This is a genomic window from Stenotrophomonas sp. IS26 (genome assembly GCF_054188265.1).
Window position 1 is genome coordinate 56566 of the sequence record NZ_JBSZJV010000013.1, and the last position, 57671, is coordinate 114236.

The following is a 57671-nucleotide window of genomic DNA, read 5'->3' on the forward strand; positions in this document are numbered from 1 at the left end:
GCGATCGCGTTGTCATCGTGCGGGGCCAGCTGGAAGTTCGGCTGGAAGCGCGCGTCGATGCCCAGCTGCAACGAGGCACCCGGGGAATCGGCCAGCGCGCCACGCAGCATTTCCACGGCGGCCGGGGTCACGGTGATGCGCGGCGGGGTGCGGTCCGGTGCGGCCAGGCCCAGCACGCTGCTCAGCTCACCGTTGCCGGCCATCTGCAGGATGATGTCGCTGCCACCGATCAGCTCGCCATCGATGTACAGCTGCGGAATGGTCGGCCACTCGCCATAGGCTTTGATGCCTTCGCGGATGTCGGCGTCGGCGAGCACGTTGACGTGGTCGAACTCCACCCCGAGGTCCTGCAGGGCGCCGACGGCTTTTGCCGAGAAACCGCACTGCGGCATGCTCGGCTGACCCTTCATGAACAGCACGACGCGGTTGGCGTTGAGAATGGATTCGATGCGCGAGCGCAGGGCGGGATCAAGGGACATGACGGTCAGGGTCCGGATATGCGAACCGCCTATTCTACGCGGCATGGCATCATGGGGCATGACCGTACCGGAAACGTTGTATCGCATTCCCCGTCGCCCCTGGCGCTGGCTGCCGTGGCTGGTGCTGTCGCAGCTGCTGGTGGTGCTGGTCTGGGCCGCCTGGGGCTGGCGCTACGGCCTGCCGCTGATGGTGGCGACCCATGCCCTGTTCATGGTGCCGGTGTTCCTCCCCAACAGCCGCTTCTACGCCCCCGTGCTCAGCCGCCTGCCCGGCGATGCCCGCAAGGTCTGGCTGACCATCGATGATGGCCCGTCGGCGGACACCCCGGCGGTGCTCGATCTGCTGGACCGCTACGAGGCCAGGGCGACCTTTTTCCTGGTCGGTGAACGCGCGCAGGCGCAGCCGGACCTGGTCCGCGCGATGCTGGCCCGCGGGCACAGCCTGGGCAACCACAGCCACCGCCACCCGCAAGCGCGTTTCTGGCGGCTGGGGCGACAGGCCATGGCCGCGGAGATCGCGCAATGCCAGCAGGCCCTCACCGCAATCGCCGGCACGCCACCGCGCTGGTACCGCTCGGTGGTCGGGATGACCAATCCATTCGTGGCCCCTGCGTTGAAACAGTGGCAGCTGACCCGGGTCGGCTGGAGCGCGCGCGGTTTCGACGGGGTGGAGTGCAGGCCCGATCAGGTGGTCGAACGGATCACCCGTGATCTGGCGCCGGGCAGTATCGTGCTGCTGCACGAGGGCGCCGCTCATGGCCACAACCTGGCCATCATCGAGGCGGTGCTGCAGGCGGTGCAGGCACGTGGCCTGCACGCGGGTCTGCCGGACTGACGCCAGCTCGGTACCCGGCGCAGGCCGGGATCAGCTCAGCGAGCCGATGATCATCAGCAGCACCACACCGAGGATGCTGCCGATCGAGATCACCAGGCCGAGGATCGCAAACACACGGCGGCGGTCTGCCTGCAATGCACCGGCCACGCCCAGGCCGAAGGCCACCAGCTGCATCAGCGCGGTGCACATCAGGCTGAGGCCGACCAGGATCGCCGACATCGAGGTCTCCTCCATGCCGCCGGGGGTCGTGGTTTCGATAACGCCGGCCACGACGATCAGGCCCAGCATCAACACGGCACCGCACAGGGCGGTAATGAACGCGGCAATACCCATGCCGGAATGAGGGGGGTGCATCAGGGCTCCTTGTCGATGCGATGAAACGGGGAATCAGGGGGCGAGGGGCTGCGCGGCCGCGGCGTCTGTTGGCGGATGCGAGGCATGCCACTGGTCGCGGATCCAACCGCCCAGCGACAGCTGTGCGATCAGTAGACCCAGCGTCACCAGCAGCGCGATGATGCCGAACAGGCGGCGCCGGCGCGGCTGCAGCACGCTGCCCAGGCCGAGCAGCAGGGCCAGGATGGCCAGGCCGACACTGCTGCCGAGCAGCGCCGCCAGCGACCACGGCAGCTCGCGCATGGCCGCGTGTTCGGGCGCATGCGCGTAATGCATGCTCAGCAGCAGCATCACCAGGCCACAGGCGCTGACGATCAGCGCGGCGATGCCCAGCGCGGAATGTCGAGTCTGTCTTTGCATGGGCGGCTCCGTGCCGGAAAGGGGGGCGAGTATGCGCGCGTGCGGTCGGCGGCGCGAGCCACGGCGACTACGCAGCGAGCGGACGATCGCCGACGATCAGCCAGTTGTTGAACGGGGTATTGCCGTACAGCGGTGTCATCCGCAGGTGCAGCCCGGCGGTTTCCAGCGGGGTGTGCAGGCTCTCGGCGTCGAGGTAGTGGCGTGGGCGCGTGCCCATCCAGCCCACCAGATGCGCGAGCATGTCGGTGATCCGCGTGGCGTGGTCGCGGCCACTGTGGTCAGCCAACGTGGTGCGGATCACCAGCCGCGCCCCGGGGGCCACGCGCGCGGCGGCATCGTGCAGCAGTTGCGCCTGCGCGGGCGCGGGCAGGTACTGCAGCACGTCCAGCAACGCGACGTTGCCGAGGTGGGCGGGCAGGGCGGCACTGGCATCCATGCAGGTGAACCGTGCCTGTGGCAGCGCGGCGCGGGCGCTGGCCTGTTCGGCGCGGGCGACCTTGCCGGCGTCGATGTCCAGGCCGTGATACGGCAATACATTGCCATGCTCGCGCAGCACGTGGGCCAGCAGCCCGAGGCCGCAGCCGATATCCAGCAAGGGCACGGCAGGGGCATCGTTCAATGCGCCGAGCACGCCGGGATACAGTGGATCGCTGCCGAGTTTGCCGCGGCTGTAGTAATAATCGCGACGGTTGCCGAACCACTGTGCCGGCAGGAACGCCGTGGCGATCCGGCGGGCCTGCTCCCTGCCCAGCGGCAGCGCGGCCTCGCTCAGCGGGTCGGCTCCGCCCACAGCACGCGCGTCACTTCGAACGCGCGCTGGTGCCACAGCGTGTACATCGCGGCGGACGGATGCAGACCATCTTCGGCCAGCATGACGCTCTCGCCGCCCAGCTGGCGGCTCAGGTCCGTGATGTCGACAAAGGCCACGTCATGCTCGGCGCAGATCGCTGCAGCGGCAGCGTTGTAGGCATCCAGTTCCTGCCCGATCTGCACGCGGTCGCGGCCGGACGCCATGGCATAGGGGGTCACGCCCCAGTCCGGTATCGACAGGACCAGCACGCGCGGTGCACGGTCGCCGGCGAAGGCGAGCGCGCGCTGCAGCAGGGCGGTGAAACGCGGGCGGTACTCGTCCACGCTGCGCCCGCGATACTGATCGTTGACCCCGATCAGCAGACTCACCAGCTCGAAGGGACCCTGCGGTGCGTCGGCGTCGATGCCGGCCTCAAGCTCATCGGTGGTCCAGCCGGTGGTGGCGATGATGCTCGGGTCATCCACAGCCACGCCGATATCGCGCAGGGCCGCGGCCAACTGCATCGGCCAGCGCCCGGCCGGCTCGACACCTTCGCCGATCGTGTAGGAATCGCCCAGCGCCAGGTACGGCAGGCCCATCAGGCCACCGCGCTGCGCGGCTTGAGCGGCACCACCTTGGTGTTGGCCTCGGCACGGCGTGCCAGGGCTCGGTCGATGCGGGCGAACACATCGCGCATCACCTCCGGCTCGGGCAGCAGCGTCACGCGGAAGTGGTGGCGGTAAGGCACGTTGAAGCTCGAGCCCGGGACCACCAGTACGCCTTCTTCGTTCATCAGTTCCAGCGCGAAATCATGGTCATCGAAGCTGCGTGCCGCCGCACCGACCACCGCCGGGAATGCGTACAGCGCGCCGGCCGGAGCCACCAGCGACAGATGCTCGCTGGCGTTGCAGGCCTCGATCACCGCGCGGCGGGTTTCATACAGACGGCCACCGGGTGCGCACAGCGGCGAGATGGTGTCCGGCCCGTTGACCGCCACATCGATGGCGTACTGGCCCGGCACGTTGGCGCACAGGCGCAGCGCGCTGAGCAGGTCCATCGCCGCACGGAACTCGCCCAGCCGTTCGGCCGCGCCGGACAGCATCGCCCAGCCCACGCGCCAGCCACAGGCGCGATGCACCTTGCTCAGGCCGCTGAAGGTGATGCACGGGTGGTCGCCGGCCAGTGGCGCGACCGCATGGAACTGCGCATCGTCGTAGAGGATCTGGTCGTAGATCTCATCGACCATCAGCAGCAGGTTGTGCTTGGCGGCGATGGCGACGATGCGCTCCAGCAGCTCGCGCGAGTAGCTGGCGCCGCTGGGGTTGTTCGGGTTGATCAGCACGATCGCGCGGGTGCGCGAGGACACCAGCGCCTCGATCTCGACCGGGTCGGGCTGGAAGCCGTTCTCCGGTGCGCAGCGGTAATACACCGGGCGGCCATCGTTGAGGATCGTCGCGGCCGACCACAGCGGGTAATCCGGCGAGGGCACCAGCACTTCGTCGCCCGGGTTGAGCAGAGCGCGCAGCGACAGGTCGATCAGCTCGCTGACGCCATTGCCGATGAATACGCGGTCCGGGTGCGCATCGGGTGCACCGCGCCGGGCGTAGGCGGCGGCGATGGCTTCGCGCGCCTCCGGCAGGCCCTGCTGGTGGGTGTACGGATCGGTGCGGCCCATGTCATCGGCGATCGCACGCTGCAGGTGCTCCGGCGCCCGGAACCCGAAGTTGCCCGGGTTGCCGATGTTGAGCTTGATCAGCTTGCGGCCCTGGGCCTCCAGCTCCCGCGCTCGTCGCGCCAGTTCGCCCCGGATCTCGTAGCGGACTTCGGACAGGCGCTCGCGGGTGGCGAGCGGCTTCAGCGGGGGCGTGGACATGAACGGGCCGTCATTCAGGCATGGAAACCGCATGGTAGCGGAATTGTTGCGTTGCAGGGCAAGCGTTTCCGGCCCAACGCCCGGCCCTGCAAGGCAGTTGCAGATGAAAGGATTTCCGTCCGTCCACGCCTGCGCCGGTCCCCTGCGGCGACGCCTGGTGGCCACACCCTTTAGAATGGGCACGATGAGCGAACCCACTGATTACCTTGCCCTGCAGACCATTGGCTGGCCTTGGCCGGGCGGCCCCGAACTGCCGGCTTGGCAGGCCCTGTTCGAGCAGTTCCCGCAGGCACGCCCGGGCCGAGTGATCGAGCAGCATCGCACCGGGTACATCGTCTCCGATGCGCCGGAAGCGGCGATCAAGACCGAGTCCCCGCCGGAATGGCAGCGCCCACGCTTCCCCAGCCACGAGCGCGCGGCGGTCGGCGACTGGGTGCTGCTGGAGGGCATCAAGATCGTTGCCCTGCTGCCGCGGCGCACCGCGATCAAGCGCGGCGCGGCCGGCGAGCATTACCACCAGCAGGTGATCGCGGCCAACATCGATACGGTGTTCATCGTCTGCGGGCTGGATGCGGACTTCAATCCGCGCCGGATCGAGCGCTACCTGCTGCTGGTCGGCGGGGGCGGTGCACAGCCGGTGGTGGTGCTGACCAAGGCCGACCAGACCGAGTACAGCCAGGATGCTCTGGACGTGCTGGAAGAACTGGCGGCGCAGAACATTCCGCTGCTGGCGATCAACGGCAAGGACCCGGCCAGCGCCTCGGCCCTGTTGCCGTGGCTCGCCGCTGGCCAGACCGTGGTACTGGTCGGCTCCTCCGGTGCGGGCAAGTCGACCCTCACCAATACGCTGCTTGGGCATGAGCGCATGAAGACGGCCGATGTGCGCGTCAACGACTCGCGCGGCCGCCACACCACCACCCACCGTGCACTGATTCCGTTGCCGGCCGGGGCCTGCCTGATCGATACACCCGGTATGCGCGAGCTCAAGCCGACCGGCGAGGAGGCCCTGAGCGAAGGCGGCTTCTCCGACGTGGAAGCCCTGTCGGCGCAGTGCCGCTTCCGCGACTGCGCCCACCAGCGTGAGCCGGGCTGTGCGATCCGTGCGGCCATCGATGACGGCACGCTGGATGAAGAGCGCCTGCTCAACTACTTCAAGCTGAAGGAAGAAGTCGCCGCCGCCGCCGCCAAACTGGCCGTGCGCCAGGCGCAGCAGGCCATCGAGCGCAAGCACGTCGGCAAGGGTGCGCAGTGGCGCCCGGGCGGAAAGGGCGGCCGGCGATAGCTTTTGCTACTGTCCGTCCATGGACACGCCAATGACCGTGGATCGTGACGTTGCCCACCACACCGCGCTCGACGCACAACTGGTCGAGGCGGTAGGCGGGATCAAACTGCTGGGACTGACCAGCTGGCCGGCCGCGCTGCAGGCGCCGTTCCTGGCCAGCGTCGCCCGCGGTCAGCCGGTGCTGCCGCAGGTCGACTACCCCAAGCTCGATTTCACCGATACCCGCCATCGGCTGGCCGCGATCAGCGCGCAATGCGATCCCGACCATCCCATCGGCCTGTACGTGCAGCGCTCGGCGCACAGCTGGGACCAGGCCGCCGGCCTGCTGGAATCGTTGGGCACCGCCGAGGTGGATCGTTACTCGGTGGAGCTGTTCGGCGCGCCCGAGCAGCCGCTGCCGGGCAACGGCCCCAGCACCCGCGATGCCGCCCGCCACTTCATCCAGATCGCGCAGGAACTGGACCACGAGTTGCTCGCGCCGGAAGAACAGGTGCCGGTCTCGGCCACCGCGCTGCAACTGCAGCTGCAGAGTGATCTGGATGCGTTCTTTGAGTCACGCATCATCAGCGTCCAGCTGGATCCCGACCTGATCTCCAAGGCGGCGGCCGGCCCGAACCGGATCCGCCTGCGCACCAGTGCACGCTTCAGTGCCTACGACCGTGCGCAGCTGTTCCACCACGAGGCGCTGGTGCATTCGCTGACTGCACTCAACGGCCGCGAGCAGCCGCACCTGCCCAGCCTGGCGCTGTCCTCGCCGCGGGTCACCGCCACCCAGGAAGGGCTGGCGACCTTTGCCGAGCAGATCACCGGCAGCATCGACATCGAGCGCCTCAAGCGCATCAGCCTGCGCACCGAAGCCATCGCCATGGCGCGCGAAGGGGCCGATTTCATCGAGGTGTTCCGCTACTTCTGCGAGGCCGGCCAGAACAACGAAGAGAGCTTCGCCTCCGCCCAGCGCGTGTTCCGCGGGGTACCCCCGGGCGGCGGCGCGGCCTTCACCAAGGACACGGTGTATCTGCGCGGGCTGGTCTCCGTGCATACCTTCTTCCGCCACATGCTCGCCGAAGACCGCCTGCAGGTCTGCCGCTGGCTGTTCGCCGGCAAGATGTCGCTGACCGACGCGATCGCCTTCGCCCCCTTGTTTGAAGAAGGCATCCTGCGCCCGCCGCGCTGGCTGCCGCATTGGGTCAGCCGCGCGAACGGATTGGCCGGCATGCTCGCATTCTCACTGTTCGCCAACCGCATCCGCATGGATCAGCTCGCCCCAGAGTAGTGCCGGCCGCTGGCCGGCTGCCTCGCGCTCCCTCCGCGCGCTCCCATGCGTTAGTGAGCACTGCATCGCAATTCATCTGCGATGACCCGCATCGTAAAGATCCTTTCATCTTCCGCTCGCATGCTGGTCATGCACCTGCGTTGCGCAGGTCATCTTCCCCCATGTAACGGACGACCATGCTTACCCGACCCCTGACGATCGCGGTGGCGCTCGCGCTGTGCGCTGCCAACGCCGACGCTGCCGATGTAGACGCCACCGCCGCTGCCAACGTCGCGCTCAGCGCGCAGACCCTGGATACCGTTTCAGTGATCGGCCAGGGCGAGACCCGCCAGGTGCAGCGCATCACGGCCGTGGACAAGGAAGTGCTGCCGCCGGGCACCAGCGGCCAGAAGATCCTCGATCGCCTGCCGGGTGTATCCGTGCAGTCCAACGATGCCTTCGGCGCCAACGAAGAATCGCAGACGATCAGCCTGCGCGGCTTCGACAAGAGCCGCCTGGGCTACACGCTGGACGGCATTCCGCTGGGCGACAACAGCTACGGCAACTACAACGGCCTGAGCATCGCCCGTGCGCTGATCGCCGAGAATCTCGCCGGCGCAGAATTGTCGCAGGGCATCGGCTCCCTGGGCGTCGCCTCGACCAGCAACCTCGGCGGCACCATCCAGTACTTCTCGCAGGACCCGTCCACCGAGTTCGGCGGCAAGGCCAGCGTCACCGTCGGCGATGACAACCAGCGCCGCGGCTACCTGCGCGTGGACACCGGCGACATCAACGGCTTCTCGGCCTATGTGTCCGGCGTGCATCAGGATTCGGACATGTGGGCCGAACCGAACCAGAACCAGACCACCCGCCAGTTCAACGCCAAGGCGATCTGGAACGTGGGTGACAACCGCTTCGGTGCCTTCGCTGCCACCTCGCGCGTGAGCCAGGCCAACTACGCCTACCTGTCCAAGAGCATGCTCGCGCGTGGCCTCGGCTGGGACTGGAACATCTATGCGCCGGACTGGGATCGCGCGGTCGCCGCCGCCTACTGCGCACCGGGCACCTACAACGCGCAGAAGTGCGCGTTCACCGGTGGCGTCAACAGCATCGACGACGCGTACTACCAGAGCCGCGCGCTGCGCGACGACAACCTGTACTCGCTGGATGCCGACCTCGCGCTGGGCGACAGCGCCCGCCTGAAGCTGCTTGGCTACCACCACGAGAACCGCGGCCAGGGCCACTGGTGGGCACCGGGCCAGCCCTCCAACCCGGGGACGCCGGAGATGCTCCCGATCTCCATCCGCAGCACCAACTACACCATCAACCGCCAGGGCATCACCGCCGCACTGAGCTGGCAATGGGGCATCCATTCGCTGGAAGCGGGGCTGTGGTACGAGCGCAACGACCACAACGTGGAGCGCAACTTCTACTACATCACCGGCCCGTTCCTGGATGACGGCTACCTCAACCATCCGGACCGCCGCCTGTTCGATCAGGACTTCGACATCCGCACGCGCCAGTTCTACGTGCAGGACCGCATGCGCTTCCTGGACGACCGCCTGACCGTGGATGTGGGCATCAAGAGCCCGAACACGCGCATGACCGCCAACGCCAAGCCGGGCACCGAAGCCAGCTACGCCTCCGGCACCCTGACCGCCAAGGAATCGGTACTGCCGCAGGCCGGCATCGGCTTCAAGCTGAGCCCGAACCAGGAAGTCTTCGCCTCCTACTCGGAGAACATCGCCGCCTTCGTCGGTGGTGGCAGCGGCGGCCCGCTGCAGGTCTCGCCGGAATCCTTCGCGGCCAGCGCCGGGCTGGAACCGGAGAAGTCCAAGACGCTGGAAGCCGGCTTCCGTACCTTCGGCGAAAAGTACCAGGCCTCGATCGCGGCCTATCACGTGACGTTCGACAACCGCCTGCTCTCGCTCAACCCCTGCACCAGCATCGAAGTGGGCACGCGCCCGGAGTGCATCACGCGCTTCATCAACGTGGGCTCGGTGAGAAGCCGCGGCGCGGAACTGACCTTCATCCTCAAGCCGATGGATGGCCTGCAGTGGTACAACGCGCTCTCGTGGAACAAGACCACCTACGAGGACGACTACACCTCGGGCGGTGCGATCGTGCCGGTGGCCGGCAAGATCACGGTGGACACCCCCGAGCGCATGGCCTCCAGTGAGATCAGCTGGAACCGGGATGGCTTCTTCGCGAGTCTGCGCGCGAAGTACACGGGCAAGCGTTATTACACCTACACCAACGACCAGTCGGTGCCGGGCGTGACGACGTTCGATGCGGGGATGGGGTATTCGTTCGGGCCGGGCATGGGGCTGCGCGATATCAAGGTGTCGCTCAATGCGACCAATCTGACGAACAAGCGGTATGCCGGCCAGCTCAGTTCGTTCGCGCCGACGGATCCGACCGGCACGCGCTATGCGATCCACGCGAGCGCGCCGCGTCAGGTGTTCATGACGGTGGCTGCGGAGTTCTGATCTCCGCTTGCTTGGGCAACGGTAGCCACCGACCGTTGGTCGGTGGCTTTGCCTCCCAGATGACTGGGCCAGGCGTGGGGTGTGCGGGTTCGCGGGACGCGCCGTAAACCCATCCATGGGGGCTCGTGAGCCGCATCCATGCGGCACAACGGTCCCGCCAACCCACACACCCCACGCCTCCGACAGTTGGCTGGTGGCCATGGCGAAGCAACGCAACGCCGCAGACGGACAAGACCGAGGCTACTCGAGCTGAGCCACCTCAGCTGGGAAAGCTACGCAGATCAATCGAGCCGAGCGAGCCAAGCGGACCAAGCAGGGCAAGCGGTCCAAGCAGGCCAAGCAAGTCAACGAAGCGAACGAATCCAAGCAAGCCAAGCCAATGCAACGGCGGCACCAAGCGCCGGCTTTTTCGTTGCGCACCAGCTCACTGTCAAAGGGTAGGCACGGGTGGGTTGGCGGGACCGTGTGTTGCCATGGATGGCAACACACGAGCTTACATGGACGTATTTGCAGCGGGTCCCGCCAACCCACCCGTGCCTGCCCAGCGCGACACGGGCCTGCAGTCCGGCTTTTGCCCCACCGTTGCAGTTGCAGTTGCAGTTGCAGTTGCAGTTGCTGTTTCTGTTGCCATTGCCATTGCCATTGCAAGTAGCCCAACGTTCCCGAAATCCCGGAAGAAAAAAAAGCCGCGATGCCAACCAGCATCGCGGCTCACCTCGTGGGGGAGGTCACGCATCACGTGGGATGCGCCAAACCATCAGAACATGTGCAGACCACCATTCACCGCATAATCCGCACCCGTCACATACGCCGCATCATCGGATGCCAACCACGCACACAGACTCGCCACCTCCTCCGGCTTGCCCAGCCGCCGGATCGGCACCGAACCTGCCAGACGATCCAACACATCCGGCGGAAAACTGCTGATCGACTGACTCGCGATATACCCCGGCGAAATCGTATTCACCGTCACACCCCGCGTCGCCACCTCATTGGCCAACGCCCGGCTGAAGCCATGCATCGCCGCCTTCGCCGTCGCGAAGTTCACCTGGCCGATCTGGCCCTTGTGCGCACTCACCGAGCCGATGTTCACGATCCGGCCCCAGCCGCGCGTGCTCATGCCATCGATCACCTGCTTGGTGATGTTGAACAGCGCATGCAGGTTCGAGCCCATCACCGCGTTCCAATCGTCCGGACTCATCTGCCGGAACAGCACATCGCGGCTGCCCCCGGCGTTGTTGACCAGCACATCGATCTCGCCGACCTCGGCCTTCACCTTCGCGAACGCCGCCACGGTCGACGACCAGTCCGCCGCGTTGCCTTCCGATGCGATGAAATCAAAGCCGAGTTCGCGCTGCTCGCGCAGCCAGGCGGCCTTGCGCGGGGAATTGGGTGCGCAGCCGGCCACCACGGTGTGGCCGTTGCGGGCCAGTTTCTGGCAGATGGCAGTGCCGACACTGCCCATGGCGCTGGTGACGTAAGCGATGCGAAGAGTCATGGCGGAACGCTCCTTGGTAGGCGGGTCAAGACGCAAGCGGATACAGGCCGAACAGCAGCCCACCGAACATCAGCAGCATCGAAATGGCGATCGCCCACTTCAGGGTGAACTTCTGGTGGTCGGCGAACTCCACCTTGGCCAGGCCGACCAGCAGGTAGGTCGAGGGCACCAGCGGGCTGAGCAGATGCACCGGCTGGCCGGCCAGCGAGGCGCGCGCCATCTCCACCGGGGTGATGCCGTAGTTGCCGGCCGCTTCGGACAGGATCGGCAGTACGCCGAAGTAGAAGGCGTCGTTGGACATGAAGAAGGTGAACGGCATCGAGGCCAGCGCGGTGATCACCGCCAGGTACGGCCCCCAGCTGTCGGGGATGATCGCCAGGAAGCTGTGCGACATCGCCTCGACCATGCCGGTGTTGTTGAGAATGCCGGTGAAGATGCCCGCCGCGAAGATCAGCGAGACCACCGACAGCACGTTGCCGGCATGGTTGACCACGCGGCGGCGCTGCTCGGCCAGGTTCGGGTAGTTGATCACCAGGGCGATCGCGAAGCCGACCATGAATAGTACCGGCATCGGCAGCACACCCAGGATCAGCGCGGTCATCAGCGCGATGGTCAGGCCCAGGTTGACCCACAGCAGCTTCGGGCGCTTGGTGTCTTCGGCGTCTTCCACCGTCGGCAGCGTGTTGCCATCATCGGAGACGCTGTTGTCCATCCAGCTGCCGCCCTGCGGCAGGGTCACCACGCCCAGGCGGCGGCGCTCCTTCATGCCCAGGTACCAGGCCAGCACCAGCACGCCGGCGCAGGCGATCACCATCGAGGGGATCAGCGGCACGAACACGTCGGCCGGGTCCACGTGCAGCGCGGTGGCGGCGCGGGCGGTCGGGCCGCCCCACGGGGTGAGGTTCATCACGCCGCCGGCGAGGATGGTCACGCAGGTCATGTTCAACGCGTTCATGCCCAGGCGCTGATACAACGGAAGCATCGCCGACACGGTGATCATGTACGTGGTCGAGCCATCGCCGTCGAGCGAGATCAGCATCGCCAGGATGGCGGTGCCGAGCACGATCTTCATCGGGTCGCCCTTGACGAAGCGCAGGATGATCCGCACCAGCGGATCGAACAGGCCCGCATCGATCATCACCCCGAAGTACAGGATGGCGAACATCAACATCACGCCGGTCGGCGCGATCTTCTTGATGCCTTCCAGCATCATGTCGTCGATGCCGGCCGCGAAGCCGCCGATCAGCGCGAACAGGATCGGAATGGTGATGAGGGCGACCAGCGGCGAGAGCCGCTTGCTCATGATCAAGTACATGAATGTAATGACCATGCCAAAGCCGAGGATGCTCAGCATCATCTGCATTCTCCAGAGGAAACGGTGCGGAAAGTGGGCATCAGAAGTCGTACTGCAGGCGGCCGGTCACCGCGCGGGTGCGATCCACGGTGGCGTCGGCCAGGCGGTCGCGGTTGCGGCTTTCGATCAGGTTGAGCATGAAGCGCAGGTTCGGGCGCATGTACCAGTTGCCACCCAGCGTCCACGCCTCGGTCTGGCCGTCGCGCAGGTCGGGCTGGCCGATCAGGTGCTGGTCGCCCCGCATCTGGTCATAACGCAGCGCCAGTTCGAACGCGCCGGCGGTGTGCTGGAAATCCTTGACCCGCCCGAAGCGCCCGGTCTTGCAGTCGTACACGCGCGATTCACCGGTGACGAACCAGCTGAGCATCCCGTAGCCGGCCAGGACCTTGCCGCGCTGGCTGCCGTCATCGAAGGTGGCGCCGCTGAACTCGCCCTGCCAGGACAGCGGGCCACGCACCTGCGCGTACTCCAGCGACCATTTGTTGACATCGGTGTCGCGGCCGGCCGAGAAATCGACCAGGGTCAGGCGGCTGTTGTCGGACAGATGACCAGCCGGGCGCGGGCGGATGCGCAAGGCAGGCACGCCGTCCGTGCCCGGGTTGTCGTAGCGCTCATGCGCCAGCGACAGGCCCAGGTGCAGGACATCACCGGCCGTGGCGCCAGGTGCCCAGGTCGCGCGGCCACCGGCGGCGCGGCCCTTGACCTGCCATGCGTCGATGCTTTCCAGGCTGTACGCGCTGGCAGCCCAGGTCATGTCGCCGCGCGCAGCCTGCCAGGACGCGCCCAGCCGATACAGCGGCGCCAGCGTGGTGCCGGCATTGCCGCGCTCCAAGAAGGAGCCGTAGTTGGAACTGGTGCGGTCATCCAGCGAGAAGAACTGCTTGAACTGGCCCACGGTGAGCTTGCCGGCATCGCCGAAGCTGCGGCTGACGAACACATCCTTGGCCTCGACCCGATCACCGGAGAAATCCGCTTCCAGCTTGTAGTCGACGGCGAAGAACCTGCCGGAGACATCCACCCACGCGCGGCGGATCTCGGTGTCGTCCTTGTTCGGGGTGCCGCGACGGTCGTTGTCGAAGTCGGCGAAATCCAGGTGCAGGCGGCCGCCCAGGGTCGCGGTGACCGGCCGGTCGTCATCGCCGTCGTCGGCGGCCCAGGCGGGCGCGGCCCACAACAGCGTGCAGGCGGCCGGCAGGCACCAGCGCAGTGCGTTCAGTTCCATGGACCCTCCCAGGTACCGGATGTTCGGTGATGACGCGATGGCGCAGCCTAGTGCCGGGATGCTGTCATCCACCTGTCAGCCAGTGCTGCACCGCAGCGAAGCGCACGGCGGGGCTCGCACGCGCTAGCATTCCCGCACCTTTTCCGATCCCGACCGATGCGCATCCTGCTGGTGGAAGACAACCCGGACCTGGCCGACGCGATCGTCCGCCGCATGCGCCGCAGTGGCCATGCCGTGGATTGGCAGAGCGATGGACTGGCCGCGGCGAGCGTGCTGCGTTACCAGACCTTCGATCTGGTCGTGCTCGATATCGGCCTGCCGAAACTGGATGGGCTGCGCGTGCTGGCCGGCATGCGCGAGCGCGGTGACAGCACGCCGGTATTGATGCTCACCGCACGTGATGGCATCGAGGACCGCGTGCAGGCATTGGACGTGGGCGCGGATGATTACCTCGGCAAGCCGTTCGATTTCCGCGAGTTCGAAGCGCGCTGCCGTGTGCTGTTGCGGCGTACCCGTGGGCAGGCCAGCGAGGTGGTGCAGATCGGTGGCTTCCAGTTCGACAACGCCGCGCACCGGGTCAGCCTGGACGGTCAGCCGATCGAGCTGCCGAACCGCGAATACCGGCTGCTGGAGATCCTGATGGGCCGGCTCGGGCAGGTGGTCGGCAAGGACGAGATCGGCAACGGGCTGTTCGGCTTCGATGACGAGGCCGGACCCAACGCCATCGAGCTGTATGTCGGGCGCCTGCGCCGAAAGCTGGCCCAGGCACCCCTGCGCATCGTGACCGTGCGCGGCAGTGGCTATCTGCTTGAGGCGCACGATGCGGCGGCCGAGGGCAGTCCCGATGGTGACTGAGGCCCGCGCGCCATCCTCGATCCGGCGCACGCTGTGGCTGTACCTGGGCGGGTTGATGGCGCTGTTCGCCGTCGCCTTGTTCTTTGGCGCGCGTGACTATGGCCAGCGTGCCGCCAACCGCTCCTACGATCACCTGCTGGTGTCCTCGGCGTTGTCGATCGTTGATTCGGTGGCGCTGGTGGACGCGCAGTGGCAGGTCGATCTGCCGTATGCCGCGCTCGATCTGCTGGCGATGGCACCGGAAGACCGCGTGTTCTACCGCGTCTTCGATGCGCGCAACCAGACCGTGACCGGCTACGACGACCTGCCCGCGCCGCCACGCACGCCGACCGATCGCCCGCAGTTGTTCGACGCCCCCTACAGCGGTGAAACGGTGCGCTTCGTGGTGGTCTCACGACGGGTCTCATCACCCTCCGCGCAGGCGGAGGTGCGTGTGCAGGTGGGGCAGACCCGGCGGGCGCGCGAGGCGCTGGCACAAGATATGGTGACCCGCGCGCTGGTGGCGATCGTGGTGTTGTCGCTGTTGTCGCTGGCCTTGGTCGCGCTGGGGGTGCACCGTGCGCTGCGCCCGCTGGTGAGGGTCGAACGCGAGTTGTCCAGACGCGAACCCTCCGACCTGCGCCCACTGGATGCGACCACACCGCAGGAGATGGACCAGATGGTCGGCGCGCTGAATCACTTCATGGGCCGGCTCTCGAACAGCAATGAAACCCTGCGCGCGTTCATGGCCGAGGCGGCCCATCAGATGCGCACCCCGCTGGCCGCGCTGCGTGCGCAGGCGCAGTTGGCGCTGGACGACGAAGACCCTGAGGACATGCGCCGCAGCCTGGAGGCCATCGAGCGCAATGCCACGCACATGAGCCGGTTGCTCAATCAGTTGCTCAGCGATGCCAGCGTGATCCATCGCGCCAACCTGCAGCGTTTCGCGCTGGTTGACCTGGCCGAGATCGCGCACCAGGCCCTGCACGAGGCGGTGCCACAGGCATTGCCGGCCCCCCGCGTGCAGCTGGCGGTGACCAGCGATCCGGCGTGGGTCAACGGCGATGCACTGCTGCTGCGCGAAGCGATCAAGAACCTGATCGACAATGCGCTCAAATACGGTGGTGACGGCGCGTTGCAGGTGGCCCTGACCACCGAGGAGCGCCACTGCGTGTTGACCATTGCCGACCATGGCCCCGGTATTGCACCCGCCGATGCCGAGCGCGTGTTCGAGCGCTTCGCGCGGGGCGAAGGCGCGGCGGCCGGAGGGGCGGGGCTGGGCTTGGCGATCGTCAAGCGGGTGGTGGACAGCCATGGCGGCTGCATCGATCTGTCCAACCGGGTGGGCGGCGGCCTGATCGCCACCATCCGGCTGCCGAGGAGGCACGCATGAACGTTCTGACCGGTCTGCTGCTGATGGTGGTCGCTGTCACTGCATCCGCCGATCCCGGCGACGTGCAGCGCTTTCCCGCTCAGGGCACGCCGACCGCGCAGCTGCGCATCCACGGTTCCACCGATATCGAGGTGTTTGCGACTGTCATTGCCGATTACCAGCGGCTGCACCCGGGCACCGAGATCATCTATGAGGACGTGATCGCGCAGGAGATGTACGCGCGCTACCTGCGTGACCGCAGCAGCCCGACCGCACCGGACATGCTGATCAGCAGCGGCATGGACCTGCAGACCAAGCTGGTCAACGACGGGCATGCGCTGTCGCATCGCTCGGCACAGACTGATGCGCTGCCCGCGTGGGCGCAGTGGCGGCACGAGGCGTTCGGGATCAGCTACGAGCCGGTCGCGATGGTCTACAACACGCGCATGCTGCCGGCGGCGCGCGTGCCACATACACGCCGCCAACTGCTGGAGCTGTTGCGTGCGCCGGATGCACCGCTGCTGGGCCGCGTGGGCACCTACGACGTGCAGCGCAGCAGCGTCGGGTATCTGCTCGCTACCCAGGATGGTCAGCGCGGCAGCATGGCCGGCGCGCTGCTGGGCGCACTCGGCGACAACCGGGTGCAGCTGGAGGAGCGCACCGGCGTGCTGCTGGACCGGGTCAGCAGCGGACAACTTTCGCTGGTCTACAACGTGCTGGGATCGTATGCGCAGGCCCGCATCGATGCCGGTGCACCGTTGGGCATCATCGAGCCGGAGGACTACACCCTGGTGATGCTGCGTACTGCGGTGATTCCGCGTGGCGGCCAGCACCCCGGGGAAGCCCGCCGGTTCCTGGACTACCTGCTGTCGCCCCGCGGGCAGCAGGTGCTCTCGCGCGAGGCGCGGCTGATGCCGATCCTGCCGGCGGCGGGCCAGCGCCGGGGGGCGTCGCCAGAGCGCAGCTACCGCCCGATCCAGCTCGGCCCGGGCTTGCTGGTGTACCTGGACGGGCTCAAGCGGCGCCAGTTCCTGGACGCGTGGCGCGGCAGCATGCAGCAGGGACGGTGAGGCCGACAACGGCCTCGCCGTCCCTGCTGCCCGCGCATTCCACCTCAACCCCGCGCCGTTGGCGCGCCCCCTTCAACACGAAGGGGGCTTTTCTCCAGACGCTCAACGTGTGTAGGCAGGGTTGGGTTGGCACCTCGGGGATGCTGGGGATGCCTCCGCTGGCCGTTTAACCTCATTACAATCGGCGCATGAGTGACATCACCGTTCTGGTCGCCGACGACCATCCCCTGCTGCGTGCCGCGGTCGTGCATTCGCTTCGCCAGGCGCTGCCACAGGTCACTGTGATCGAAGTGGCCAGCGCCGCCACGCTGGAGAGCGCGCTGGACCAGCATGCGGAGATCGAGCTGGTCCTGCTGGATCTGACCATGCCCGGTGCACGCGGGTTCTCCTCGCTGCTGCATGTACGCGGTGCGCATCCCGACGTGCCGGTGGTCATCGTGTCCTCCAACGATCACCCGCGGGTGATCCGGCGTGCGCAGCAGTTTGGTGCGGCCGGTTTCATTCCCAAGTCTGCCCCGGCCGAGACCCTGGGCCAGGCGGTGGCGGCGGTGCTCGATGGCGGGGTGTGGTTCCCGGCGATGGCGGCCGAACGGTCCGAATCCGATGCGCTGCTGGCCACCCGCCTGGCGCAGCTCACCCCGCAGCAGTTCCGCGTGCTGTTGTGCCTGGCCGATGGCCTGCTCAACAAGCAGATCGCCTACGAGCTGGGCCTGGCCGAGAACACGGTCAAGGTGCACGTCACCGCGATTCTGAAGAAGCTGGAATGCCACAGCCGCACACAGGCGGCGGTGCTGGTGAAGGCCCTGGAGCCGGAAGGGGATGCGGGCGCAGGGGTCTAGCGGCGCGTGCTCAGCTGCGATGCCGTAGCAGCAGCTGTGTCATCAGGGCCCGCAGAGCGGGCGGGCGCACCGGCTTGGACAGGAACCCCCAGCCGTTTTCCGCGGCCTGCGCGCGCAGCGCATCGTCGCGCTCTGCGGTGACCAGGATCACCGGCGGGCGCGCGTGCCACAGGCCGCACAGCTGTTCGTACAGGTCTGGTCCGTGCCACTGGCCCATGCGCACATCCAGCAGCAGCAGCTTGGGCACATTGAACGCCGAGGCGATCTCGAGCGCGGCCTGCGGCCCGTCGGCCAGTTCCACCTCACAGCCCCAGCGCTCCAACAGCGCGCGGGTGGCGGCGCAGACGCGCGGATCATCGTCGATGCTCCAGACCCGGCAGTGGCGCAACGGACTGTCATCGCCGCTATCGACCACCGGGGCGACCGCGGGCGCCGGTGCGGCCACCACGTCCGCTGCCGCCCCCAACGGCAGGCTTATCGAGAACACACTGCCGCGCCCCAGGGTGGAACGCAGCCGGATCGGATGGCCGAGCAGACGGCCGATCCGCTCCACGATCGCCAGACCCAGCCCGGCCCCGCGTTCCTGGTCTACACCGTCATCCAACCGGCGGAATTCTTCGAAGATCTCGCTCTGCAGGCTCTCCGGTATACCGGGTCCCTGGTCGTGCACTTCGATGCGCAGCTGATCGCCATCACGGCGGCAGCCGAGCAACACGCGGCCGCGCGGGGTGTAGCGCAGCGCGTTGGAGAGGAAGTTCTGCAGGATGCGGCGCAGCAGCGCTTCATCGCTCACCACCACGGCACGCGTATCCACCCAGTGCAGCTGCAGGCCGCGGCTGTCGGCGGCCAGCCCGAACTCGCGGGCCAGCGTTTCCAGCAGCGGTGACAGTGCGAAGGGGCGCACATGGGTCTGCAGCGCGCCCGATTCCAGCCGCGAGATGTCCAGCAGGCTGTTGAGGATGGCGTCCTGCGCGGCCAGTGCGGCATCCACGTGCTCGCTGAGCTCGCGGGCGTCACCCTGCAGCTTGCCGCGCAGCACTGAGACGAACATCCGCGCCGCGTTCAACGGTTGCAGCAGGTCGTGCACGGCCGAGGCCACGAAGCGCGATTTGTAGCGGTTGGCGCGCTCGGCTTCCCGGCGCGCTTCATCCAGATCGCGGGTGCGCTCGGCCACGCGATGCTCCAGCGCATCAGCCAGCGAGCGCAGCTCGCGTGCGGTGTTCTTGTAGGCAGTGATGTCGGCATAGCTGGTGACGAAGCCGCCATCGGGGAGCGGGTTGCCGCGGATCTCCAGCACCGTGCCGTCGTCCTTTTCGCTCTCGCGCATGTGCGGGCGGCCGCTGCGCAGATGGTTCAGGCGACGCTCGATGGCTTCATCGATCGGCCCCGGGCCGAGCAGGCCGCGGCGTGCGTTGTAGCGGAATATCTCCTCGATCGGCCGGCCGACCCGGATCAACCCGGTCGGGAAGCGGAACAGCTCCAGATACCGTGCATTCCAGGCGACCAGCTTCTGCTCGTTGTCGATCACCACCACGCCCTGCGGCAGGTGCGCCAGGCTGCGGCTGAGACCGCTGTCGGCCTGTTGCGCTGCCTGCAGCACGCCATCCTGGGCGGTGCGCAGTTCCTGCGCGTGCTGCTTGAGCACACTCTCCAGCTCGCGTCGGCTGCGCTGCCGGTGCGCGGCCAGGCGCCGGCGCTGCTGCACGAACAGGCCCAGGAAACACAGTGCCAGCCAGATGCCGCCGGCGGCCAGCGCAGCACTCCGGCCGACCGCGGCACTGGCGCTGGCGTCATGCAGCAGGTGCAGCTTCCACTGCGGCTCGTTCAGCGCCAGGGTCTGCCACAGCACCGGCCGTGGCAGCGCAGGCTGCTCCACGCGGACCATGCGCCCGCCATCGGCCAGTACTTCCACGGTGCGTGCCTGCAGGGGTTGCAGTGAGCGGTCCGCGTACTGGCGGGTGGCGAGCATCTCGTTGCGTTCCTGCGGGCCGAGCGGGCGCAGCAGCCGGTAGCGCCAGGCATCGCCGTTGGCCAGGAACACCACATCGTGGGCATCGGTGGCCAGCACGATGTCCGGGCTCTGCAGCCACTCCTGTTCGAGCGCGCGCAGTTCGATCTTGATCGCGACCACGCCGAGCACGCTGCCGCCGGCGTCGTAGATCGCCTGGGAGAGGAAGTAGCCCGGCACGGCCGTGGTCATGCCGATGCCGTAGAAGTGCCCGCTGCCGCGCGCCATCGCCTGCTGGTAGTAGGGGCGGTAGCTGTAGTCCTCGCCGACGTTGCTGGTCGGCTGGTCCCAGTTGCTGGCGGCCACGGCAATGCCGTGCCGGTCGATCAGGGTCAGGGTGGAGGCGCGGGTGACATTGTTGGCCTGGGCCAGCTTGAGATTGAGCCGCTGTCGTTCGGCGGCGCTCAAGGGGTGCGAGACCGCCTGGTGCAGGTCCGGGTCGAGCGCCAGCACCTGCGGCAAGGTGCCGAAACGATCAATGCGCTGCTGCAGGGTCTGGGCATACAGCCCGAGCTGGCGGCGGACCTGCAGGCTTTCATCGTCCAGTGCCCGCTGCTGGGCATAGCGCCCGGCCAGCAGCGCGCACAGCGCCGTGCCGCCGAGCATCAGGACGATGAGCAGCAGCCAGGGACGATAGCGGGAGACGCGGTACATGCCGTCAGTCTAGGCAGGGCAGGGCGGACGCGCATCAACGCGTCCGCCGGGCGGGCTCAGAAGTGCATCTGGGCACGCAGCTCGAAGATCTCCGGCTGGCTGCGCACGCCGCGACGGCTGGCGTCGACCTTGACGTAGTTCGCCTGGAACTTGAAGTGCGAGGTCAGGTACCAGTTGGCGCCGATGGTCCAATCGTGCTGGCGGCCGCCGAACACGTCGGCATCGTCCAGATCGATACGGCTGTAGCGCGTTACCAGCTCCACCGCGCCGTAGTCGTGGGCCGGCTTGACGTTGGCCACGGCACCGGCGTTGTACGGGCGCGATTCGCCGGTCAGGATCCAGCTGGCCATCGCGTACTGGCCGTTGCCGGTGTAATCCGGCTTGCCGTCACGGCTGACCGTGGTCTGCAGCGCTTCGCCCTGCAGCGAGAACGGGCCGCGGATCCAGATGCCTTCCAGGCCGGTACGCACGATCTTGTCGGCGGTGATCAGTGCGCCGGAGTCGACCAGACGGATATCGGTCAAGCCGGCTTCGGGGCGCGCGCGCAGGCGGGCACTGGCCGGGTGCGAGACATCGCGGCCATCGCGGTAACCGCGTGGGTTTTCCTGCGAATAAGCCAGGCCCAGGTGCACGACGTCGCCCGCGGCCTTGACCGGGGTCCACACCGCACGCACGGCCTGGGTAGTGCCGGGGTTGTCGCCCTGCAGGTCCTTGCCGCCATAGGCGCCGGCCTGCAGCAGGTACTGCGGGCGCTCCAGCACCCATTCGGCACCGGTGCGGCGGCCTTCGTAGAACGCCTGCACGGGCAGGGCGGTCTCCAGGAAGCTGCCGGCGCGCGAGGAGGTGCCGGCATCCAGGCCGACCGGGGTCTTCATGTAGCCGAAGCGGAAGCGGCCGATGTCGCTGCCGAAGAAGGCCTTGCTTTCCAAGCGCACGAACACGTCGAGCCAGGTGTCGGCCTGGAAGTCGTAATAGACCATGGCGTCGTACACGCCCTTCTTCTTCAGGGTCGCGCCGAATTCCTTGCGGCGCACGGCGTCGGCATCGTCGATGCCACTGCCGCCGGAGAAGTCGTTGAGGTCGTAGGCAATGTTGGCAGTGGCTGCCAGCTCGGTACCGTCACTGAAGGTGGTCTTGGTCGGCCAGTTGTCCCAATCGGCCGCGGTGGCGGCGAGCGGGGCGGTGGTCAGGGCCAGGGCGATGAACAGGGGCGTAGGGCGCATGGGCGGTAGCTGCTAGATAAGGGTGGGGCAGAACAACAACGGCCGCGGACGGCAAATCTGTGGGTCTCTCCCCCTGATCCGCTGCCGGGCCACCCGCCGCCGTGGGGGCGCGGTGCCTGGGCAGTGTAGGCAGTCCGGCCAGCTGAACCGGGGGGCTAGTACCAATAGGTTATCTGCGTTGGCGAGATGCGGGCGTAAAAAGGCCACGCCAGATGCCGCCCAGCGCGGCCGGCATCCTTCGTGACACTGCCGGAGCTTTCCATGCACGTTCCCACCACCGCCCCGCTGGCGGCCAAGCCGCTGCCGTTCTACCGCCAACTGTATTTCCAGGTGGTGGTGGCGATCGTTCTCGGTGCCATCCTCGGCCATTACGAGCCGGCCTTCGCCGAATCGCTCAAGCCGCTGGGCGACGCCTTCATCAAGCTGGTGAAGATGATCATCGCCCCGGTGATCTTCCTGACCATCGTCACCGGTATCGCCGGCATGACCCACCTGCGCACCGTGGGCCGGGTCTTCGCCAAATCGATGGCCTACTTCCTGTTCTTCTCCACGCTGGCCCTGATCGTGGGCATGGTGGTGGCGCACGTGGTGCAGCCGGGCGCGGGGATGAACATCAACCCGGCCGATCTGGACCAGACCGCGGTCAACGGCTATGTGCAGAAGTCGCATGAGCTGACCCTGGTCGGCTTCGCGCTGGACATCATCCCGGCCACCCTGGTCAGCGCCTTCGTCGAAGGCAACATCCTGCAGGTGCTGTTCGTGGCGGTGCTGTTCGGCATCGCGCTGGCCCTGACCGGCGCCAAGGGCCGCCCGGTGCTGACCTTCCTGGAGGCGCTGACCGCCCCGGTGTTCCGCCTGGTCCACATCCTGATGAAGGCCGCCCCGATCGGTGCGTTCGGCGCGATCGCCTTCACCATCGGCAAGTACGGGGTCGGCTCGCTGGTCAACCTGGCCTGGCTGGTCGGCTCGTTCTACCTGACCGCCTTCCTGTTCGTGGCGGTGATCCTGGGCGTGGTGTGCCGCCTGTGCGGATTCTCGGTGTTCAAGCTGGCCCGCTACCTCAAGGCCGAGCTGCTGCTGGTGCTGGGTACCTCCTCCTCGGAATCGGCGCTGCCCTCGCTGATGGAGAAGATGGAAAAGGCCGGCTGCAGCAAGTCCGTGGTGGGCCTGGTGGTCCCGACCGGGTACTCGTTCAACCTGGACGGCACCAACATCTACATGACCCTGGCGGCGCTGTTCATCGCCCAGGCGACCAACACCGAACTGACCCTGGGCCACCAGATCGCCCTGCTGCTGGTGGCGATGCTCAGCTCCAAGGGCGCCGCCGGCGTCACCGGTGCCGGCTTCATCACCTTGGCCGCCACCCTGGCGGTGGTGCCGGAAGTGCCGGTGGCCGGCATGGCGCTGATCCTGGGCGTGGACCGCTTCATGAGCGAATGCCGCTCGCTGACCAACTTCATCGGCAATGCGGTGGCCACCGTGGTGGTCTCGCGCTGGGAAAACGCGCTGGATCGCGACCGCCTGGCGATGGTGCTCGATGGCCGTGAGGCCGAGCTGCCGCCGCTGGTCGTGGCCGACCTGCCGGACACGCTGCCGGCCCCGGCGCATTGAGCCCGATGACCTGATTGTGTGGTGCATGGTCGTGCCGTTCCTGCCGGGGCGTCACGGCCATGTTTTATTTTGAAGGCCCGGTGCGCGGTGCTGGAATATGTGCGGTTGCAGCATGACCGCGACAGCGTAGCGACAGGTCCGTCCACGCCAACGGGGGTATGATCCCCTGTTCCTCTCGCCCATTCATCTGCAGAAAGCGATGTCCAACGAAGATTTCAAACAGGCAGCCCTCGACTATCACCGGCTCTCGCCGCCCGGCAAGATCAAGGTCACCGCGACCAAGCCGATGTTGACCCAGCGCGATCTGTCGTTGGCGTACTCCCCGGGCGTGGCGCACGCCTGCGAGGCGATCATGGCCGACCCGCAGCAGGCCAGTGAACTGACCGCCCGCGGCAATCTTGTCGCCGTCATTTCCAACGGTACCGCCGTGCTGGGCCTGGGCAACATCGGCCCGCTGGCCGGCAAGCCGGTGATGGAAGGCAAGGGCGTGCTGTTCCAGAAGTTCGCCGGCATCGATGTGTTCGACATCGAGATCGATGAAAACGACCCGGACAAGCTGGTCGACATCATCGCCTCGCTGGAACCGACCTTCGGCGGCATCAATCTGGAAGACATCAAGGCGCCGGAGTGCTTCATCGTGGAGCGCAAGCTGCGCGAGCGGATGAACATCCCGGTGTTCCATGACGACCAGCACGGCACCGCGATCATCGTCGGCGCGGCCGTGCTCAACGCCATGCTCGTCACCGGCAAGAAGATCGAAGACGTGAAGCTGGCCACCACCGGCATGGGCGCAGCGGGTATCTCCTGCGTCAACATGCTGGTCTCGCTGGGCCTGAAGAAAGAGAACATCCTGGCCTTCGACCGCGACGGCGTGATCCACACCGGCCGCACCGATCTGGACCCGGAGAAGGCGCGTTACGCGCGTGATACCGACAAGCGCACGCTGGCCGAGATCGTCGATGGCGCGGACATCTTCCTGGGCCTGTCGGCCCCGGGCATCCTGACCGCGGACATGGTCAAGACCATGGCCAAGGATCCGGTGATCTTCGCGCTGGCCAACCCGACCCCGGAAATCATGCCGGAAGTGGCCCGTTCGGTCCGCCCGGACGCGCTGATCGGTACCGGTCGTTCGGACTACCCGAACCAGATCAACAACGTGCTGTGCTTCCCGTACCTGTTCCGCGGTGCGCTGGATGTCGGCGCGACCGCGATCAACGAAGAAATGAAGATCGCCTGCGTGCACGCGATCGCCGCGATGGCACGCCGCGAGGCCAGCGACCTGGGCTCGGCCTATGGCGATGAGACCCCGAGCTTCGGCCGTGACTACCTGATTCCGCGTCCGTTCGACCGCCGCCTGCTGGTGGAGCTGTCGGCTGCCGTGGCGCAGGCCGCGATGGATTCCGGCGTAGCTACCCGTCCGGTCGCCGACATGGGCGCCTACCGCGAGAAGCTGGCCCAGTTCGTCTACCGCACCAGCCTGATGATGAAGCCGGTCTACGACCGCGCGCGTTCGGACAAGCAGCGCGTGGTGTACGCCGAAGGCGAGGAAGAAGTGGTGCTGCGCGCCGTGCAGAACGTGGTCGATGAAGGCCTGGCGCAGCCGATCCTGATCGGCCGCCCGGACGTGATCGAGGCCCGTGTCGAACGCCTGGGCCTGCGCATGAAGGCCGGTGTCGATTTCGACATCACCAACATCAACGACGATCCGCGTTTCAACGAGTACTGGCAGTACTACCACAACCTCACCGGCCGTCGTGGTGTGACTGTGGCTGCGGCCAAGAACCTGATGCGCTCGCGCCCGACCCTGATCGCCGCAGTGATGGTGGCGCGTGGCGAAGCCGACGCGATGCTGACCGGCGTGGTCGGCCGCTTCCACAAGAAGCTCGGCTACGTGCGCAGCGTGCTGCCGCTGGAAGCCAAGGTGACCTCGACCTCGGCGATGACCGGCGTGATCAACCAGCAGGGCGTGTTCTTCTTCGTGGATACCCACGTCCAGGAAGACCCGACCGCCGAGCAGATCACCGAAGCGACGCTGCAGGCGGCATACCGCATGAAGCTGTTCGGCATCGAACCGAAGGTGGCGCTGCTGTCGCACTCCAACTTCGGCAGCCACGACTCCAAGGACGCGCTGAAGATGCGGGCGGTCCGCGAGATGCTGCTCAAGCGCAACCCGCGCTTGAACGTGGATGGCGAAATGCAGGGGGATACCGCATGGGATGAAGCCCTGCGCCAGAAGCTGCTGCCCAACAGCACGCTGAAGGGCCGTGCCAACCTGTTCGTGCTGCCCAACCTGGAAGCGGCCAACATCGCCTACAACCTGGTGCGCGTGTTCACCGACGGCGTGGCGATCGGCCCGATCCTGATGGGCGTGGCCAAGCCGGTGCACATCCTGACCACCAGCGCGACCTCGCGCCGCGTGCTCAACATGACCGCCATCGCGGCCGTGGATGCGCAGATCCGCAAGCAGCTGGAGGCGGAGAAGAACGCGTAAGGCGTTCTTTCCTCCTCTGAGTTGCCAGAACGCGCCCTTCGGGGCGCGTTCTCGTTTCGGGCAGCGAAACCGGTAGCTGCCGACCGTTGGTCGGCAGGCCATGTTTGCCTTCGGCCTGCGGTCGTTGTGGTGCGTGCATCTGCCACACACGCGCCGCACGGCGGTCACCGTCCTGCAACGTCCCAAGCGCCCAATACCCCTACGCGGCCCGGCCGTGGCGGCGCTCCGGTGGGGGCGTCGCCACCCTGGGCCCGACCAGATCCTCCACGATCAGCCACGGGAACGGTGTCATGCGCCATCGACGCACGAAGCGGTATTTCCAGCAGCTATTCGCGCTCTACGCCGGGTTGGTCGGCGCGCGCTGAAGACGGCACCGTTGGGACCGGTAGTGCCGGCCGCTGGCCGGCTCCTGGCAGACGCCGACCGGCCACAGACAGTAATCAGCGTGTCTGCACGTACTGCGCCCACAAGGCCGGCAACGCCACGCCGCTGAGTGTTTCCCACAGCGCCGGCGTATAGCCGCCCTCACGCAGGGCACCATCCAGCGCCTTCACCAGCCCGGGATGCTGTGCCTCGCTCCAGGCCAGGAACGCACCGGTCACCCGGTAGCCCGTATCGAAGTTCTGCTCCGGTTTGACCTGCGTCGGCAATGCCCAGCCGGCTGCGGCGTTGTCCTTGCCGTAGCGGTCGCGGGCGTAATCGGCGATGCCTTCCACCAGCCAGCCCGGCACGCGCGCATTGGCGTACTCCGGGTAGCCCTGCACGATGTGCATCGCCTCGTGGGTGACCAGATCGATGTCGCCCGGGTGCGTGTGCAACCAGGCCGGGTTGATCGTGATCGTCGCCGCCTGCGCCTTCTCACCGACAAAGGCGATGCCGTCGTAAGCCGGGTCGATCACGATGCCGACCTGCGTCGGTGCGGCCGGATGGAAATCGGCGCGCTCGCGCAGATACGCGCCGAAGAAGGTCTCGATGATGCGCTCGCGCACCGGCGCGGCCAGCGCATCGCTGGCGTCGCGGTAGTGCAGGGTCACGTCCTCGCGGGTCTGCGTGGTCTCGAACGCGTGCGCATCGGCAAGCCCCGCGGTGACGAGCACGGCGGTCAGCAGGCAACGGGGGATCGGCAGGGCAGTCCTCATCGCGTCGCCGCCGGTGCGAGCAGTTCGACTTCCGCCAGTTGCAGGCGACCCGGTGCACCGATGCGCAGCCGGTACTCGGCGTAGCGGCCCGGCTGGGCGATGCGGAACGGTCGGGTCTGCATTGCCCAGGCGAAGGCTTCGCCACGTCGCTGGTCGACCTGCACCCAGCGGCCACCGGTGGTGCGTGCCTCCAACGTCCACTCGCCACCGCGGATCGGGCCGTTGCCACTGGTCAGTGTGTACATCGCGGGCGTACCCGCTGCGACATTGCTGAAGGTGATCGTGCTCGAGCCGCCCAACGGCAGTGCCGTGGCCGCATCGTCATCGATCAGCGCGGCGGCCGCGCGGCCATCGCCGAGCTGGGCGGTCGCGCCGCTGCCCAGAAGATCATGCAGCAGGGCCGGCTGCTGGCCGCGCGCGGTCAGCGAGCGCGGTGCGTCGTCCGGGCCGGTACCCCAGCGCGAGGGCTCCGGGCCCATGACGAAGTCCAACGTGGCGCCCTTGGCGAGCAGCTCGTGTGGCAGCCAGGTCTTGGTCCACGGCGTGCCGTTGACCTTCAGCGACTGCACGTAGATGTTGGTGGCCGAGTTCTCCGGCGCGTTGACGGTCAGCACCGCGCCGCCCTGCAGCGCCACGCGGGCATGGCGGAACAGCGGCGAGCCGATCACGTACTCCGGTGCGCCCATGCGCAGCGGGTAGATGCCCAGCGAGGCGAACAGGTACCACGCCGAGGTCTCGCCGTTGTCCTCATCGCCCGGGTAGCCCTGGCCGATCTCGCTGCCCAGGTACAGGCGCGAGAGGATCTCGCGCACATGCTGCTGGGTCTTCCACGGCTGCCCGGCATACAGGTACATCCATGGGATGTGGTGGGCCGGCTGGTTGCTGTGCGCGTACATGCCCATGCGCACATCGCGCGCTTCGGTCATCTCGTGGATGGTGCCGCCGTAGGAGCCTGCAAACGCCGCATCGGCGGTTTCCGGCGTGGCGAAGAAGGTATCCAGCTTGGCCGCCAACTGCGCGCGGCCGCCGTACAGGGCCGCCAGGCCTTCACCGTCGTGCGCGGCGGTGAAGGCGAAGGTCCAGCCGTTGGATTCGGTGTAGTCATGGCCCCACACGCGCGGGTCGTAGTCCTTGGCGTCCAGACGCCAGCTGCCATCCGGTTTGCGACCCTGGAAGAAGCCTGCGGCGGGATCGAACAACGTGGCGTAGGTGCCGGCGCGGTGACGGAAGTAGTCGGCCTCGGTCGCATAGCGTTCGCGCGCAGCCGGCGTATCGGCCTGCTTGGCCAGGACCTCGGCCATGTTGGCCACGCCGAAATCGTTGAGTGCGCCTTCCATCGTCCACGACATGCCCTCATGCACGTCGGCAGTGGCATAGCCACGGAACGTGGAACGGTCCATGCCCTTGCGCCCGACATGGCGGTCCGGCGGCACCACGGTCGCGTTCTTCAGTGCGGCAGCGTAGGCCTCCTGCGGGTCGAAGCCACCGATGCCCTTCAGCCACGCATCGGCGAACGCCACGTCCGAACTGGTGCCCACCATCAGGTCGGCATAGCCGGGCGAGGACCAGCGCGCGACCCAGCCACCGGCGCGGTACTGCTCGATGAAACCCTGCACCAGCGCGCCGGCGTCGTCCTTGGTGAACAGCGCATAGGCCGGCCAGGTGGTGCGGAAGGTATCCCAGAAGCCGTTGTTGACGTACACCTTGCCGTCGCGCACCGGCGCGAAGCTGCGCGTGGCGCTGCCGTCGGTGTTCTCATCCGAGGCGCTGGCCTGGCTGGCGTAGCGCCAGTCCGGTGCCGCTGCGGTGCCGGCGTTCTCATGGCCGGAATTGGGATAGAGGTAGAGGCGGTACAGGTTGGAGTACAGCGTCGTCTTCTGGTCATCGCTGGCATCGCCCACATCGAAGCGGGCCAGGCGCTGGTCCCACGCTTCCTGCGCACGCGCGGCCACGCGATCCACATCGTCGGCAGCGGCCACTTCCAGGGCCAGGTTATGACGGGCCTGCTCGACAGAGATCAACGAGGTGGCGATGCGCATGGTGACGCGGCGCTCGGTACCCGCATCGAACTTGATGTAGCCGGTCGGGCGGCCGGTCTTCACCGTGCCGCTGCTGCGCCACGGCCGGTCGAAGCTGGCCACCACATACATGCGGGTGGCACCGGTGGACAGGCCACTGCGGGTATCGGTATAGCCGGAGAGTGTCTGTGTGCCCGCATCCAGCGTCAGCCCGCCGCGCGCGTCGACGTTGTCGAACAGCAGGTTGGCATCACCGCCTTCGGGGAACGCGAAGCGGAACACCGCGGCGTGGTCGGTCGGTGCGATCGAGGCGGCGATGCCGTTGTCGAAGCGCACGTCATAGCGGTACGGGCGGGCCTGCTCGTTCTCGCGCGAGAAGCTCAGCGCACGCTTGCTGCGGTCGGCCTCGGGCACGCCACGGGTCGCCGATGGCATCACCTGGAAGGTCTGGCGGTCGCCCATCCACGGGCTGGGCTGGTGGCTCAGCGCCAGCGCCTGCAGGCGGGGCCGGTTGGCCGCATCGTTCTGTTCGTTCCAGCGATACAGCCAGGTCAGTGAGCCGGCGTCGGTCACCGGTGTCCAGAAATTGAAGCCGTGCGGCACGGCGGTGGCCGGGAAATTGTTGCCGCGCGAGAAGGTGCCATTGGCCTGCGTGCCGCGGGTGGTCAGCACCCAATCCGAGGGACGCTGCGGCGTACTGCGCGGTTGCGTGTCCAGGCGGACATCGTCGATCCAGCCGGCCACCGGTGCGCCATCGGCGCTGGCCACCTCCACCTCCAGCGCGACCACGCGACGCCCGCGCAGGGCCGGGGTATCGCCCAGACGAACGGCTTTGCGTGCCCACTGCTGCGGGTACAACGTCTTCGAGTCGCCCTGTGCACGCGCACCCAGTGCCACCCCGTGATGATCGCGCGCAGCACTCGCCGAGACCCGGGTGCCGTCGTCGAGCACCAGATCGAGCGAGACGTAAGTCGAGGCCACGGTGTCCTTGCCGACGATCTCGGGCAGCACCAGCCAGGACAGGGTGGTATCGGCTTCGATGGCCAGGTCGGTCGTGAACAGCTGGCGGCGCGCCTTGCCGCCGGCGCTGGCGTAATGCAGTGCATGCAGGCCGCTGTAGCCGACGCCGGGCTTGGCGGCATAGGGCGCCGCCGGCCCGGTGCCGATCCGCACCTGCAGCGCGTCGTCGCCGGCGGCCGGGGCGGGCTGACCCGGCTCGAACGAGGTCTGCAGGCCCTGCGCGGCAGCCGGCAGGGCGATCAAGGCGCAGGCCAGGGCCAGGGCGAGCGGAAGGGCACGGCGGGCGGGGCGCAGGTCGGACAGGGTCATGCAAGGGTCTCCCGGGGAGGGCAGGCGGCAGGCAGGACCCGCATCGATGGCCACGGCGGACGGCGTCGCCCCAGCCATCGGCAGACGGCAGGATAGAGGCGATGCATGTCCGGTGGGGGTCGGGCAGGCGATCGGGTCGATGATCAGTACCCGTTGATCCTGCATCACGATAACTGGCTGTGACAAGTGCAATTAGTTCGATCTAAATACGGCAAATTCGTTTCATTTCGAAATATTGACAATGGATTTGGATCGATTTAAAAGGTCCGGTGGTTCTCCCCCCGGATGGCCAGCGCTTCAACCTGGCGCCCTCCGATCCAGCGGCCTTCGGCGGCCGCCAGATGCTAGAATCGGCGGTCTCGCAACCCCCTTTGTGTGTCCACGCCATGAGCCATACCGCCACCGCGCCCGCCAATGCCGAGAAGCGTTACACCGTGCACCGCAGCGACCTGCCGCTGAGCTGCCCGACGCCGGAAATGGCGCTGTGGAACTCGCACCCGCGCGTGTACCTGCCGATCGAAGACGAGCCCAACTGCGAGGCCGCGTGCCCGTACTGCGGCGCCGTGTTCGTGCTCGCCGACTGATCCGCGGACGACACTGTGCGCCGACTGACCGTGGTGCAGCTGCTGCCGGCGCTGCACTCCGGCGGGGTCGAACGCTCCACCCTTGAGATCGCCTCCGCCCTGGTTGCCGCCGGCCACCGGGCCATCGTCGTGTCCGCCGGTGGGCGCCTGGTCGAGCCGTTGCTCGCCAGTGGCGCCGAACACCTGACCCTGGACATCGGCCGCAAGTCGCTGCTGACGCTGCGCCACGTGCTGACCCTGCGTAACCTGTTCAACGAGGTGGGCGCGGATATCGTGCACGCGCGTTCGCGGTTGCCGGCCTGGCTGGGCCTGTACGCCGTGCGCAACCTGCCGGCGGCCACCCGCCCGCACTGGGTCACCACCGTGCACGGGCTCAACTCGCCGGGCCGCTACAGCGCGGTGATGACCAGCGGCGAGCGCGTGATCTGCGTGTCCAACAGCGTGCGTGAGTTCGTGCGCACGCACTACCCCAGCGTGCCGGCCGAGCGCCTGCAGGTGATACCCCGTGGTGTCGATGTCGCGCAGTTCCCGCGCGTGGGCCGGCAGGATCGGCGTGCGCGCCTGGCCGTGGCCGAGCAGCATCCCGCGCTGGCCGGCGAGGCACCGTTGCTGTTGCTGCCGGGCCGTGGCACCCGCCTGAAAGGGCATCGCCACGCGCTGACGCTGCTGGCCGGGCTGCACGCTGCCGGCGTGCCGGCCACGCTGTGGATGCCAGGCACGCGCGAGCCCGGCCGCGAATCCTATGTCGCCGAGCTGGACGCCCAGGCGCGCAGTCTCGGCGTGTTCGATGCGGTGCTGATGACTGCGCCGACCTCACGCATCGCGCAGGCCTATGCGGCCAGCGACCTGGTACTGCAGTTGTCGGACAAAGCCGAAGCGTTTGGCCGCACCGTGGTCGAAGCGCTGTCGGTGGGCCGCCCCGTGCTGGGCTGGAACCATGGCGGCGTCGGCGAGTTGTTGACTCAGCTGCAACCCTCCGGCGCGGTACCCTTGGGCGACGCCGATGCACTGCTGGCGCGCGCGCAGCAGTTGCTGCTGCAGCCGCCCTCACTGCCGACGCGGATCCCGTTTACCTTGCAGGCGATGCAGCGTGACACGCTCCAGCTCTATACCTCCCTCATCGGCTGAGCCCACCGTCCTTCCCGGTTCGCCGGGCTCCCGCGCGGGCCGCTGGGCGCCGTGGTGGGTGATTGCGTTCGTCGCCTTGTGGCCGCTGCCCGGGATCGCCGAGGGCGTGCTGGTGCTGGGTGCGCTGTACGCGGCGGTGCGCATGGTGCAACTGCGCCTGCAGGGTAAACAGCGTCTGCTCAGCAGCCCTGCGTGGGCACTGACCAGCATCCTGTTCCTGGGCTACTGGCTGCCGCAGGCGTTTTCCGCCTTCGATGCGATCGACCCCGGCACCGCGTGGCGCAAGGCGGCTGCCGGCCTGCGCTATCTGCCGTTCATGTGGCTGGTGGCCATTGCCGTGGCGACCCCGCAGCGGCGCGCGTTGACGCTGGGGGGGCTGGCGCTGATCACCGGCCTGTGGACCGTGGATGCACTGGCGCAGGCGATCATCGGCAGCAGCCCGCTGTTCTGGTCGATGGACCAGCTCAAGTGGGCGGTCAGCGGTCACGGGCTGTGCTCACCGCAGGAGATGGCGGCGGTGGATCGCCTCAGCGGCGTGCTCGGCCCGTGCAACCTCAAGTTCGGCCAGGTGCTGGCCAGCCTGTCACCGTTCCTGCTGTTCGCCGCCGCACGGCGTGCCGGCATTCTCGGCTGGTCACTGGTGGCCGCCGCGGTGGGTGTCGTGCTGGTCCTGGCCGGTTCGCGCGCGGCGTGGCTGACCTATGCACTGGTGCTGGTGTTCTCCGGTTGGCGGCTGATCGGTGTGCGCGGGCTGCTGGCCTGCGTTTCGGTCGGCGCGGTGGCGGCGGTTGCACTGGCGGTGACCGTGCCGCAGGTAGGGGACCGCGTCGCGCGTACCGCAATGGCGTGGGAAGGCGAGAACGACGGCGTCAATCAGGCATTGTCCGGCCGCGCCCAGATATGGGCCGCAGCAACCTGCATGATCGAGGAGCATCCGATCAACGGCGTCGGTGCGCGTGGTTTCCGCGACGCTTACCCCGCGTGCAATCCGGACCCGGCTGCCCGGGAAGTGTGGGGCGCCGGCCCGGCCCTGCACGCGCACCAGATCGTGCTCGAGATCCTCGCCGAAACGGGCATCCTCGGCCTGCTGCTGTGGTTGGCGGCCGTGGCCCAGGCGTGGCGCGCGTGGCGTTTTGCACCTCCCGAGGCGCGTGAGCGCGCGCGCCCGGCGATGCTCGCGCTGGCGGTGACGGTGTTCCCGCTCAACACCCACCTGGCGTTCTATTCGACCTTCTGGGGCGGCCTCACGCTGCTGCTGGCCGCGCTGTATGCGGGCAGTCTGTTGGCGAAGGATGAGGCCCAGTAGCGTCGCAGAGGCCCGTCAAGCAGGTAGATCCACGCCGCCTGCTGAGATGCCCGGAGGCATCCGCGTCATCCATCACTGGTAGTAATCGCTCCGGCCACCGGGCTGGCGCTTGAACCGGCGGTGGATCCACAGGTACTGGTCCGGCGCCTCGCGCACCATGGCCTCGATGGCCTGATTGACGCGGGCGGTATCGGCCTCGACATCCTCGCTGGGGAAATTCTCCAGCGGTGCGCCGATCTTCAAAAAATACTTGCCGCCTTCGCGACGGTGGAAATACGGGATCACCGCACAGCCGGTCATCCGCGCCAGCTGGTGCGTGGCGGTGATGGTCGAGGCGGTATGGCCGAAGAACGGCACGAACACCGTGTCCTTGCCGCGCATGTCCTGGTCGGGCGCATACCAGAGGAAGCCCCCCTTCTTCAGGTGCCGCACCGTGGCACGGATGTCTTCGTTGGCGTACATCGCCTTGGCGTAGCGCAGGCGGCCGAACTTCACCGCCCACTCGTAGACCGGGTTGCGGTGCTTGCGGTACATGCCGGACAGCTCCACGTGGTCGCACAGCAGGCGGCCGCACATCTCCAGCGTCATGAAGTGGCCGGAGACCAGCAGCACACCGCGGCCTTGGGCCTGCATGCGGTGCAGGTGTTCCAGCCCTTCGATCTGCACCTGCGGGCGGATGCTGTCGATGCTGCCCCACCAGGCCCGCGCGAATTCGAAAATACCGACGCCCAACGCGTCGAAGCTGTCGCGCAGCAGGCGTTGGCGCCAGGCGTCGTCCTTCTCCGGGAAGCACAGCTTCAGGTTGACCTCGGCGGCGCGCCGGCGGCTGCTGGCCAGCCGGTAGGCGACCGTGCCGACGCCGCGCCCGAGCGCGCGCTGCAGCATCCACGGCAGGCGGGCGATCGCGAAGGCGACCAACATGAAGGCGAAGGTCGGCCAGTGGCGCGGATTGCGCAGGGACGGCCGGGTGGCGGTGGAAGCGTTATCGGACATGCCTCGATTCTAATGGATGCGCCCGGATGCGTCCCGGCGCGGCCATCACGGCGGCGCGGCGTGTCTTCCCCGCGCCGCTCCCGTATCCTTTGCGCATGCGTAAAAGCCCTGTCGAATGGATCCTGCGCGGCCTGTACTCGGCCGTGCTGTACCTGCTGTTGCCGATCACCGTGTACCACCTGGTATGGCGGGGCTTCCGGGTGCGCGAGTACTTCCAGCGCTGGGATGAGCGCTATGCCTCCTATCCGCACTCCAGCGGCCAGCCGCGGGTCTGGCTGCACGCGGTCTCGGTGGGCGAGGTGAATGCTGCCGCGCCACTGGTGAATGCCCTGCGCGCGCTGCGCCCGGACATCCGCTGGGTGATCACCACCATTACCCCGACCGGCTCCGAACGGGTCCGCGCGCTGTGGGGGGATGCGGTCGACCACGTGTACCTGCCCTACGACGTGCCGGGCAGCGTCGGCCGCTTCCTGGGCCACTTCAAGCCCAGCCTGGCGCTGATCCTGGAAACCGAGCTGTGGCCGAACCTGCTGTTCGGCTGCCGCGACCGCCGGATCCCGGTCTACATTCTCAATGCCCGGCTGTCGGCGCGCTCACTGCGCGGCTATCGGCTGCTGCGGCCGCTGATCGGCCGCGCACTGCGCACCGTGACCTGCGTGGCCGCACAGTCGGACGATGATGCCGAGCGCTTCATCCAGCTCGGGGCGCGCCCGGACCAGGTGCAGCCGCTGGGAAATCTGAAATTCGATATCGCCACCCCGAACGTGCAGGACTTCATCGCGCGCTTCCATGCTCTGGTGCCCGCCACGCGCCCGGTCTGGATCGCCGCCAGCACGCACGAGGGCGAAGAGCAGGCCACCCTCGATCTGCATCGTCGCCTGCGCGAGGCGATGCCGGGGGTGCTGCTGTTGTGGGCGCCGCGGCATCCCGAGCGGTTCCCGCGGGTGGAAGCACTGGCCCGCGAGCAGGGCTGGAAGGTCGCCACACGCCGCCAGCAGCAGTGGCCGCTGGCCGATACGGATGTCTTCGTCATCGACACGCTCGGCGAGCTGATGTCGTTCTACGGCTGCGCGCAGGTGGCCTTCGTCGGGGGCAGCCTGCAGGCCATCGGCGGGCACAACCTGCTGGAGCCGGCGGCGATGGGCACGGCCGCTGTCACCGGCCCGCACCTGCACAACTTCGCCGAGATTTCCCGGCGCATGCGCGAAGCCGGTGCGGTGGTGATCGCCGAGGATGCCAGCGGGGTCGGCGATGCACTGCTGACCCTGTTGCGCGATCCGCAGGCACGCGAAGACATGGCCCGCGCGGGGTGTGCGCTGGTGAGCAACGGCCGTGGCGCGTTGAAGCGCACCGTGGCCCTGATCGCCCCGCAGTTGCCGCCGCCGGTGGCGTGATCGCGGCCCGCCTGGCCGCCACGCGCGGCGACCAGGCCTGCCGATCCATCAGCCCGCAGCGACCAGCAGATCGCCCAGGAAGGCGTACGCAAACCCGAAGTAGATGAACACGCCGATCAGATCCATGACCGAGGTGATCATCGGGGCTGACAGGGTGGCCGGATCCGCCCCGATGCGGCGTGCGGCGAACGGCAGCAACGCGCCGATGATGCCGCCGAGCGCGGTGCACACCAGCATGCTCGAGCCCACCACCAGCAGCACGTCCATGCCCACACCCTTGCTGAAGTAAGCCAGGATCGCCTCCAGCACGGCGATGCTGATGCCCAGCGCCGCGGCCACCGGCAGTTCGCGCTGGATCACGAACCCCACATCGCGCCAGCTCAGTTTCAGCTCGCCCAGCGCCATGCTGCGGATCACCAGCGTGGCCGACTGGCTGCCGGTGTTGCCGCCCATGTCCACGATCGGGGCGATGAAGGCGGCCAGCACGATCACCTGCGACAGCAGCTCCTCCTGCGCGGCGACAAACGTACTGGTGACGATGCCGAAGCAGGTCAGGATCGCCAGCCAGAACACACGCACCCGGAACATCTGCTTCAGCGGCGTGCTGCGCACATCAAGATCGTTCCCGTTTCCGCTGACCGTGCCGCCAAAGCGTGCCAGCTGCGAGGCATCCTGCTCCTTCTCGATATCCATCGCATCGTCCACGGTGACGATGCCGATCATGCGATCCCCGCCATTGGTCACCGGCAGCGCGAGCAGGTCGTAGCGACGGATCAGTTCGGCGGCCTGCAGCCTGGGCCAGTGCGCCTTCGCGGCGACCGGCTGCTCATGCATGATCGAGGCGACCGTGCGGTTCTCGTTGGCCAACACCAGATCACGCAGGGCCACCGTGCCGCGCAGCCGCAGCGTGTGGTCGAGCACGAACAGGATGTTCACCGTTTCGCTGTGCAGCGCAGTGGCGCGGATATGTGCCAGCGCCTGGGCCACGGTCATCTCCGGAGACACCCAGACATAATCGGACGTCGTCGCCGAGCCGACCGTGCCCTCCGGATAGGACGCCATCTTGAGGATGTCGTCGCGCTCGACCTTGGTCAGTGCCGGCAGCAGTTTCTGCTTGGCGTCATCGCCGAGCCGGTTGTACAGATCGGCGCGGTCATCCGAGGGCATGTGTTCGAACAGCTGCACCACCGCCTCGCGCGGCATCGCCGCCAGCAGCTGATCCTGGCGTATCTCGGTGAAGTGCGCGAACAGCTCGGCGCGTGCCTGCGGGTCGAGCATCATCAGCAACGGGAGTGTCTTGTCCACGCTCAGCGCGTCGAGCGCATCGACGAGGTCGGACGGATGCGTGGTGGCGGCGATGCTGACAAAGCCGGCCGCGTCGAGGGAGAGCGAGAGGGTGCGGATCGAGAACAGGAGGTCTTCGCGGTTCATGGTGGTTCTCCAGCAGAAAGCGGCGCGTGACGGAGCAACGCGCGGTGATGAGGTACAGGCATCCAGCGCACCGGATTGCGTCCGGCGCGGCAGGTACAGGGCGTGGGCCGCGTGCAGCGTGCAGGCGGCGGGTGAGGTCAATCGTTGCCGTCAGCCGGCACGCACGGCACTACGGTGCGGCCGCGAGATTGAAGCCGAGCGTCAGCCATCGACCATCGCGCTGGTGATGCATGCGGCCGGCCAGCAGATCCACGCTGGCGCCGCGCCAGAGTTCGTGGCGCACGCCGAACTGACTGCTGCGCTGGCGCGTTGCATCGCGGGCGGTTTCGGCCAGGAGTGACCAGTGCGGTGCGGCCACGATTTCCAGGCCGACGCCATCGGTGCGGCCCCGTTCCCCTGCCGTGCGTGCCCAGCCCAGGTTGAGGTGCAGCAGCGTGCGATCAGAGGCACCGAGCGCCACGGTCAGGGGGGCATTGAGGTTCCAATCGTTGGCGCGCGGGCGGTGCCAGTCGCTGCCTACGCCCGCACTGACCGCCACCCCCCAGCGTCGCTGATCGAGATCACGCAGCACGCGCTTGGCGCCCACGGCCCACTGCGTGGCGGCAGTGGCACGTTGATGGCTGACGCCGAGCGACCACTCGGTCCCGGCGATGGTGCAGGCCGGCACGGCCGTCCATTCGTTGCCGGCATCGGTATGCCGGCCCCAGCTTTCCAGCTGGCAGCGACCGGCATCGGTGATGGAGGCGTCATCCACCATCAGGCTGGCGGCGGCGCGGGTGTCGAACGGAAGCATCGCCACGGCCACGAGCGGCAGGGCGAACACACGGGAAACGTGCATGGGCAATCTCCAGGCAAACGGAAACGCCAGCGGCACCCTTCTTGGGGTCGGTGGAACGGCGATACGGATGATGCGAGGCGGGCGAGCGTGTCAGCTGCGCCGGTGGGCCCCGTCCTGTGCGGACGGAACCGACCTTGGGGTCAGTGGGTCCGTCGGCTCAGGAGCAGCAACGAGATCGACTATGACTGTCCAAGGAGGGGGCCTCTGGAGGGAAAGGGAAGGTGGTGCGGGGCGGACCTTAGTCGGCCCATGCCGAGGGGTCAAGCCATTTTCCATGCGACGTGCCGGACTGTGGACCGGTTCACGGTGGAGACTGTGCGCGGGTAGGCATTACGCGATGAAATCGCCGCGGCAGTGATCGCGTGTGTGACGCCCACGACGTGTCGGAATCAACAACCTGCGCGCATAAAAAAACCACCCGCATGCGGGTGGTTTTCTGTCACGCGCTGCGCCGTCGATCAGTTGACGGTGGTGCTCGGCGTGGCCGCCTTCTGGGTGAGCAGGCGGTTGATGTCCTGCAGTTCGGCGATGTCCAGCGTGCCGACCGCCTGGCCCAGCTGCAGGCGGTTCTGCAGGAAGGTGTAGCGGGCGTTGGCGTAGTCCAGCTGCGCGGAGAACAGGATGCGCTGGTTCTGGATCACGTCCAGCACGGTACGCGTACCGACTTCCAGACCGACCTGCGAGGCGTCATAGGCGCTCTGTGCCGACACGACGGCCAGGCGACGCGCTTCCACTTCGCTGATGCCGGCCACCAGGGTCTGGTAGGCATTGCGCGTGTTGCGGTCCAGGGCGCGCTTCTGCTGCTCGTAGCCGTCCTGGGCGATGTCACGCTGGGCCAGGGCCTGGCGCACGCCGGACTGGGTGGCGCCGCCGGAGAAGATCGGCACGTTCAGGGTCAGGCCGACGCTGTTGGTGCGGCGGTCCGGGCTGAAGCTGCTGCCGCCGTCGCCGACGACATCACCCCAGCTGGCCGACTTGCCGGCGGTGGCACCCAGCGACAGGGTCGGGTAGTGCGCGCCGCGGGCGGCCGAGACGCCGGATTCAGCAGCGTTGACCTTCAGTTCCTGCGCCTTCAGCGCCGGGTTCTGCGCAACAGCCTCGTTCACCAGCGTATCGATGGTGGCGTACTTGGCCGGCAGCTCCGGACGGAAATCGGCCGGCAGAGCGCGCAGGTCGGTGACCGGCTGGCCGGTCAGTTCGGTCAGCGCCTGGTAGGCGTCGGCCAGCGTGTTCTGCGCGATGATCGTGTTGGCGCGCGCCTGGTCGTACTGGGCGCGGGCTTCGTGCACGTCGGTGATCGGGGCCAGGCCCACTTCCAGGCGCTTGTCGGCGAAGTCGAACTGCTTCTTGGCAGCGGCTTCGTTGGTCTGCGCGGCCGACAGCGATTCAATGCCCACCAGCACGTTGAAGTACGCCGCCGAGGTGCGCACGATCAGGTCGTCGTTGGCCGAATCCAGGGTGAAATCCGCTGCACGGCTCAGCTCGCGCTGCGACCGCAGATTGGCGAACTGGGTGAAGTTGAAGACGGTCTGGCTGCCGTTGATCGTGTAGTTCCGGCTCTTGGTGGTGAACGAGCTGGAGGTCAGATCATGGTTCGGGTTGGTGCGGCTGCGGTTGAGCGAGGCCTCGCCGTTGAGCTGCGGCAGCAGGGCGGCACGCGCCTGCACAGCGCCTTCCTTGTCGTACAGACGGGTCGACTCGGCAGCCGACAGCTGCGGATCGCCGTTGCGCGCCATTTCGTAGACCTGCAGCAGGTCGGCGGCAGAGGCGGTCATCGGCAGCAGGGCGGCGGCCAGCGCAAAGGCGAGGGATCGGCGGATCATTGCGGCTTCCTTGGACTCAGAGTTGGAACTGGGGTGCCGGGGCGGCACCGCGCAGGTAATCGATATCGGTTTCGAACAGCGATTCAGTGGTGCCGTCCGCCTTGACCAGCACCGCTTCCATGACCGGCGACCGGCCACGGATCACGAACAGTCGACCGCCGGGACGCAGCCACTGGGCGAAACGTGACGGAATGACATCCACCGCGCCGGTGACGCAGATCGCATCGAAGCGGCGCTCGGTGTCCCAGCTCAGGGCGTCGGCGGTTTCGATACGGACGTTGTTGCCCAGGCCGGCAGCGTCCAGACGCGCGCGCGCGGTGGTGGCCAGGTCGGCATCGATTTCCAGGCTCAGCACTTCGCGGGCCAGTTCGCCCATGCAGGCGCTCAGGTAGCCGCTGCCGGTGCCGATTTCCAGCACTTCATCGCCCGGCTGCAGATCCAGCGCCTGCAGCGTGCGGCCTTCGATGACCGGCTTCATCATCTTCTGGCCGTTGCCCAGCGGCAGCTCGATATCAGCGTAAGCCAGAGCCCGGTGCGATTCAGCGACGAACGCCTCCCGCGGCAAGCGTGCCAGTACATCGAGCACGCGGATTTCCAGCACATCCCAGGGGCGGATCTGCTGTTCAACCATCAGTTCGCGGGCGTGGGAGTAATCGATCGTCATGAGGTTCTATATCCAGCGCAGTGGGCCGGCCATTTTACCGGTGCCGGGAGCCGGCGGCGCGCTGAAAGCATCGCTGCCGTCGCGCCGGGGTCGCAGTGCCGGAAGTCACCGCGACCTCCGGTCCATTCAGTTTAGTGCCGCCGGGCATACGCCCGCAGGAAAAAGTCGACGCTGGCGCACACGTGGGCGTCGGCATCGCACTCGGCCGGGGCCGGCCGCAACCCGCACATCATATGCGTATGCAGCTCGCCCTTGATCAAGGTCAGGAACTGGAGGGCGGCGGTCTGGAAGTCGGTGATCTCCAGTTCGCCACGGGCGGCCCGGGCACGCAGGAAGTCCCCCAGTGCATCGGTGGTCCGCTGCGGGCCGGCCAGCCAGAACATTTCGCGGATGCGGTCATCGGTATCGGGCGACATCATCACCCGCTGCACGGCGACGGCCGCATCGGAGGTGATCAGGCTGAAGAAGGCGTGGCCGATGCCCATCAGCTGATCGCGCAGTGGGCCCTCGATGTCGGTGACGAACAGCTCGTCGGGCAGCATCTCGACACATTTGGACTGCACAGCTTCGGTGAAAAGGGTCTCTTTATCGCCGAAATGGCTGTAAACGGTCAGCTTTGATACGCCAGCCTGGGCGGCGATGCTGTCCATGCTGACCCCGTTGTAGCCCTGGTCGACGAACAGCGATTTGGCGGCTTCCAGAATGGCCGCGCGCTTTCCCAGATCCTTCGGGCGCCCCGGCCCGGCGGCCTTGGCGGCCGGCTTGGAAGGCGATGTGGAGGAGGTCGGATCAGTCATCCAATCAATACTAGACCAATCGGTTCGATATTTATACTATACCGGCTGGTTCAATATTGAGGCGGCTGGAACAGAGCGTTTCCAGCGGCTTTTTCCGGGTTACTTTTCAGGTCCAGGACCTCATGAAAAACATGCGATGGATGGGTGGTGGGTTGCTGGCGATCGCGCTGGCAGCATGTGGCAAGCAGGACGCCGAGCCGGTTGCGCCGATTCCGGTGCTGGTGGTCCACCCGGGCACCGTGACCGGCCAGGAAGTGGCTGCCTATCCCGGTGAGATCCGCGCCCGCGAGGAAAGCCCGCTGTCGTTCCGCGTCGGGGGCAACCTGATCAAGCGGCATGTCGATGCCGGCCAGCGCGTGCGCAAGGGCCAACTGCTGGCCGAGCTGGATGCTGCCGACTACGCCTCCCAGGCCAGCGCCTCGCAGGCCCAGCTGGCCGCTGCCGAAGCCGATCTGATCCGCGCCCGTGATGACCAGAAGCGCTACGCCACGCTGGCCGAGCAGCAACTGGTCAGCCAGTCCGCACTCGACAGCCAGACCGCCGCGTTCAAGGCCGCGCAGGGCCAGGCCAATGCCGCCCGCGCCAATCTGGCCGTGGCCCGCAACCAGGCCGAGTACGCCCAGTTGCGCGCGCCGGCCGACGGCGTGATCGCCAGCCGCCAGGCCGAAGCCGGGCAGGTGGTCAGTGCCGGGCAGACCGTGTTCACCCTGGCTGCGGATGGCGGCCGCGAAGTCGTGATCGCCCTGCCGGAAAGCACCATCCGCGATTACCAGGTGGGCCAGCCGGTACAGGTGGAACTGTGGAACCGCCCGGGCCAGCTGTTGGCCGGCACGATCCGTGAGATCGCCCCGGCTGCCGATGCGCAGGGGCGTACCTATGCCACCCGCGTCAGCCTGGCACCGGAAGCGCTGACCGAGGTCGAGCTGGGCCAGAGCGCGCGCGTGTTCGCCGCGGCCGGGCGCCAGGGCACCCTGCAGTTGCCGCTGGCGGCGGTGCAGCGCGGTGCCGATGGGCGTAGCAGCGTGTGGGTGGTCGATCCGGCCAAGCGCACGTTGAAAGCCACGCCGGTGGCGGTCGGTGCGTATGGCGTTGAATCCGTTCCGGTGCTGAGCGGGGTGAACGCGAACGACTGGGTGGTCGCCGCCGGCGGCCATCTGCTGCGCGAGGGCCAGCCGGTGACCGCGGTGGACCGCCAGAACCGCCCGGTGCTGGCACCGGCGGCCAAGCCTGCCGCGCCTGCCACCGGCAAGGGGAACTGATCCCGTGCGCCGCTTCAACCTCTCCGAATGGGCGCTGGGCAACCGGCCACTGGTGCTGTTTGCGATGCTGGCCTTCGCGATCATCGGCGCGTGGTCGTACAAGCACCTGGGCCAGTCCGAGGATCCACCGTTCACCTTCAAGGTGATGGTGGTGCGCACGAACTGGCCCGGCGCGACCGCCGAACAGGTCTCACGCCAGGTCACCGAGCCGATCGAGAAGGCACTGCTGAACACCGGGCAGTATGAGTTCATCCGCTCCTACTCGCGCCCGGGCGAATCGCAGGTGATCTTCGTGGCGCGCGACAGCCTGCGCTCCAAGGCGATTCCCGACCTGTGGTACCAGGTGCGCAAGCGTGTGGGCGACATCAAGCCGACCCTGCCGCGCGAAATCGTCGGCCCGTTCTTCAACGACGAGTTCGGCGATACCTTCGGCAACATCTACGCGTTGACCGGGCAGGGCTTCGACTACGCGGTGATGCGCGATTACGCCGACCGCATCCAGCTGGAACTGCAGCGCGTGCCGGATGTCGGCAAGATCGAGCTGGAAGGCCTGCAGGACGAGAAGGTCTGGATCGAGCTGTCCAACACCAAGCTGGCCACGCTGGGCGTGTCGCTGCAGCAGGTGCAGCAGGCATTGGCCGACCAGAATGCCATTGCCGCCACCAGCTTCTTTGAAACCCCGACCGACCGGGTGCAGCTGCGCGTCACCGGCCAGTTCAAGAGCGTGGAGGACATCCGCAGCTTCCCGATCCAGGCCGGCGACCGCACCGTGCACCTGGGCGACATTGCCGAGATCAAACGTGGTTTTGCCGATCCGGCGTCGCCGAAGATGCGCTTCATGGGCGAAGACGCGATCGGCATCGCCGTGGCGATGAAAGACGGCGGCGACATCCTCAAGCTGGGCAGTACCCTGGATGCCGAATTCGAACGCCTGCAGAAAACGCTGCCGGCCGGCATGCAGCTGCGCAAGGTCTCCGACCAGCCGCATGCGGTGGAGGAGTCCGTCGGCGAGTTCGTGCAGGTGCTCACTGAAGCGGTGGTGATCGTGCTGCTGGTGAGCTTCTTCTCGCTCGGCCTGCGCACCGGCCTGGTGGTGGGTGTGACCATTCCGCTGGTGCTGGCGATGACCTTCTTCGTCATGCATTACTTCGGCATCGGCCTGCACAAGATTTCCCTCGGCGCGCTGGTGCTGGCGCTGGGCCTGCTGGTGGACGATGCGATCATCGCGGTGGAGATGATGGCCACCAAGATGGAGCAGGGCTACGACCGCCTGCGCGCGGCCAGCTTCGCGTGGGAGTCGACCGCGTTCCCGATGCTGACCGGCACGCTGATCACCGCGGCCGGCTTCCTGCCGATCGCCACGGCCGCTTCCAGCACCGGCGAATACACCCGCTCGCTGTTCCAGGTGGTGACCATCGCGCTGGTGGTGTCGTGGATCGCCGCGGTGCTGTTCATCCCGTACCTGGGCGACAAGATGTTGCCGGACCTGTTCAACCCGCAGCCGCCCAAGCCGGACAGCCTGGCAGGGCGCTGGCATGCCCGCCGCCTGCAGTGGGCCGACCGCCATCCCGCGTTCGCGCGCTGGATCGCGCCGAAGGTGCATGCGCACGACCAGGATCCGTATCAGCGTCCGTTCTACGTGCGCTTCCGCCGTTTCCTGGATGTCTGCCTGCGCCATCGCTGGTGGGTGATCGCCGCCACGGCCGCGCTGTTCGTGTTCTCGCTGCTGATCTTCCGCTTCGTGCCCCAGCAGTTCTTCCCGGATTCGACCCGCCCGGAACTGATGGTTGACATCGAACTGGCCGAGGGTGCCTCGTTGCAGGCCACCCAGGCGCAGGCGACCAAGCTGGAAAAGCTGCTCAAGGACCGCGAAGGCATCAGCAATTACGTGGCCTACGTGGGCACCGGCTCGCCGCGCTTCTACCTGCCGTTGGACCAGCAGCTGCCGGCCACCAACTTCTCGCAGTTCGTGGTGCTGACCGAGAACGCCACCGCACGTGAGGCGACCCGCGACTGGCTGCTCAAGGACGTGATTCCGCAGTTCCCGGACGTGCAGATGCGCGTGACCCGCCTGGAGAACGGCCCGCCGGTCGGCTACCCGGTGCAGATGCGCATCTCCGGCGAGCACATCGAGCAGGTGCAGGCCATCGCACGGCAGGTGGAAGCCAAGGTGCGCGCAAACCCGCACGTGATGAACGTCAACCTGGATTGGAGCGAGCCGAGCAAAGTGGTGCGGCTGGTGATCGACCAGGACCGTGCACGCGCACTGGGTGTGAGCAGCGCGCAGGTGAGCCAGCTGCTGGGCACGTCGTTGTCGGGCATGAGCGTGAGCACCTATCGGGAGGGCAACCGCCTGATCGAGATGCTGCTGCGTGGCCCGGACAACGAACGTGTGCGGCTGGACATGCTGGGCAGCCTGGCCATTCCGACCGCCAGCGGGACCTCGGTGACGCTGTCGCAGGTGGCGCGCCTGGAGTACGTGTTCGAGGACGGCATCATCTGGCACCGCAACCGCCTGCCGACGGTGACCGTGCGCGCCGACATTGCCGACGCGAAGCAGCCGCTGGACGTGGTGCAGCAGATCCTGCCGACGCTGGAGGGCATCCGTGCCGAGCTGCCGTCCGGCTACCTGCTGGAAACCGGCGGTACGGTGGAGGATTCCACCCGTGGCCAGGATTCGATCAAGGCCGGCATGCCGCTGTTCCTGATCGTGGTGGCCACCTTGCTGATGCTGCAGCTGCGCAGCTTCTCGCGTGCGGCGATGGTGCTGGTCACCGCACCGCTGGGCATCATCGGCGCGACCCTGTTCCTGCTGCTGTTCCGCGCGCCGTTCGGCTTCGTGGCGTTGCTGGGGACGATCGCGCTGGCCGGCATGATCATGCGCAACTCGGTGATCCTGATCGATCAGATCCAGCAGGATATCGACGCCGGGCATGACCGCTGGCACGCGATCATCGACGCCACCGTGCGCCGCTTCCGCCCGATCGTGCTGACCGCGCTGGCGGCGGTGCTGGCGATGATCCCGCTGTCGCGCAGTGCGTTCTACGGTTCGATGGCGATCTCGATCATGGGCGGCCTGATCGTCGGTACCGTGCTGACCCTGGTGTTCCTGCCGGCACTGTATGCGGCGTGGTTCCGGGTGAAGCCGGACGAGGCCAAGACCAGCGAAGGCTGAGGGACGATGAAGCCGGCCGATGGCCGGCTTCATGCTTTCAGTGCGACGCGAATGCCTGTCGTCTTTGCGGTGCCTGCAAGCGCACAATGCACACCGGATTTCTTCGGTCGCGCATGATGTCTTCACGTTCCTCTTCTCGGTTCGCCACTGCGGCGGCGATCGTTCTGGTGATGGTTTCCGCGTTGCCAGCGCAGGCGAACCCCGCTGCGAGTTTTCAGCGCGATCTCGTCGAGCTGCTGGAGTGCCGTGCCTCACCGGCAACGATGCAGGCGGTGACGACCGCGTTGCGTGGCGCACGGTATGGCACGCCGCAGGAACGACCGGCCCATCGGAAGGGCTGGAGCTTCACGCGCAGCGGTGACGAGGAGCACGCGACGACCCTCATCGACATGCCGGTGACGTTGACGGCACACGGCATCACAACGCACCGCGTGGTGGCGGATGACATGGGCTTCTCCATTCCCATCGATGCAGGGCAGCGTGCGCGCATCGTTGGCGAGAACGGACTTCGGCACCGGTCGAATACGTTGCGTGAGCCGTTCCAGGTCTGGTCGCCACCAGAGGCATCCGGCGATGCGTCATCGCCGGGCGGCATCGTGGTGAGCAGCGATGGTGAGGGCTATCGGGTGGGATGTGACTACCCCGGTCCGATGCGCGAGGCGCGTGTTCCACCGCGATTGCGCGAGACGGCCACGGCAAGTGATGTTGGCGCCGCGCTCGAATGTCGGGCTGACGACGCTGCCATGCAGCGCATCGCCAACCTGTGGGAGCGTGTGTCGGAACTGTCGCCGCTGGCATGGCCGGACAATGTCCGCGCGGTGGCCGAGCATGAGTACCTTGCCGATGGCCAGGAGATGCCGGTCATGGTCATCACCCTGGAGCAGCCGGTGGCGTTGAAGGGCTTGGCTGCGACGTCGCTCGTCCTCGCGTATGGCGGCTATGTCGCAGCCGACATGGGCGATGCGCCGCTGAAGGCGGTGCTCGATGCCACTGGCCTGGGCGCAGCGGATCGTCAGGCGGAAGGGCATTGGATGCGCGAAGCATCCCGGGAGGCGTCGTCCGGATACACGCGCGTGCAGGCATTCAGCGTGATATCCACCGATGGCGGCGCCGTGCTGGCTGGGTGCATGACGAGCGAGGTCCGCTCGGCGCACTGACCGCTGCGGCGGGAAATGCTGCAGGGCGCAGCGGATGAACACCGCTGCACCGCTTCACCCATCTACCCTCAGTAAACGCCCTGCGCCAGCATCGCATCGGCCACCTTGACGAAGCCGGCGATATTGGCGCCATCCACGTAGTTCACGCTGCCATCGGCGCGCTTGCCGTGGCGCACGCAGTTGGCGTGGATGTCCTTCATGATCCCGTGCAGACGCTCATCGACATCGGCGTGATGCCACGACAGGCGCTGCGCGTTCTGGCTCATTTCCAGCCCCGAGGTGGCCACGCCGCCGGCGTTGCTGGCCTTGCCCGGCGCATACAGGGTGCCCGCCTTGAGGAAGACCTCCATGGCCTCGAGTGTCGATGGCATGTTGGCGCCTTCGGCCACGCACAGCACCCCGTTGTCGACCAGGGCGCGGGCGTCGTCTTCGTCCAGCTCGTTCTGGGTCGCGCAGGGCAACGCGATCTCGGCCGGGATATGCCAGGGGCGCTTGCCGTCCAGGTACTCGAAGCGTGTGTCATCGGCCAGTTCGGACAGGCAGCCGCGGCGCTCGTTGCGCAGTTCCACCACCTCCTGCAGCGCCGCCTCATCGAAGCCATCACGGGCGTACAGCGTGCCGCCGGAATCGGAGAGCGTGAGCACTTTCGCGCCCAGTTCGATGGCCTTGATCGCGGCATGCTGGGCGACGTTGCCAGCGCCGGAAATCAACACTTTCGCGCCATCGGTATCGCGCCGCGCATGGTGCAGCATCTGCTCGACGAAATAGACGGTACCGAAGCCGGTCGCCTCCGGGCGCATCAGGCTGCCACCGTAGGACAGGCCTTTGCCGGTGAACACGCAGGAGGCGTCATTGGTGATCTTCTTCATCATGCCGGTCATGTAGCCAACCTCACGTGCGCCCACGCCGATGTCACCGGCCGGCACATCGGTATCGGCACCAAGGTGACGATGGAGCTCCAGCATCAGTGCTTGGCAGAAGCGCATCACTTCGGTATCGCTGCGGCCTTTGGGATTGAAATCCGAGCCGCCTTTGCCACCGCCCATCGGCAGGGTCGTCAGCGCGTTCTTCAGCGTCTGCTCGAACGCGAGGAACTTCAGGATCGACTGGTTGACCGACGGATGGAAGCGCATGCCGCCCTTGAACGGACCGATTGCCGAACTGTGCTGCACGCGCCAGCCGCGGTTCACATGGGTCTTGCCGGCGTCATCGGCCCAGGCCACGCGGAACTGGATCACCCGCTCCGGCTCCACCAGCCGCTCCAGCAGGCCCTGTTCCAGGTAGCGGGGGTTGCGCTCCAGGAACGGCCACAGGCTCTGGATCACTTCTTTGACGGCCTGCAGGAATTCCGGCTGATGCGGATCGCGCTGGGCCACGTGGTTGAGAAAGTCGACAGAGGAACGATGGTTCAAGGGCTTTCCTTGTTGGGGGCCAGCCGCTGGCAGCGACGTGACCGACGGGACAGGGAGGCCGTGCGGGATGTGGAAACACGAACGCGGCCCTGAGGCCGCGTCCTTGCGATCATTGCAGCTTGGCAAGGACCGCGTCGGTCGCTGCGGCGGTACTCACCGCATAACCCTTGGCGGCGAGATCGGCGGTGAACACGCCGTCATCCAGCACGGCATACACCGCTGCCTCGACCGTAGCAGCCTCGTCGTCCAGCCCCAGTGAATGCCGCAGCAGCATCGCCGCGCTGAAGATCGTGGCATACGGATTGGCGATTCCCTTGCCAGCGATGTCCGGCGCCGAGCCGTGGATCGGCTCGTAGATGCCCACTGCGCCGGGTTCGCCCAGCGACGCTGAGGGCAGCAGGCCGAGCGAACCGGCCAGCATCGAGGCTTCGTCGGTGAGGATGTCGCCGAACATGTTCTCGGTCACGATCACGTCGTACTCGCGCGGCTTGGCCAGCAGGTGCATGGCCATCGAATCGACCAGCTGGTGCTCCAAGGCGATGTCCGGGAATTCCTCGCGGCCGATCCGGGCGGCGACATCACGCCACAGGCGCGAGGTTTCCAGCACGTTGGCCTTGTCCACCGAGGTGACCTTGCCGCGGCGGGTCTGCGCCAGCCGGAACGCGGTGCGCATGACGCGCTCGATCTCGCCCACGCTGTAGCTGCACAGGTCGCTGGCGGTATCGGCAGTGCGGGTCTTCTCACCGAAGTAGATGCCGCCGGTCAGCTCACGCACGACCACGAAGTCCACGCCCTCCAGCAGCTCGGCCTTGATCGGCGAGGCGCCAAGCGCGGCCGCATGCGTGCGTACCGGGCGCAGGTTGGCGTACAGCCCCAGCGCCTTGCGGATCGCCAGCAGGCCCTGCTCCGGGCGGACCTTGGCATTCGGGTCGGACCACTTCGGCCCGCCGACCGCACCGAGCAGGATGGCGTCTGCCTTGCGGCAGGCGTCCAGCGTGGCGGCCGGCAGCGGCTCGCCGTGGCGATCGATGGCGATGCCACCGATGTCGTGTTCCTGGAACCCGAAGCTGTGTCCGAAACGGGTGGCGACGGCCTCCAGCACCGCCACGGCGGCAGCGGCGACTTCCGGACCGATGCCGTCACCCGGCAATACGACAATCTCAGCGTGCATGTTCACTCTCGTAACGTTCAATGTCAGGGGTACGGCCCAACAGATACCCCAATTGGTCCACGCCTTCCAGCAGGCAGGTCTGTGAGAAGCCGTCCAGCGGGAAGGCATACACGCGCCCATCGGGGGTGCGCAGTTCGCGCGCGGCCACATCGATGGTCAATGCGTCATCCGGGCGTTGCATCAGCGTCTGCACATCGGCTTCGTCCAGCACGATCGGCAGCAGACCGTTCTTCAGCGAGTTGCCGCGGAAGATATCGGCGATCTCGCTGCTGACGATGGCGCGCAGGCCCAGGTCGGTCAGGGCCCACGGCGCATGCTCACGCGAGGAGCCGCAGCCGAAGTTGCGGCCGGCCAGCAGGATGCTGCGGCCAGCGTTGTGCGGCTGGTTGAAGGCGAACGCCGGGTTCGGCACGCCCTCGCGCTGCCAGCGCCAATCATTGAACGCGTGCTTGCCCAGGCCGACGCGCTCGGTGGTGGACAGAAAGCGCGCCGGAATGATCTGGTCGGTGTCGATGTTGGTCTCGCGCAGCACCACGCTGGTCGAGGTCAGGGTACGGAAGCCGCTCATCAGGCCACCTCCAGCGTGGCATACAGTTCGCGCGGGTCAGCCACGCGGCCGTTCACCGCGGCCCAGGCGGCCGTCATCGGCGAGGCCAGCAGGGTGCGCGAGCCGGGGCCTTGGCGACCTTCGAAATTGCGGTTGCTGGTGCTGACCGCCAGTTGCCCCGGCGCGACCAGATCGCCGTTCATGGCGATGCACATCGAGCAGCCCGGCTCGCGCCATTCGGCACCGGCCGCGCGCACCACCACATCGATGCCTTCGGCTTCGGCCTGACGCTTGACGATTTCCGAGCCCGGCACCACCAGCATGCGCACGCGGTCAGCGACACGGCGGCCCTGCAGCACCTGCGCCACCTCGCGCATGTCGCTCAGGCGGCCGTTGGTGCAGGAACCGACGAACACCACATCCACCGGGGTGCCGGCCAAGGTCTGCCCGGCGTGGAAGTGCATGTAATCCAGGCCCTTCTGCGCGGCCGCGTCGTTGGCCGCCGGAATCGGCTGGTCCACCGCGATGGCGGTGCCGGGGTGGGTGCCCCAGGTCAGGGTGGGGCGGATGTCGGCGGCCTCGATGTGGACCTCGACATCGAAGCGCGCACCTTCATCGCTGCGCAGCTGCGACCACGCGGCCACGGCGGTATCGAAGTCGGCGCCCTTGGGGCCACGCGGGGTGGCGGCCACCCAGTCGAAGGTGATCTGGTCGGGGGCGACCATGCCGGCACGTGCCCCGGCTTCGATGGACATGTTGCACAACGTCATGCGCTGTTCCATGTCCATCGCTTCGATCGCGCTGCCACGGAACTCCAGCACATGGCCGGTACCGCCGTTGACGCCGATCACACCGATGATGTGCAGCACCACGTCCTTGGCGCCGACACCCTGGGCCAGCGCGCCATCGACGGTGATCGCCATCGTCCTGGCTTTACGCTGCAGCAGGCACTGCGTCGCCAGCACATGGCCGACCTCGCTGGTGCCGATACCGAAGGCCAGCGCGCCAAATGCACCATGCGTGGAGGTGTGGCTGTCGCCACAGACGATGGTCATACCCGGCTGGGTGAAGCCCTGTTCGGGGGCGATCACGTGCACGATGCCGCGGCTGGCCGACTGCAGGTCGAACAGCTCGATGCCATGCGCGGCACAGTTGTCGGCCAGCATCGCTACCTGGGCTTCGGAGGCGGCGCTGGCATAGGGCAGCTTGCCGTCGGCGCCGGCCGGCAGGGTGGGGGTGGAGTGATCCATCGTGGCCTTGGTCCGGTCCGGCCGACGCGGGGAGAGGCCGCGCTCGCGCAGTTCGGTGAAGGCCTGCGGCGAGGTCACTTCGTGGATCAGGTGCAGGTCGATGTACAGCACGGCGGGCGCGCTGTCGGTCTCGGGAACGACGACGTGGGCATCCCACAGTTTGTCGTACAGGGTGCGGGGAGCTGGGGTCATGGACTGGCCTTGCTGCGGTTCGGGGTACGTAGTGGGGGCTCAGGCCGCGGCGGTGGTCGCGGGCTGCTCGGCCGTCGCGTTGCGCTGGCGCAGCAGACGGTTGGCGACCTCCAGCCACGCCAGTGCGGAGGCTTCGATGATGTCGCGGCTGGTGCCGGTGCCTTCGTACTCCACACCCTCGTGGCGCACGCTCAGGTTGGCTTCGCCGCGCGCATCGGCGCCGATGCCCACACTGTGCACGTGGTAGCTGTCCAGCATCAACTGCACGCCGGTGGCGGCCGACAATGCGCCGAACAGTGCATCGACCGGACCATCGCCTTGGGCCGTCTCGGCAACGCGGTTGCCCTCCGGATCGGACAGCTCGACCAGCGCGTTGGCGCGGCTGCCCACATCGCTGATGGTCATCGAGGCCAGGCGATAGCCGTTCTGGGTCGCGCTGCCCTGCATCAGGGTCTGCAGGTCGGCGTCGGTGACCACGCGCTGCTGTTCGCACAGTGCCTTGAACTGTTCAAAGACGTGTTTCAGTTCCTCCTCGTACAGGAAGAAGCCCAGCGCACGCAGGCGTTGTTCGACCGCGGCGCGGCCACTGTGGCGGCCCAGCACCATCTGCGAGGATTCCCAGCCCACGTCTTCCGGGCGCATGATTTCGTAGGTGCCGCGGTGGCGCAGCATGCCGTGCTGGTGGATGCCCGACTCGTGAGCGAAGGCGTTGGCGCCGACGATCGCCTTGTTGCGCTGGACCGGCATGCCGACCAGGCGCTGCAGCAGCTGCGAGGTGGCCACGATGCGCGGGGTGTTGATGCGCGTGTCTTCGTCGTAGAAGGCATTGCGGACCTTCAGCACCATCGCGATTTCTTCCAGCGAGCAGTTGCCCGCGCGCTCGCCGATCCCGTTGACGGTGCATTCGACCTGACGCGCGCCGCCTTCGATGGCAGCCAGCGAGTTGGCCACGGCCAGGCCCAGATCGTTGTGGCAGTGCGCGCTGAAGATGATGCGGTCGCTGTCCGGCACGCCGGCGATCACGCGCTGGAACATGCCGCGGATCTCTTCCGGCGTGGTGAAGCCCACGGTGTCGGGCAGGTTGATGGTGGTCGCGCCGGCGGCCACGGCCACGCGGGCGACCTCGATCAGGAAGTCTTCCTCGGTACGCGTGGCATCTTCAGCGGAGAACTCCACATCGCCCACGTAGCTGCGGGCCAGGCTGACGTGCTTGTGTACCGACTCCAGTACCTGCTCGCGGCTCATGCGCAGCTTGTGCTCGCGGTGCAGCGGGCTGGTCGACAGGAACACATGCAGGCGCGGGTTCGCCGCGGCCTCCAGCGCCTTGGCCGAGGTTTCGATATCGGCGGCCAGGCAGCGCGACAGCACGGCCAGGGTCGGGCGTCGCACTTCGCGGGCGATCATCGCCATCGCTTCGCGGTCGGACTGGGAACTGGCCGGGAAGCCGGTTTCCATGACATCCACGCCCAGTTCGTCCAGTGCGCGGGCCATCACCAGCTTCTGCTGCGGGCTCATGCTGCAGCCGGGCGATTGCTCGCCGTCGCGCAGGGTGGTGTCGAAAATTCTGATTCGGGGGGAGGTGGGCATGGTCACCAGGAGGTCTCCTCGACGGCAAGGTCGGATGGGATGGCAGAGGTAGGAATCGAAGCGGAAATCGGGGATGTCGCGAGCACGGTTGGTAGGGGCGGGCGTGTTCGCTCGCTGGCGCGGCGGCGCGGTTTGCGCGGAGGGCGGGGACGGATGTCGGCCAGCAGCTGGGCCAATACCAGCGCATCGATGTTGCCACCGGAGACCACCGCGCACTTGCGCTTGCCGGCGACGCGGCGACCGGCGGCCAGTGCCAGCGCGCCGGCACCTTCGGCGATGACGTGCTCTTCCAGCGCCAGCCGCACCAGCGTCTCGCGCAGCTCGGCTTCACGCACGATCACCACATCGTCCAGCAGTGCACTGCACAGCTTGCGGGTCAGGAAACCGGGAATCTTCACCTTGACGCCGTCGGCCAGGGTGGCGACCGGGGCGATCTCACGCACGTCGCCGCGGATGGCGCGGGCCATCGAATCGACGCCCTCCACCTGTGCACCGACGATGCGCACGCCCTGCAATTTCAGCGCCAGCGCCACGCCGGACGCCAATCCACCGCCACCGATCGGCACGATCACCACGTCCGGCGCATGCGGGGCCAGCTCAATGCCCAAGGTGCCTTGGCCGGCGATCACGTCGGGGTCGTCGAAGGCGGACAGGAAGCGGTAACCGTGCTGGTCGGCCAGCGCGCGGGCGAAGGCGTAGGCCTCGTCGTAGCTCTCCCCGTGCTGGCGTACGGTGGCGCCCCAATGCGCCACGCCGGCGATCTTGGTGGCCGGTGCGCCGTGCGGCATCACCGTGATCGCCGGAATGTTCAGGCGGTAGGCGGCCCAGGCCACGCCCTGGGCGTGGTTGCCGGCCGAGGCGCAGATGACCGGGCGGTCATCGCCGCGTTCACGGCCGGCCAGCAGGGCGTTCAGTGCGCCGCGTACCTTGTAGGAGCCGGTGCGCTGCAGGTTCTCCAGCTTCAGCCACACGCCGAAACGCTCGGCGTAATGCAGCGGCGTGGGCGGCAGGAAGCGCCGCAGCCGCGCCTGCGCGGCCAGCACATCGGCGACGCTTACGTCGCCTACGTCCGGTTCCTGCGGGGTACGGCTAGCCGGCATCACGCACCCGGCCATGGTGATCGTTCCGGAGCGACGCGCGCTGCCACGGCGCACGGTGCGACGTCGTGCCTCCTGCAGCGCGGTGCGACGTTGTGCATCCTGCACGCGCACCATTTGCACATCCATGTGCTGCAAGAAGGCACCTCCGTACCGGCACCGATGCAACGGTGCGGGCGTTCATGCGGATACTCCAGTACCGGGCTCCAGTGCGCTGATGCGCACCGACACACAATCGTAGATCTTCTCGATCTGGCGGCGCAGCGTCTCCGGTGGACGCGTGCTGTCCACCACCAGCTGCAGGTGCCAGCGGCCATCATCGGCGGCATTGGGCGCACCGGCGATCGCGCGCGGCGCGAAGCCGCGGCGTTCGGCCATGCCGATCACGCGCAGCAGCGCGCCTTCGGCCGGGGTCAGCACCAGGTCAAGCCGGTATTGCATTGGGGAACTCCTGGGACTGATGAGCGGGGTTGCTTTCCAGCATCGTGCTGTTGGCATTGTTGGGCGGCACCAGCGGCCACACGTTGGCACGCGCATCGATGGCCACATGCAGCAGGGCCGGACCAGGCTGGGCCAGCATCGCGGCCAAACCACCTTCAACATCGTCACGCGCTTCGATGCGCGTGGCCGGAATGCCGAACACCTGCGCCAGCGCGGCGAAATCCGGGTTGTCGGACAGATCGATCTCGCTGTAGCGCTCGGCGAAGAACAGCTCCTGCCACTGGCGGACCATGCCCAGCGAGCTGTTGTCCAGCAGCACGATCTTCACCGGCAGGCGGCAGCGGGCGATGGTGACCAGCTCCTGCACGTTCATCATGAAACTGCCATCGCCGGAGACCAGCACCACGGTGCGATCCGGGCAGGCGAACTGCGCACCCATCGCTGCGGGCAGGCCGAAGCCCATGGTGCCCAGCGCGCCGCTGGTCAGGTGGTTGCGCGGGTGGGTGAAGCGGCAATGCTGGGCGACCCACATCTGATGCTGGCCGACATCGCAGGCGATGATCGCATCGCTCGGCGCCAGCTCGCTCAGGCGCTTCAGCAGCGCCGGGGCGTAGATGTGCTTGCCCGGTGCGTCGTAGCGCGGGGCGAAGCGTTCACGATGACCCTGGCAGCGCTTGGTCCAGGCCTCCTGCGTGGCCGGGGCGGTGGCCGCGGCGGTCAGTGCGCGCAGCGCCGTACCGACATTGCCCGGCACCGCGATGTCGGCGGTGCGCAGCTTGGAGATCTCGTACGCATCGGCATCGATATGCACGACGCGGGCAAACGGGGCGAACTCGTTCAACTTGCCGGTCGCGCGGTCATCGAAACGGGCGCCGACCACCACCAGCAGATCGCTTTCCTGCACGGCCATGTTGGCCGCGCGGGTGCCGTGCATGCCCAGCATGCCCAGATAGTGCGGATGCTGGGGCGGCAGCGCACCCAGGCCGCGCAGGGTCAACACGGTCGGAATACGGGTCGCCTCGACGAAGGCACGGAAGTCCTCCACCGCATCGCCCAGCGCCACGCCACCCCCGGCATAGATCACCGGCTTCTCGGCCCCGGCGATGGCGGCGATGGTCTGCGCGATGGCGTCGTCATTCGGCGCCGGCGGTGCGACCACCGTGGACGGCACGTGGTCCGGCAGGTGCGACGCATCGGCCACCTGCACGTCCTTGGGCAGATCGATCAGCACCGGCCCCGGGCGACCCTCGCGGGCGATGCGGAACGCATCGGCGACCACCTGCGGCAGGTCATCGACCGAGCGCACCAGCCAGCTGTGCTTGACGATCGGCAGGGTCAGCCCGAACACGTCCAGTTCCTGGAACGCATCGGTGCCCAGCAGCGGGGTGGCGACCTGGCCGGTGATGCAGACCATCGGCACCGAATCCAGCATCGCATCGGCGATGCCGGTGACCAGGTTGGAGGCGCCCGGGCCGGAGGTGGCGACGCAGACGCCGACCCGGCCGCTGGCACGGGCGAAACCGTTGGCGGCCAGGGCTGCGCCCTGCTCGTGGCGGACCAGGATGTGCTTCAGCCCGGAATCCACCAGGGCGTCATAGAACGGCATGATGGTGCCGCCCGGATAGCCGAACAGCGTATGCACGCCCTCGGCTTCCAGGGCCTGCGTCAACCAGCGTGCGCCGTTGCGGGGCGCGGTGCTGTGAGCGGAGGTATTCATGCGGTGACCTTTACGAAAGCGGGTGGGGGAGCCGCGCGTTTACGCGGCTTGACTTTGCAACCAGACCATCTTGGCGCGCAGTTCTTTGCCTACCTTCTCGATCGGGTGCTCCAGGTCGGCCTGCTTGAACTTGTTGTAGTTCGGCAGGCCCGCTTCGTACTCGGCCACCCAGTTCTTGGTGAAGGTGCCGTTCTGGATATCGGTCAACACGTCCTTCATGCGCGCCTTGGTGCCGGCGTCGATCACACGCGGGCCGCTGACGTAGTCGCCGTACTGCGCGGTTTCGGAGATGAATTCCAGCATGCGGGTGATGCCGCCTTCGTAGAACAGGTCCACGATCAGCTTCAGTTCGTGCAGTACTTCGTAGTAGGCGATTTCCGGCTGGTAGCCGGCTTCGACCAGGGTTTCGAAACCGGCCTGCACCAGTGCCGAAGCGCCACCGCACAGCACGGCCTGCTCGCCGAACAGATCGGTTTCGGTTTCTTCCTTGAAGGTGGTCTGGATCAGGTTGGCGCGCGCGCCACCCAGGCCACCGGCGTAGGCCAGGGCGAACTCGGCGGCCTTGCCGCTCTTGTCCTGGTAGACCGCCCAGATGCACGGCACGCCGCGGCCGATCTCATACTCGCGACGGACCAGCGCACCCGGGCCCTTCGGCGCGACCAGCACCACGTCCAGATCCTCGCGCGGTTTGATCATGTCGAAATGCACGTTCAGACCGTGCGCGAACAGCAGCACCGCGCCCTGTTTCATGTTCGGCGCGAGCACGTCTTCGTAGAGCTTCTTCTGCACCATGTCCGGGGTCAGCACGGCGACCAGATCGGCCTCTTTCACCGCCTCGGCCGGGGCTTTGACGGTGAAGCCGTCGGCCTGAGCCTTGACCTCGGTCGGACCGCCCGGGCGCAGCCCGACGACGACATCGAAACCGGATTCACGCAGATTCAGCGCGTGCGCGCGGCCCTGGCTGCCGTAGCCGACAACAGCGATCTTGATCTGGGGCAGGTCGTTGGTGCTCATGGGGGAGGTCCTTTGGAGGCAAGAAAAAAGAGGGCCGACGGTCAGCGACGCGTCGGCCCATCAGGGGAAGGGGTGGCACCGGCCTGGCCGCGAGCACACGCGAACGCACCCGCCGTGGGGGCGGTGGGCATCGGCTGGCTCGAGGTGGGCTGGGGGGTCATGGTGGAGGGCAACTCAGAGGGGAGGAGGGAAATCAAAGGGTTCTGAAACGAAAAAACCCGCACCTGGTCGGGTGCGGGTTTTGATGGATACCTGGCAGTCTTGCTTACACGCCGGTCC

45 protein-coding genes (1 of these 45 running past the window's edge) are annotated in these 57671 nt (G+C 67.3%); 17 read left to right on the forward strand and 28 right to left on the reverse strand.

Annotated elements, in window-relative coordinates; translation table 11 throughout:
• A protein-coding gene (gene grxD / locus ACW6W5_RS12585) for a Grx4 family monothiol glutaredoxin (RefSeq protein ID WP_121039705.1) crosses the window boundary here: on the reverse strand, positions 1-479 show its 5' portion. The gene continues 448 nt to the left of window position 1, outside the view; only the first 479 of its 927 coding nucleotides appear in the window; its start codon is at positions 477-479; its stop codon lies off the left edge, out of view.
• Positions 480-537: 58 nt separating this feature from the next.
• Here grxD and ACW6W5_RS12590 point away from each other — a divergent pair, with 58 nt between their 5' ends.
• Positions 538-1314 carry a polysaccharide deacetylase family protein gene (locus tag ACW6W5_RS12590; protein ID WP_121039702.1) on the forward strand — a complete coding sequence of 259 codons (777 nt, stop codon included), beginning with the start codon at positions 538-540 and terminating at the stop codon, positions 1312-1314.
• Between the two features lie 30 nt (positions 1315-1344).
• Here ACW6W5_RS12590 and ACW6W5_RS12595 read toward each other — a convergent pair whose 3' ends face one another.
• The 5 genes from ACW6W5_RS12595 to ACW6W5_RS12615 form a co-directional block, all read right to left on the reverse strand.
• Entirely contained in the window at positions 1345-1668 is a 324-nt protein-coding gene (locus ACW6W5_RS12595) for a hypothetical protein (protein ID WP_121039699.1), read from the reverse strand.
• 33 nt (positions 1669-1701) lie between these two features.
• Positions 1702-2067 (reverse strand): hypothetical protein, encoded by a 366-nt coding sequence (locus ACW6W5_RS12600; RefSeq protein ID WP_121039696.1) that lies wholly within the window; start codon positions 2065-2067, stop codon positions 1702-1704.
• A 67-nt stretch (positions 2068-2134) separates the two neighbouring features.
• Positions 2135-2818, reverse strand: a complete 684-nt coding sequence (locus ACW6W5_RS12605; RefSeq protein WP_193222785.1) for a class I SAM-dependent methyltransferase — start codon at positions 2816-2818, stop codon at positions 2135-2137.
• A gap of 17 nt (positions 2819-2835) precedes the next feature.
• Positions 2836-3456 (reverse strand): SGNH/GDSL hydrolase family protein, encoded by a 621-nt coding sequence (locus ACW6W5_RS12610; RefSeq protein ID WP_152152197.1) that lies wholly within the window; start codon positions 3454-3456, stop codon positions 2836-2838.
• Positions 3456-4730 (reverse strand): pyridoxal phosphate-dependent aminotransferase, encoded by a 1275-nt coding sequence (locus ACW6W5_RS12615; protein ID WP_152152195.1) that lies wholly within the window; start codon positions 4728-4730, stop codon positions 3456-3458. Before ACW6W5_RS12615 ends, ACW6W5_RS12610 begins: the two co-directional genes overlap by 1 nt.
• A 184-nt stretch (positions 4731-4914) precedes the next feature.
• Between ACW6W5_RS12615 and rsgA the strand changes: the two genes are divergently transcribed.
• The 3 genes from rsgA to ACW6W5_RS12630 all read left to right on the forward strand — a co-directional run bounded on the left by rsgA (position 4915) and on the right by ACW6W5_RS12630 (position 9753).
• The gene (rsgA, locus tag ACW6W5_RS12620; protein ID WP_428999825.1) at positions 4915-6012 is read left to right on the forward strand and encodes a ribosome small subunit-dependent GTPase A; all 1098 of its coding nucleotides are present in this window, start codon (positions 4915-4917) and stop codon (positions 6010-6012) included.
• A 31-nt stretch (positions 6013-6043) separates the two neighbouring features.
• Entirely contained in the window at positions 6044-7285 is a 1242-nt protein-coding gene (locus ACW6W5_RS12625) for a flavohemoglobin expression-modulating QEGLA motif protein (RefSeq protein WP_152152193.1), read from the forward strand.
• A gap of 176 nt (positions 7286-7461) precedes the next feature.
• Positions 7462-9753: a TonB-dependent receptor gene (locus ACW6W5_RS12630; RefSeq protein ID WP_458233649.1), complete on the forward strand. Its 2292-nt coding sequence runs from the start codon at positions 7462-7464 to the stop codon at positions 9751-9753.
• A 757-nt stretch (positions 9754-10510) separates the two neighbouring features.
• On the opposite strand, the gene phbB is transcribed toward ACW6W5_RS12630, so the two are convergent.
• Genes phbB through ACW6W5_RS12645 form a run of 3 tightly spaced genes read right to left on the reverse strand, consistent with a single transcriptional unit; the run spans position 10511 to position 13827 of the window.
• Complete coding sequence (gene phbB, locus ACW6W5_RS12635; protein ID WP_088432597.1) at positions 10511-11251, reverse strand: acetoacetyl-CoA reductase; 741 nt, start codon at positions 11249-11251, stop codon at positions 10511-10513.
• A 25-nt stretch (positions 11252-11276) separates the two neighbouring features.
• Positions 11277-12605: a CitMHS family transporter gene (locus ACW6W5_RS12640; protein ID WP_070473693.1), complete on the reverse strand. Its 1329-nt coding sequence runs from the start codon at positions 12603-12605 to the stop codon at positions 11277-11279.
• Between the two features lie 40 nt (positions 12606-12645).
• Positions 12646-13827 carry an OprO/OprP family phosphate-selective porin gene (locus ACW6W5_RS12645; protein WP_152154227.1) on the reverse strand — a complete coding sequence of 394 codons (1182 nt, stop codon included), beginning with the start codon at positions 13825-13827 and terminating at the stop codon, positions 12646-12648.
• A 156-nt stretch (positions 13828-13983) separates the two neighbouring features.
• On the opposite strand from ACW6W5_RS12645, the gene ACW6W5_RS12650 reads away from it, so the two are divergent.
• The 4 genes from ACW6W5_RS12650 (at position 13984) to ACW6W5_RS12665 (ending at position 17942) form a co-directional block, all read left to right on the forward strand.
• The gene (locus tag ACW6W5_RS12650) at positions 13984-14682 is read left to right on the forward strand and encodes a response regulator transcription factor (protein WP_152154229.1); all 699 of its coding nucleotides are present in this window, start codon (positions 13984-13986) and stop codon (positions 14680-14682) included.
• Positions 14672-16054 carry a sensor histidine kinase gene (locus ACW6W5_RS12655; RefSeq protein WP_193222864.1) on the forward strand — a complete coding sequence of 461 codons (1383 nt, stop codon included), beginning with the start codon at positions 14672-14674 and terminating at the stop codon, positions 16052-16054. Before ACW6W5_RS12650 ends, ACW6W5_RS12655 begins: the two co-directional genes overlap by 11 nt.
• Complete coding sequence (locus tag ACW6W5_RS12660) at positions 16051-17103, forward strand: ABC transporter substrate-binding protein (RefSeq protein WP_152154233.1); 1053 nt, start codon at positions 16051-16053, stop codon at positions 17101-17103. The genes ACW6W5_RS12655 and ACW6W5_RS12660 overlap by 4 nt, the downstream gene beginning before the upstream one ends.
• A gap of 188 nt (positions 17104-17291) precedes the next feature.
• Positions 17292-17942: a LuxR C-terminal-related transcriptional regulator gene (locus ACW6W5_RS12665; protein ID WP_123730234.1), complete on the forward strand. Its 651-nt coding sequence runs from the start codon at positions 17292-17294 to the stop codon at positions 17940-17942.
• A 10-nt stretch (positions 17943-17952) separates the two neighbouring features.
• Here ACW6W5_RS12665 and ACW6W5_RS12670 read toward each other — a convergent pair whose 3' ends face one another.
• Together ACW6W5_RS12670 and ACW6W5_RS12675 are read right to left on the reverse strand one after the other, a co-directional pair.
• Positions 17953-20604 carry a hybrid sensor histidine kinase/response regulator gene (locus ACW6W5_RS12670; protein WP_152154235.1) on the reverse strand — a complete coding sequence of 884 codons (2652 nt, stop codon included), beginning with the start codon at positions 20602-20604 and terminating at the stop codon, positions 17953-17955.
• 56 nt (positions 20605-20660) lie between these two features.
• A complete protein-coding gene (locus ACW6W5_RS12675) occupies positions 20661-21827 on the reverse strand; it encodes an OprO/OprP family phosphate-selective porin (RefSeq protein ID WP_152154237.1) in 1167 nt (388 codons plus the stop codon).
• Positions 21828-22088: 261 nt separating this feature from the next.
• Between ACW6W5_RS12675 and ACW6W5_RS12680 the strand changes: the two genes are divergently transcribed.
• A complete protein-coding gene (locus tag ACW6W5_RS12680) occupies positions 22089-23438 on the forward strand; it encodes a dicarboxylate/amino acid:cation symporter (protein ID WP_121039654.1) in 1350 nt (449 codons plus the stop codon).
• A gap of 199 nt (positions 23439-23637) precedes the next feature.
• Positions 23638-25929: an NADP-dependent malic enzyme gene (locus tag ACW6W5_RS12685; protein ID WP_121039652.1), complete on the forward strand. Its 2292-nt coding sequence runs from the start codon at positions 23638-23640 to the stop codon at positions 25927-25929.
• A 440-nt stretch (positions 25930-26369) separates the two neighbouring features.
• Here ACW6W5_RS12685 and ACW6W5_RS12690 read toward each other — a convergent pair whose 3' ends face one another.
• Both ACW6W5_RS12690 and ACW6W5_RS12695 read right to left on the reverse strand, forming a co-directional pair.
• Positions 26370-27068, reverse strand: a complete 699-nt coding sequence (locus ACW6W5_RS12690) for a basic secretory protein-like protein (RefSeq protein WP_152154240.1) — start codon at positions 27066-27068, stop codon at positions 26370-26372.
• Positions 27065-30415: a GH92 family glycosyl hydrolase gene (locus tag ACW6W5_RS12695; RefSeq protein WP_152154242.1), complete on the reverse strand. Its 3351-nt coding sequence runs from the start codon at positions 30413-30415 to the stop codon at positions 27065-27067. The genes ACW6W5_RS12690 and ACW6W5_RS12695 overlap by 4 nt, the downstream gene beginning before the upstream one ends.
• Before the next feature lie 386 nt (positions 30416-30801).
• Between ACW6W5_RS12695 and ACW6W5_RS12700 the strand changes: the two genes are divergently transcribed.
• From ACW6W5_RS12700 to ACW6W5_RS12710, 3 genes are read left to right on the forward strand one after another with little or no spacing between them, the layout of a single operon-like run.
• Entirely contained in the window at positions 30802-30999 is a 198-nt protein-coding gene (locus tag ACW6W5_RS12700; RefSeq protein WP_019183790.1) for a zinc-finger domain-containing protein, read from the forward strand.
• Positions 31000-31014: 15 nt separating this feature from the next.
• On the forward strand, positions 31015-32127 hold the full coding sequence (locus ACW6W5_RS12705) for a glycosyltransferase (protein ID WP_152154244.1): 1113 nt from the start codon (positions 31015-31017) through the stop codon (positions 32125-32127).
• A complete protein-coding gene (locus tag ACW6W5_RS12710) occupies positions 32108-33433 on the forward strand; it encodes an O-antigen ligase family protein (protein ID WP_152154266.1) in 1326 nt (441 codons plus the stop codon). Before ACW6W5_RS12705 ends, ACW6W5_RS12710 begins: the two co-directional genes overlap by 20 nt.
• A 72-nt stretch (positions 33434-33505) precedes the next feature.
• Here ACW6W5_RS12710 and ACW6W5_RS12715 read toward each other — a convergent pair whose 3' ends face one another.
• Positions 33506-34426, reverse strand: a complete 921-nt coding sequence (locus ACW6W5_RS12715) for an LpxL/LpxP family Kdo(2)-lipid IV(A) lauroyl/palmitoleoyl acyltransferase (RefSeq protein WP_121039637.1) — start codon at positions 34424-34426, stop codon at positions 33506-33508.
• 95 nt (positions 34427-34521) lie between these two features.
• Here ACW6W5_RS12715 and waaA point away from each other — a divergent pair, with 95 nt between their 5' ends.
• Positions 34522-35820, forward strand: coding sequence for a lipid IV(A) 3-deoxy-D-manno-octulosonic acid transferase (gene waaA / locus ACW6W5_RS12720; protein WP_121041223.1), 1299 nt, complete (start codon positions 34522-34524; stop codon positions 35818-35820).
• Between the two features lie 48 nt (positions 35821-35868).
• Here the strand turns inward: waaA and mgtE are convergent, their stop codons facing one another.
• From mgtE to ACW6W5_RS12745, 5 genes are all read right to left on the reverse strand, one after another.
• Entirely contained in the window at positions 35869-37251 is a 1383-nt protein-coding gene (mgtE, locus tag ACW6W5_RS12725) for a magnesium transporter (RefSeq protein WP_121039634.1), read from the reverse strand.
• Between the two features lie 169 nt (positions 37252-37420).
• Complete coding sequence (locus ACW6W5_RS12730) at positions 37421-38089, reverse strand: hypothetical protein (RefSeq protein WP_152154246.1); 669 nt, start codon at positions 38087-38089, stop codon at positions 37421-37423.
• A gap of 458 nt (positions 38090-38547) precedes the next feature.
• Positions 38548-39912, reverse strand: coding sequence for a TolC family outer membrane protein (locus ACW6W5_RS12735; protein WP_121039628.1), 1365 nt, complete (start codon positions 39910-39912; stop codon positions 38548-38550).
• Between the two features lie 16 nt (positions 39913-39928).
• Entirely contained in the window at positions 39929-40576 is a 648-nt protein-coding gene (locus tag ACW6W5_RS12740) for a protein-L-isoaspartate O-methyltransferase family protein (protein ID WP_152154248.1), read from the reverse strand.
• Between the two features lie 131 nt (positions 40577-40707).
• Entirely contained in the window at positions 40708-41373 is a 666-nt protein-coding gene (locus ACW6W5_RS12745) for a TetR/AcrR family transcriptional regulator (protein WP_121039625.1), read from the reverse strand.
• Positions 41374-41495: 122 nt separating this feature from the next.
• Here ACW6W5_RS12745 and ACW6W5_RS12750 point away from each other — a divergent pair, with 122 nt between their 5' ends.
• The 3 genes from ACW6W5_RS12750 (at position 41496) to ACW6W5_RS12760 (ending at position 46964) form a co-directional block, all read left to right on the forward strand.
• A complete protein-coding gene (locus ACW6W5_RS12750) occupies positions 41496-42632 on the forward strand; it encodes an efflux RND transporter periplasmic adaptor subunit (protein WP_121039622.1) in 1137 nt (378 codons plus the stop codon).
• Between the two features lie 4 nt (positions 42633-42636).
• Entirely contained in the window at positions 42637-45807 is a 3171-nt protein-coding gene (locus tag ACW6W5_RS12755) for an efflux RND transporter permease subunit (RefSeq protein ID WP_152154250.1), read from the forward strand.
• 116 nt (positions 45808-45923) lie between these two features.
• Positions 45924-46964: a hypothetical protein gene (locus ACW6W5_RS12760; RefSeq protein WP_152154252.1), complete on the forward strand. Its 1041-nt coding sequence runs from the start codon at positions 45924-45926 to the stop codon at positions 46962-46964.
• A gap of 68 nt (positions 46965-47032) precedes the next feature.
• Here the strand turns inward: ACW6W5_RS12760 and gdhA are convergent, their stop codons facing one another.
• From gdhA to ilvC, 9 genes are all read right to left on the reverse strand, one after another.
• Entirely contained in the window at positions 47033-48376 is a 1344-nt protein-coding gene (gene gdhA / locus ACW6W5_RS12765; protein WP_152154254.1) for an NADP-specific glutamate dehydrogenase, read from the reverse strand.
• Positions 48377-48485: 109 nt separating this feature from the next.
• The gene (gene leuB / locus ACW6W5_RS12770) at positions 48486-49547 is read right to left on the reverse strand and encodes a 3-isopropylmalate dehydrogenase (RefSeq protein WP_152154256.1); all 1062 of its coding nucleotides are present in this window, start codon (positions 49545-49547) and stop codon (positions 48486-48488) included.
• A complete protein-coding gene (gene leuD / locus ACW6W5_RS12775) occupies positions 49537-50115 on the reverse strand; it encodes a 3-isopropylmalate dehydratase small subunit (RefSeq protein ID WP_152154259.1) in 579 nt (192 codons plus the stop codon). The genes leuB and leuD overlap by 11 nt, the downstream gene beginning before the upstream one ends.
• Positions 50115-51536 carry a 3-isopropylmalate dehydratase large subunit gene (leuC, locus tag ACW6W5_RS12780; protein ID WP_152154261.1) on the reverse strand — a complete coding sequence of 474 codons (1422 nt, stop codon included), beginning with the start codon at positions 51534-51536 and terminating at the stop codon, positions 50115-50117. Before leuC ends, leuD begins: the two co-directional genes overlap by 1 nt.
• Positions 51537-51575: 39 nt before the next feature.
• Complete coding sequence (locus ACW6W5_RS12785) at positions 51576-53123, reverse strand: 2-isopropylmalate synthase (RefSeq protein ID WP_152154268.1); 1548 nt, start codon at positions 53121-53123, stop codon at positions 51576-51578.
• A gap of 2 nt (positions 53124-53125) precedes the next feature.
• The gene (locus ACW6W5_RS12790) at positions 53126-54223 is read right to left on the reverse strand and encodes a threonine dehydratase (protein ID WP_152154270.1); all 1098 of its coding nucleotides are present in this window, start codon (positions 54221-54223) and stop codon (positions 53126-53128) included.
• Positions 54224-54400: 177 nt separating this feature from the next.
• On the reverse strand, positions 54401-54661 hold the full coding sequence (locus tag ACW6W5_RS12795; RefSeq protein WP_070473596.1) for an ACT domain-containing protein: 261 nt from the start codon (positions 54659-54661) through the stop codon (positions 54401-54403).
• On the reverse strand, positions 54645-56378 hold the full coding sequence (gene ilvG / locus ACW6W5_RS12800) for an acetolactate synthase 2 catalytic subunit (protein WP_152154263.1): 1734 nt from the start codon (positions 56376-56378) through the stop codon (positions 54645-54647). Before ilvG ends, ACW6W5_RS12795 begins: the two co-directional genes overlap by 17 nt.
• A 39-nt stretch (positions 56379-56417) precedes the next feature.
• On the reverse strand, positions 56418-57392 hold the full coding sequence (gene ilvC / locus ACW6W5_RS12805) for a ketol-acid reductoisomerase (RefSeq protein WP_121039599.1): 975 nt from the start codon (positions 57390-57392) through the stop codon (positions 56418-56420).
• Positions 57393-57671: the final 279 nt, after the last annotated feature.

Coding starts and splice junctions, on each gene's coding strand:
- ACW6W5_RS12590 (WP_121039702.1), top strand. CDS start 538: ATGACCGTACCGGAAACGTTGTATCGCATTCCCCGTCGCCCCTGGCGC.
- ACW6W5_RS12595 (WP_121039699.1), bottom strand. CDS start 1,668: ATGCACCCCCCTCATTCCGGCATGGGTATTGCCGCGTTCATTACCGCC.
- ACW6W5_RS12600 (WP_121039696.1), bottom strand. CDS start 2,067: ATGCAAAGACAGACTCGACATTCCGCGCTGGGCATCGCCGCGCTGATC.
- ACW6W5_RS12610 (WP_152152197.1), bottom strand. CDS start 3,456: ATGGGCCTGCCGTACCTGGCGCTGGGCGATTCCTACACGATCGGCGAA.
- ACW6W5_RS12615 (WP_152152195.1), bottom strand. CDS start 4,730: ATGTCCACGCCCCCGCTGAAGCCGCTCGCCACCCGCGAGCGCCTGTCC.
- rsgA (WP_428999825.1), top strand. CDS start 4,915: ATGAGCGAACCCACTGATTACCTTGCCCTGCAGACCATTGGCTGGCCT.
- ACW6W5_RS12625 (WP_152152193.1), top strand. CDS start 6,044: ATGACCGTGGATCGTGACGTTGCCCACCACACCGCGCTCGACGCACAA.
- ACW6W5_RS12630 (WP_458233649.1), top strand. CDS start 7,462: ATGCTTACCCGACCCCTGACGATCGCGGTGGCGCTCGCGCTGTGCGCT.
- phbB (WP_088432597.1), bottom strand. CDS start 11,251: ATGACTCTTCGCATCGCTTACGTCACCAGCGCCATGGGCAGTGTCGGC.
- ACW6W5_RS12640 (WP_070473693.1), bottom strand. CDS start 12,605: ATGCTGAGCATCCTCGGCTTTGGCATGGTCATTACATTCATGTACTTG.
- ACW6W5_RS12645 (WP_152154227.1), bottom strand. CDS start 13,827: ATGGAACTGAACGCACTGCGCTGGTGCCTGCCGGCCGCCTGCACGCTG.
- ACW6W5_RS12650 (WP_152154229.1), top strand. CDS start 13,984: ATGCGCATCCTGCTGGTGGAAGACAACCCGGACCTGGCCGACGCGATC.
- ACW6W5_RS12655 (WP_193222864.1), top strand. CDS start 14,672: ATGGTGACTGAGGCCCGCGCGCCATCCTCGATCCGGCGCACGCTGTGG.
- ACW6W5_RS12660 (WP_152154233.1), top strand. CDS start 16,051: ATGAACGTTCTGACCGGTCTGCTGCTGATGGTGGTCGCTGTCACTGCA.
- ACW6W5_RS12665 (WP_123730234.1), top strand. CDS start 17,292: ATGAGTGACATCACCGTTCTGGTCGCCGACGACCATCCCCTGCTGCGT.
- ACW6W5_RS12670 (WP_152154235.1), bottom strand. CDS start 20,604: ATGTACCGCGTCTCCCGCTATCGTCCCTGGCTGCTGCTCATCGTCCTG.
- ACW6W5_RS12675 (WP_152154237.1), bottom strand. CDS start 21,827: ATGCGCCCTACGCCCCTGTTCATCGCCCTGGCCCTGACCACCGCCCCG.
- ACW6W5_RS12680 (WP_121039654.1), top strand. CDS start 22,089: ATGCACGTTCCCACCACCGCCCCGCTGGCGGCCAAGCCGCTGCCGTTC.
- ACW6W5_RS12685 (WP_121039652.1), top strand. CDS start 23,638: ATGTCCAACGAAGATTTCAAACAGGCAGCCCTCGACTATCACCGGCTC.
- ACW6W5_RS12690 (WP_152154240.1), bottom strand. CDS start 27,068: ATGAGGACTGCCCTGCCGATCCCCCGTTGCCTGCTGACCGCCGTGCTC.
- ACW6W5_RS12695 (WP_152154242.1), bottom strand. CDS start 30,415: ATGACCCTGTCCGACCTGCGCCCCGCCCGCCGTGCCCTTCCGCTCGCC.
- ACW6W5_RS12700 (WP_019183790.1), top strand. CDS start 30,802: ATGAGCCATACCGCCACCGCGCCCGCCAATGCCGAGAAGCGTTACACC.
- ACW6W5_RS12715 (WP_121039637.1), bottom strand. CDS start 34,426: ATGTCCGATAACGCTTCCACCGCCACCCGGCCGTCCCTGCGCAATCCG.
- waaA (WP_121041223.1), top strand. CDS start 34,522: ATGCGTAAAAGCCCTGTCGAATGGATCCTGCGCGGCCTGTACTCGGCC.
- mgtE (WP_121039634.1), bottom strand. CDS start 37,251: ATGAACCGCGAAGACCTCCTGTTCTCGATCCGCACCCTCTCGCTCTCC.
- ACW6W5_RS12730 (WP_152154246.1), bottom strand. CDS start 38,089: ATGCACGTTTCCCGTGTGTTCGCCCTGCCGCTCGTGGCCGTGGCGATG.
- ACW6W5_RS12735 (WP_121039628.1), bottom strand. CDS start 39,912: ATGATCCGCCGATCCCTCGCCTTTGCGCTGGCCGCCGCCCTGCTGCCG.
- ACW6W5_RS12740 (WP_152154248.1), bottom strand. CDS start 40,576: ATGACGATCGATTACTCCCACGCCCGCGAACTGATGGTTGAACAGCAG.
- ACW6W5_RS12745 (WP_121039625.1), bottom strand. CDS start 41,373: ATGACTGATCCGACCTCCTCCACATCGCCTTCCAAGCCGGCCGCCAAG.
- ACW6W5_RS12750 (WP_121039622.1), top strand. CDS start 41,496: ATGAAAAACATGCGATGGATGGGTGGTGGGTTGCTGGCGATCGCGCTG.
- ACW6W5_RS12760 (WP_152154252.1), top strand. CDS start 45,924: ATGTCTTCACGTTCCTCTTCTCGGTTCGCCACTGCGGCGGCGATCGTT.
- leuB (WP_152154256.1), bottom strand. CDS start 49,547: ATGCACGCTGAGATTGTCGTATTGCCGGGTGACGGCATCGGTCCGGAA.
- leuD (WP_152154259.1), bottom strand. CDS start 50,115: ATGAGCGGCTTCCGTACCCTGACCTCGACCAGCGTGGTGCTGCGCGAG.
- leuC (WP_152154261.1), bottom strand. CDS start 51,536: ATGACCCCAGCTCCCCGCACCCTGTACGACAAACTGTGGGATGCCCAC.
- ACW6W5_RS12785 (WP_152154268.1), bottom strand. CDS start 53,123: ATGCCCACCTCCCCCCGAATCAGAATTTTCGACACCACCCTGCGCGAC.
- ACW6W5_RS12790 (WP_152154270.1), bottom strand. CDS start 54,223: ATGCCGGCTAGCCGTACCCCGCAGGAACCGGACGTAGGCGACGTAAGC.
- ACW6W5_RS12795 (WP_070473596.1), bottom strand. CDS start 54,661: ATGCAATACCGGCTTGACCTGGTGCTGACCCCGGCCGAAGGCGCGCTG.
- ilvG (WP_152154263.1), bottom strand. CDS start 56,378: ATGAATACCTCCGCTCACAGCACCGCGCCCCGCAACGGCGCACGCTGG.
- ilvC (WP_121039599.1), bottom strand. CDS start 57,392: ATGAGCACCAACGACCTGCCCCAGATCAAGATCGCTGTTGTCGGCTAC.